The organism is Thauera sp. WB-2 (assembly GCF_027594845.1).
GTDB lineage: Bacteria > Pseudomonadota > Gammaproteobacteria > Burkholderiales > Rhodocyclaceae > Thauera > Thauera mechernichensis.
In genome coordinates this window covers 3,813,124-3,868,448 of sequence record NZ_CP088935.1, presented here as the reverse complement: position 1 = coordinate 3,868,448, position 55,325 = coordinate 3,813,124, and the positions used below count along the sequence as shown (strand labels likewise).

Genomic DNA, 55,325 nt, shown 5'->3' with positions numbered 1-55,325 from the left:
GTCCTCGATGTAGCGCCGATCCAGGTTGATAACGTGCGCCGCAAGCTGGTCGGCCTGCCGCAGGCCGAGGCACGCGTGGCCGATCTCACCCGGCGGCAGGATGCGTGTTTCGACGCGGCGTGCTGCTTCTTCCTGCTGCATGAGGTGCCGGCGCGCGAGCGCCGGCTGATCGTGGCCAATCTGTTGGCTGCGGTTAGGCCGGGCGGGCGGGTCGTATTCGTGGACTACCATCGCGCCAGTGCCTGGCACCCCCTGCGGCCGCTCATGGGCCTGGTGTTCCGCTGGCTCGAACCGTTTGCGCAGTCGCTGCTCGACACCCCCATCGAATCCATGGCTGAGATGGCATCCGACTATGAATGGCGCAAGCAAACCTGCTTCGGCGGGCTGTATCAGCTCGTCGTCGCCACCCGGCGCCAGGCGTCTGAGTGACGGTCGCGGTCTCTACAGAGACCAGTCGTAGTCGATCGTCAGCGGGGCGTGGTCGGAGAAGCGCTGTGCTTTGTAGACCGAGGCGTTCAGCGCTGCGGCGGCCAACTCCGGAGTGGCGATCTGGTAGTCGAGGCGCCAGCCCACGTTCTTCGCCCACGCCTGGCCGCGATTCGACCACCAGGTGTAGCAGTCGTCGGTGGCCTCGGGGTACAGACGGCGATAGACGTCCACCCAACCCTGCTCGTCGAACAGGCGGCTGAGCCAGGCGCGTTCCTCGGGCAGAAAGCCGGAGTTCTTCTGGTTCGATTTCCAGTTCCTGAGGTCGATCTCGCGGTGGGCGATGTTCCAGTCCCCGCACACCACCACCTCCTGGCCGCTGGCGAACAGCGTCGCCATATGGGGAAGGAAGCGTTCCATGAAGGCGAACTTGATCTGCAGGCGTTCCTCCGAACTCGAGCCTGATGGCAGGTAGAGCGACACCACGGAGAGTTTGCCGAAGTCCAGCTGCAGGAAGCGACCCTCGGCGTCGATGTCGGCGATGCCCAGGCCTTCGATGACACGGTCTGGTGCGTGGCGGCTGTAGATACCGACGCCGCTGTAGCCCTTCTTTTCGGCGTGGTGGAACCAGCCCTTGAGCCCCGCCGGCGCCCGCATTGCGTCGCTCAGGTCGCCCGCCTGAGCCTTGAGCTCCTGCAGGCAGACGAGGTCCGCCTGCTGGTCCGGGAGCCAGTCGAAGAGCCCCTTGGTCGCTGCCGAGCGGATGCCGTTGAGGTTGAGTGAGATGATGCGTAACATGGGCGGTTCTATGAATGACGCTGCGTGGCAGCCAGAAGAACGTGGATTTTAGCCGGGATTTCATCGAACTCGCCTGCCGCAAGGGGGTGTTGCGCTTCGGCGCCTTCGTCACCAAGGCGGGGCGCAACTCTCCTTACTTCTTCAACGCCGGCCTGTTCGACGACGGTGTGTCCTTTCGCGAGCTGTGCGGATTCTATGCGCGTACGATTCGCGCCTCGGGCGTCGCCTGCGACATGCTGTTCGGCCCTGCCTACAAGGGCATCCCGCTCGTGGCCGGCACGGCGATCCGGCTCGCCGAGGAGGGTGTCGACCTGCCGTTCGCGTTCAACCGCAAGGAGGCGAAGGATCACGGCGAGGGCGGAACGCTCATCGGCGCGCCGCTCAAGGGCCGCGTGCTGATCCTCGATGACGTCATTTCTGCGGGGACGTCGGTGCGTGAGTCGGTGGAGCTGATCCGTGCTGCCGGTGCGACGCCGGCTGGCGTCGTCATTGCGCTCGACCGCATGGAGCGCGGCAAGACCGCGCTGTCCGCCGTCGAGGAAGTGCGCGAAACCTTCGGCATTCCTGTCATTGCGGTGGCGACACTCGAGGACCTGATCGGCTACCTTGCCGGCAGCCCCGAACTGGCCGCGAACCTGGATGCGGTCAAGGCCTATCGGGACTTGTATGGAATCGCATCGCGCTGAGACAGGTCTCGTCTTGCTCGCGTGCGCGCTCGTCCTCGCCGGAGTGCCGGGAGAGTCCGTAGCGCAGGCGGGCGGGCGTACGATCTACTGCTGCGACGTCGGTGGCCAACCGGTGTGCGGCGATATCCTGCCTGCAGCCTGCTATGGCCGGGCGTATCGCGAGATGAGCCCTTCGGGCGTGGTACGGCGCGTGGTAGCCGCGCCCTTGACGCCGGAGGAGATCGCCCGCCGTGCCGAGGTCGAGCGCCAGCACCGTGCTGCAGAGGCCGATCGCCAGCGCCAGTTGCGCCTGGATCAGGCGCTGCTCGAAACCTATCGCAGTCTGGACGACCTCGATAGCCGGCGCGACCGCGAACTGCGCGATCTCGACCGCAGCATCCGGGAACTGCGCGAGCGCGAGTCGGAACTCGTCAAGCGCCAGAGCGCACTGATCTCGGATGCGACCCAGACCGACGACAGCGCGGTTGCCGCCAGCCTCGAGGAAGACATCCGCACGCTGGATAGCGAGATCATCACGCAGTCGCGCGTGATCGCCGCCAAGTTGCGCGAGCGCAGCGCCGTGCTCGACCGCTTCGAGGAGCATCGGCAGCGCTACGTTGAGTTGATGGGGGCGCCCTCTGCCAATGGTGTGTCCCGCAATGGCAGGGGCGTGGTGCCAGGCTCGAACGACTGAGGGTTGGCGCGGCCTGTTGTCGCAAAACGAGGTCCAGCATGCTTCCTGGTGGTGCCACCGAAACACGCGTGCGTGCGGCTTGCCCGCATGACTGTCCCGATACCTGTGCGATGGAGGTCACCGTGTCGGGGGCTCGCGCCATCAAGGTGCGTGGTGCTGCCGACATGCCGTTCACCGATGGTGTGCTATGCACGAAGGTGGCGCACTACCTCGAGCGTGTGTACTCCGATCAACGCTTGCTGCATCCGATGAAGCGGGTCGGGCGCAAGGGGGAGGGGCGTTTCGAGCGCATCTCCTGGGATGAGGCGCTCGACACCATCGCCGCACGCTTTCGCGCCATCGCTGCGGACGATCCACGCTCGATCCTGCCTTACAGCTATGCCGGCACCATGGGCCTGGTGCAGGGGGAAAGCCTCGATCGCCGCTTCTTCCATCGCCTTGGCGCGTCGCTGCTCGACCGTACGATCTGCGCCTCCGCGGGGGCATTGGGCTGGAAGGCGACGGTGGGGGCCTCGATCGGGACGGACCCGGAAGCGGTCGCCGACGCAAGGCTGATCCTGATCTGGGGCGGCAATCCGGTGGTGTCCAACCTGCATGGCTGGCGCCATATCCAGGAGGCGCGGCGGCGTGGCGCCAAACTGGTGTGCATCGATCCACGGCGCTCGGAGACTGCCGCCAAGTGCGATGTCCATCTCGCACCCTGGCCCGGCACCGATGGTGCGCTCGCGCTGGCGATGATGCAGGTGCTGATCGCGGAGGACCGGCTCGACCACGACTACATCGCCCGTCATACCCTGGGCTTCGATGCGCTTGCCGAGCGCGTGCGTGCATTCACGCCTGAATGGGCGGCGCCGCTGACCGGGCTGGACGCCAGCGTGATCCGCGAGCTCGCACGCGAGTATGGTTCGACCACACCGAGCCTGATCCGGCTGAACTACGGCCTGAACCGCTGCGCCGGCGGCGGCATGGCGGTGCGCAATATCGCCTGCCTGCCTGCGCTCACAGGGGCCTGGCGTCATGCAGCGGGTGGTGCCCTGCTGTCGACCTCGGGCAACTATCCCGTCGATGGCCATGCGTTGGCGCGCCCCGACCTTTATCCCCATGCCGCTGGGCGGCCGCCGCGCACCGTCAATATGGCCTTCATCGGCGAGGCGCTGCTCGAGGCCACCGATCCACCGATCCGGGCGCTGTATGTCTACAACGCCAACCCGGTGGCAGTGGCGCCCGACAGTAACCGGGTGAAGGCCGGCTTCGCGCGCGAGGACCTGTTCTGCGTCGTTCACGAGCTGTTCCAGACTGATACTGCCGACTATGCCGATATCCTGCTGCCGGCGACGAGCCAGCTGGAGCATCGCGATGTCCATACCAGCTACGGCCATCTCAACGTGGTGGCGAACATGCCGGCGATTGCACCTCTGGGCGAGGCCAAGCCCAACACCGAGGTCTTCCGCCTGTTGGCGGCGCGCCTCGGGCTTGCCCATCCCGCCCTGTTCGAGTCCGACGACAGCATCGCCGCCAGGGCTTTCCGGCAAGACGATGAGCGTGCCCGCGGCCTCGCACCCGAACAGCTCGCCGAACACGGCTGGGCGAGACTGAACCTTGCGAGCCCCTTCGTGCCGTTCGCCAATGGCGGCTTTCGTACGCCGTCGGGGCGCTGCGAGTTCCATTCCGGCTTGCTTGCCGGCCTCGGGCTCGACCCCTTGCCGGCCTGGCATCCGCCTGCCGAATCAGTGGTCAGCAATCCCGCGCTGGCGGCGCGCTACCCGCTGGCCCTGATCACGCCACCGGCACGCAACTTTCTCAACAGCAGCTTCGCCAACCTGCCGCGCTTCCGCGACGAGCAGGGCGGCCCCGTCCTCCAGATCCACCCCGATGATGCCGCTGGGCGCGGAATCGGCGACGGTCAGCGCTTACGCATCCATAATGACCGCGGCGAATTCCATGCGCGCGCCGTGGTGACGACCGGGGTCAGGCCGGGGGTCGTGGTCAGTCCCTCGGTGTGGTGGCACAAGCTGTCCGGCGACGGCAACAACGCTAACGCGGTGACGGCGTCCACGGCCACCGACATGGGCGGCGGGCCGATCTTCTACGATTGCCTGGTGGAGGTGTCTTGCGCATGAGCTCACATGAGGACGCGCTCGATGCCGTCGCCGGCTGCCTTGCCGAAGCGCAGCGCGTGCTCTTCATCACCGGTGCCGGGATCTCGGCAGATTCGGGGCTGCCGACCTATCGCGGCATCGGCGGTCTCTACCACGAGCGCCTTACCGAGGATGGCCTGAGCATCGAGCAGGCGCTGTCGGGCCAAATGATGGCTGCCCGACCGGCGCTGACCTGGAAATACCTGGCCGAGATCGAGGCCAGTTGCCGTGGCGCGCGGCCCAACGTCGCCCATGACATCATTGCCGCGCTCGAGCGCGAGCGTGGCGGGGTATGGGTGCTGACCCAGAACGTCGATGGCTTTCATCGCCTGGCGGGTTCGCGCAACCTGATCGAGATCCACGGCAACCTGCACCGCCTGCGCTGCACCGAGTGCCCGCACGCGCGCAGCCTGCCTGATTTCGAGGGCATGCAGATTCCACCCGCCTGCCCGGTTTGTGGCGGCGTGATGCGGCCCGATGTCGTGCTCTTCGGCGAGGCGCTGCCGACAGGCGCGGTGCAGCGGCTGGAGGCCCTGGTGATGCATGGGCTCGATCTGGTGGTGTCGATCGGTACGACCAGCGTCTTCCCCTACATCGCGGGGCCGGTGGTGCACGCCTGGCGCATGGGTGTGCCTACGGTGGAGATCAATCCGGGCGACACCGAGGTCAGCGCCATCGTTACCCATCGCCTGCGCATGCGGGCCGCGGAAGCCCTGCCGGAACTGTGGCGGCGCATGCGTCCGTGCGAGCCCGCCGAGGGCTGAGCCAGGACGCGAAACGGGCCGGGAGGCTCGCGCCCACCTGGCCCACCCCTTCCTTTCCTGGTTTGTCCTAGAGCAGCACGCGCTCGATCCCGCCGTTGTTGGCCTTGGCGACGTAGTCGGGCAACCAGTTCTCGCCCAGCAAGTGTTTGGCCAACTCCACCACGATGTAGTCGGGTTCGATGCCGCCCGCATCGTTGGCGTAGCGGTGCATGCCCTGCAGGCAGCTCGGGCAGGAGGTCAGCATCTTCACCTTGGCGTTCGGGTCGTCACCACGCAGCTTGGCGGCGCCCTTCTCGATCTCCTCCTGCTTGCGGAAGCGCACCTGGGTCGAGATGTCCGGCCGTGCCACCGCCAGGGTGCCGGACTCACCGCAGCAGCGGTCGGACAGGTCGACACGCGTGCCCATCAGTTCGTTGGCGACCTTGATGCCGGAATGCACCTTCATCGGCGTGTGGCAGGGCTCGTGGTACATGTACTTCACGCCACTCACGCCTTCGAGCCTGACGCCCTTTTCCATCAGGTACTCGTGGATGTCGAGCAGGCGGCAGCCGGGGAAGATCTTCTCGAATTCGTACTTCTGCAGCTGGTCCATGCAGGTGCCGCAGGACACGATCACGGTCTTGATGTCGAGGTAGTTCAGCGTGTTGGCGACGCGGTGGAAGAGCACGCGGTTGTCGGTGGTGATCTTCTGGCCCTTGTCCTCTTCGCCGGCCGCGGTCTGCGGATACCCGCAGCACAGGTAGCCCGGCGGCAGCACGGTGTGCGCGCCGACGTGGTAGAGCATGGCCTGGGTCGCGAGACCCACCTGGCTGAACAGGCGCTCCGAGCCACAGCCCGGGAAGTAGAACACGGCCTCGGAGTCGCCATTGGCCTTCTGCGGGTCGCGGATCACCGGGATGACCTTGTCGTCCTCGATGTCGAGCAGCGCGCGGCTGGTCTTCTTGGGCAGGTTGCCGGGCATCGGCTTGTTGATGAAATGGATCACCTGGGCCTTGATCGGCGCCTTGCCGAGCGTGGCCGGCGGCGTCTTCACCTGCGGCTGGATGAGGCCGAACTTCTTGCCCATCTCATGCGCCCAGCGCTGCGCCTTGTAGCCCCAGTCCATCATGCCGACGCGCATCGCCTTGATGGTCGCCGGATCCTTGATGGTGAGGAAGGCCATCGCCGCGGCCTTGCCCGGGTTGAAGGACTTCTTGCCCTGCTTGCGCAGCAGGTTGCGCATCTTGATCGACACGTCGCCGAAGTCGATGTCCACCGGACAGGGTTTCTCGCACTTGTGGCAGATCGTGCAATGGTCGGCCACGTCCTCGAACTCGGCCCAGTGCGCCAGCGATACGCCACGGCGGGTCTGTTCCTCGTAAAGGAAGGCTTCGATCAGCAGCGAGGTGGACAGGATCTTGTTGCGCGGGGAGTAAAGCAGGTTGGCCCGCGGCACGTGGGTCGAGCACACCGGCTTGCACTTGCCGCAGCGCAGACAGTCCTTGATGTCGTGGGCGATGTCGCCAACGTCGGTCTGCTCCATGATGATGGACTCATGGCCCATCAGGTTGAAGCTGGGGGTGTAGGCGTTGTCGAGGTTGCCCTTGATCGGGCCCTCGCGCATGAGCTTGCCGCGGTTGAATCGACCGTCCGGGTCGACCTTGGCCTTGTAGTCCCAGAAGCTCGCCATCTCCTCGTCGGTGAGGTAGTCGAGCTTGGTGATGCCGATGCCGTGCTCGCCGGAGATCACGCCGTCCAGGCTGCGTGCCAGCGCCATGATGCGGTCGACCGCGCGGTTGGCGGTCTGCAGCATCTCGTAGTGGTCGGAGTTGACCGGCAGGTTGGTATGCACGTTGCCGTCGCCGGCATGCATGTGCAGGGCGACGAAGACGCGACCGCGCAGGATTTCGCGGTGGATCTCGGTGATGCGCGCGAGGATACGGGCGAACAGGGCGCCGTCGAAGATCTGCTCGAGCAGCGGGCGCAGTTCGGTCTTCCACGACACGCGAATCGAGTAGTCCTGGAGGCGGTGGAACAGCACAGGGTTGGCGGCGCGATTCGATAGCTCGGCGGCTTCGATGCCATAGGCCTCGAAGTGGCGCTCGGCCTCGGCCAGCGGCATGTCGAGGTTGTCGAGCAGCCACTGCCAGCGTTGGCGCACCTTGGCGACCTGTTCCAGCGCCTGGGCGCGGTGGTCGGCGATCAGGGTGTCGCTGTCGACCTCCGCGTCCTTCACGTCAAGCGGCAGTTCGCCGCCGAGGAACTCGGTGAGAGCGTCGCAGAGCTGGATCTTGTTCTGCGTCGACAGTTCGATGTTGATGCGCTCGATGCCGTCGCAGTACTCGCCCATGCGCGGCAGCGGGATCACCACGTCTTCGTTGATCTTGAACGCGTTGGTGTGGCGCGAGATGGCCGCGGTACGGCTGCGTTCCAGCCAGAAACGCTTGCGCTGCTCGGGGCTGACGGCGATGAAGCCTTCGGCGCCGCGGCTGTTGGTCATGCGCACGACCTCGGAGGCGGCGCTCATCACCGCGTTCTCGTCGAAGCCGACGATGTCGCCGATCAGCACCATCTTCGGACGGCCATGGCGCTTGGCCTTGGTGGCGTAACCGACGGCCTTGACGTAGCGTTCGTCGAGGTGCTCGAGGCCGGCCAGCAGCACGCCGGCAGCGTTGCCGGCGCCGCCCGGTTTGAAGTAGTCGGTGATTTCGACGATGGCCGGCACCGCCTCGCGCACCTGGCCGAAGAACTCCAGGCACACGGTGCGGGTGACAGGTGGCATCTTGTGCAGTACCCAGCGCGCGGCGACGATCAGACCGTCCGTGCCTTCCTTCTGCACCCCGGGAATGCCGCCCAGGAACTTGTCGGTGACGTCCTTGCCCAGGCCGTCCTTGCGGCAGTGCGCGCCTGGCATCGAAAGCAGCTCTTCGCCCAGCGGCCTGTAGCTGAGACCGTCGAAGCGGCGCAGGCGAAAGCGCGCGGTGTGCTGCTCGTGGATCTTGCCGAAATTGTGATCGAGGCGTTCGACTTCAAGCCAGTTGCCGTCGGGCGTGACCATCTTCCACCACGCCAGGTTGTCGAGCGCAGTGCCCCACAGCACGGCCTTCTTGCCGCCGGCGTTCATGGCGATGTTGCCGCCCACACAGGACGCGCTGGCCGAGGTCGGGTCGACCGCGAACACGCGGCCCGCCAGCCCCGCGGCTTCGGAGACGCGCTCGGTGACCACGCCGGCGCCGGTACGGATGGTGGCGTAGGGCGTGGCCATCGGCTGACCGTCGGCATCGGGAAGGGTCAGCTCCTCGACCGTGCCGATGGAGATCAGCTTCTCGGTGTTGATGACCACCGAGTTGGCGTCGAGCGGCACTGCGCCGCCGGTGTAGCCGGTGCCGCCCCCGCGCGGGATGATGGTCAGGCCCTGGGCGATGCATTCGCGCACCAGCGGCGCCATTTCCTCTTCGGTGTCGGGGTAGAGCACCACAAAGGGGTACTCGACGCGCCAGTCGGTGGCATCGGTGACATGCGAGACACGGGCGTGGCCGTCGAAGCAGATGTTGTCGCGCCGGGTGTGCCTGGACAGCGCCTTGAGCACGGCCTTGCGCCGGCGTGCGGTGTCGTCGAACCAGCGCTCGAAGTCGGCCACGGCTTCGCGGCCGCGCGCGATCAGCATCGCCACGCGGTCGTTGCCCTGGCGGCGCTTGTCGACCTCGGTCAGGCGATGGTTGAGCGCGCCGATGAGTGCCTCGCGCCGCTCCCGGCTGGTGAGCAGGTCGTCTTCGAGATAGGGGTTGCGACGAACGACCCAGATGTCACCCAGGACCTCGTAGAGCATTCGCGCCGAGCGGCCCGTGACGCGCTCGGCGCGCAGTTCGTCGAGCACGGCCCAGGCATCGGTGCCGAGCAGCCGGATGATGATCTCGCGGTCGGAGAACGAGGTGTAGTTATAGGGGATTTCGCGCAGGCGTTGGGTCATGGGGCTACCGGAGGGGCTGCTGCAGGGGACCTTAGATTCTAGCGAACCGCAGTGCACCATGCAGCAAAAAACAAGACCTTATCGCCGAAGTGGCTTAGCGGCACGCGGGTGGACAAGCCCGTCGCGCCCCGCGGCTCGGGATCGTGGTGGCTGTTTCAAGGCTTGCGCGCAGCACTGAGTGCGATCTCGATGCGCCAGCCCGGATCGACCAGGCCCGCGACCCTGACGCATGCGCGCGAGGGTGCTGAGCCCGCTGGAAGCCAGGCCTCCCACACCGCGTTCATGCCTGCTACGTCCGCAAGGTCGGTGATGTAGATCGTTGCCGTCAGGATGCGCGAGCGGTCGCTGCCATGCGCGCTGAGCTGGCGCTCCAGACTGTCGAGGATCTCCCGGGTCTGCTGTTCGATCGGCCCGGTACTGCTCGGGACCTCGACGAGGTGGATCACGTCGCCGTAGATGACGGCGTCGGCATAGCGGGCGGTGACGCCGTGGCGTTCGATGTCGGACATGGGGCTCCCGGCTGAGTTGGCCAAACTCAAAGTATATGCGAGCCCGGGTGAGGGCGCTCGCTGAGTGCCGATATTGACATGGGCATATGACAAACGCAGAATCGTGGCACGCATTTCGCGTACAACTATGGAGCGTTGTCCATGAAGACTCTTCTCTCTGCCGGCCTGGTTGCCCTGGCCCTGACGTCCCTGAGTGTCGGTGAGGCAATGGCCAATCCGCAGCACGAACGCATGAAACGGTGCAATGCCGAGGCCAAGGAGCAGGCGCTCAAGGGTGATGAGCGCAAGGCGTTCATGAGCACTTGCCTGAAGGGTCGGCACGGTCCGGCCGCTGAGGATGCCGAGTCCGCCGCGGCGCCGGCTGCCAAGCCGGCGCTTGGTGATGAGGCGGCCGTGGAGCGCTCGGGCGCGCCCCTGGCTGCAACGGGTGAGGCGGTGGATGAAAAAGCGCGCACCCAGGCCTGCAATCAGGCCGCAACCGAGCAATCGCTCAAGGGGGCCAAGCGCAAGGCCTTCGTCAGCGAGTGCATGAAGGGGTGAGCGCGGGGCGCCGGCCTTGCGCCGGCGCAGTGCCGCCAGGGCGACGCTTCAGACGATGTCGAAGAAGACGAGGTCACGTTCGACCTCGTTGGCGGAGAAACCGCAGCCGATGCGGCCCTGTCCGTTGAGGACGATGCGGTCCTGCTTGATGCAGCGCTCGGCTTCGTTGTCGAGGGTGATGAAGGTGCCATTCGTGCTCTGGTCGAACAGCACGAACCCCTCTCTTCTGCGCTCGATGCGCGCATGCTGCCTGGAGGCGCGCGGGTCCATTATGGTGATGTCGTTACCGAGTTCACGCCCGAGCAGCAGCACCGGGCGATGCTCCTCGACGAACAGCACGTCCTGCTGGTGACGCAGGCGCAGGCGCTGGGAGACGCGTGCGGCCGCCGGGATGGAGGTGATCAGCGGGCTGCGCAGGCCGATGCTGAAAACCTGGACGCCGAGCCGTGCAAAGGCGGGCCCGCCAAGCGCGCGCGTGCCGAGCAGCGCACGCGCGGCGCCGCCGAGCAGCATTGTGACGGCGGCAGAGGCGAGGGCTTGCTCGGGTTCGCACAGGTTGCCGATCTGGGTGGCGAGCGTAATGCCTTCACCCGCCGTGCGCCCGCCGTCAAGGTCCACCACGCCGTAGTGCAGGCCGATCCGCACCGGTTGTCGCGCGCCGCGCAGTGGCGGCAGCCCATGTATGCGCTGCAAGGCGTCGCTGGCCGCCAGTACCGCCGAATCGCAGCGTTCGAAGACCGCGACCGTGGTGTCGGTCTCGGCGACCAGGATCTGCCCACTGTGAGCCGCGAGTGCGCGCTCGATGCGGTTCGCACAGCGTTCGGCCGCGTGCAAGGCCTCCTGCTCGCCCAGTTGGGCTGCCAGTTGCCCATCGCTTGGATGAAGGGCAACGAAGACGCAGAGGTTCTTGCGCTCCGACATCAGTCGTCGGCCCCGGGCATCATCAGGCGGATCGTGGCGCTTGCTGGCTGGGGCAGTTCAAGGGGGTCGAATGCGGTGTCGCCTTCCTCGACCACGGTCTGGCGGGTGAGACCGACGAAGTCGAACAGCCTCGAGTCGGCCAGGTGCGAGGGCACGACGTTCTTGAGTGCGGTCGCCAGCGATTCGATGCGCCCGGGATGCTCGCGTGCCCAGCCCTGCAGCATGGTCTTGATCTGCTTGCGCTGCGCGTTCTCCTGCGAGCCGCACAGGTTGCAGGGGATGATGGGGAAGTCCATTGTGCGCGCGAAGCGGGCGATGTCGGCCTCGGTGCAGTAGGCAAGCGGGCGGATCACGACATGGTTGCCGTCGTCGCTGACCAGCTTGGGTGGCATGGCCTTGATCTTGCCGCCGAAGAACATGTTGAGGAACAGGGTCTCGAGCATGTCATCGCGGTGGTGGCCAAGTGCGATGCGGGTCGCGCCGATCTCTTTCGCCGTGCGGTAGATGATGCCGCGGCGCAGGCGCGAACACAGCGAACAGGTGGTCTTGCCTTCGGGGATCTTGTCCTTGACGATCGAATAGGTGTCCTCGGTGACGATGCGGTACTCGACGCCGATCGACTCGAAGTACTGCGGCAGGACGTGGTCCGGGAAGCCGGGCTGCTTCTGGTCGAGGTTCATCGCCACGATGCGGAAATCCACCGGGGCGCGCTCGCGCAGCGCGAGCAGGCATGACAGCAGGGTGTAGGAGTCCTTGCCGCCGGAAACGCACACCATCACGGTGTCACCGTTGCCGATCATGTTGTAGTCGCCAATGGCCTCGCCCACACCGCGCTCGAGCTTCTTCTTGAGACGCAGGAAGGTATTGGAGTGGCGGGTGTCTGTCTCGCCGGTGCTGGCAGGGCGGGACTCGACGGGGGCAAGGGCAGCGGTCACGGCAGAAGCTCGATCAAGGTTCAGGATCGCGAAATTATACCCTTGTCAAGAAGTTCTGCCTCAAAGATGTGCACTCCGCCCGCCGTCAACGGCGATGATCTGTCCGGTGATGTAGGGCGCATCGAAAAGCAGAAAGCGCACCGTGCGGGCGATGTCCGCGGCGCTGCCCACGCGCTTGAGCAGGGTGTGATCGATGATCTGCTGGCGTTCCGCAGGCGAGAACTGTTCGTCCTCCGGCCAGTCGATGGGCCCCGGCGAGACGCCGTTGACGCGCACCTGCGGTGCGAGCTCGATCGCCAGCGCGCGCGTCAGCGCGGCCAGCCCGGCCTTGGCCGCGCAGTACAGCGGGTAACGCTGCAATGGACGCTCTGCATGGATGTCCACGATGTTGATGATCGCGCCCGATGTCGCTCGCAACGCTGGAGCGAGCGCCTGGGACAGGAATAGCGGGCCCATCAGGTTCGAACCCATCAGTTCTTCCCATGCCGCGCGGTCGATGCTGCCAAGCGGTGTTGGGAAAAAGCTCGAAGCGTTGTTGACCAGGCCGTCCACCCTCGTGCCGCGTGCAAGCACTTGCGCGGCGATGTCCTCGGCGGCGCCGAAACGGGCAAGATCGCCGCCGACAGTGAATGCGGAGTCGGGGCGCGCAGCGTTGAGCGCTGCCGCGAGGGTTTCTGCGGCGTCGGCGCTGTGGCGGTAGTGCAGCGCCACGTTCGCGCCTGCAGCGTGCAACTGGCGGGCGATCTCGGCGCCGACGCGGCGTGCAGCGCCAGTGACGAGGATGAGGGGTGTCTCTGCGGCGTGGTGGGGGGCGTGTTGTGGTGGGGTCATCGCTCGGTCAACTGGGTTGTGCGGGCAGCGCTTACAATCGCGAACTTTAGTCGCACCGGATCAAGCCTGTCATGTCATCCCTGCCCGAACCGTCCGCCGAGGCGCGCGCCCAGAGTGCGCGCCTGCTCGAACTGATTGCCGCCGAGATCGGCCGCAGCGGGGGCTGGGTGCCCTTTTCGCGCTACATGGAACTGGCCTTGTATGCGCCGGGCCTGGGTTATTACAGCGGCGGCGCGAGAAAGTTCGGGCCCGGGGGCGATTTCATCACCGCTCCCGAGCTGACCCCGCTGTTTGGCCAGGCGCTCGCGACTCAGGTCGAGCAGGGCATGCGTGCGAGCGCGCTGGCGCTGATCGAGGTCGGAGCGGGCACAGGCTTGCTCGCCGCGGACATGCTGCTCGAGCTCGAGCGCCGCGCTTGCCTGCCCGACACCTACGAGATCCTCGAGCTGTCGGGTGAGCTGCGTGAACGCCAGTTCGATACCCTGGCCACGCGGGTGCCCCACCTGGCCAGCCGCGTGCGCTGGCTGGACGCGCTGCCCGACCGCTTTGCCGGCGTGGTCGTGGCCAACGAGGTGCTCGATGTGATGCCGGTGCATCTGGTCGTCTCGCGCGCGCAAGGCCTGTTCGAGCGTGGCGTGGCGCTCGCCGCCGACGTCCCGGGCGCGAGCAGGCTGTGCTGGGCGGACCGCCCTGCCAGTGGCGCCGTGCTCGCAGGTGCGCAGGCGCTGGACCTGCCGGTGCCGGAGCAGGGCGAGTACGTGACCGAACTCAACCTGGCCGGCAACGCATGGGTGGCGGCCTGGGCCGAGCGCATCGAGCGTGGCCTGATGCTGCTGATCGATTACGGCTATCCGCGCGCCGAGTACTATCTGCCCTCGCGCTCGGGCGGCACGCTGCTGTGCTATTACCGCCACCACGCCCACGGCGACCCCTTCCTGTGGCCCGGGCTCAATGACATCACCGCCTTCGTCGACTTCACCGCAGTCGCCGAGGCAGCGTATGGGGCCGGCCTGGATGTGCTCGGCTATGCCAATCAGGCGCAGTTCCTGTTCAACTGCGGTGTGCTCGATTGCCTCGAGCGACGCGGTGCGCGCGAGAGCGCGGACTACATCCGCGCCGCACGTGCCGCGCAGCGGCTGACGGCGCCGCATGAGATGGGCGAGCTGTTCAAGGTGCTCGCGCTCGGGCGCGGCGTCGAGCCGCCACTGCAAGGGTTTGTCCGCGGCGATCGCCTGCACACGCTGTGAGTGTGCGCAGGCGTTAAAGGCTGCGCTCGATCAACCAGGCTTCGACGCGGCGCGCGACCTGCTCCCAATCCTGCTCCAGCATCATGCCGTGGCCCATGTCCGGGAAGATCTCTGCCTGGCGGCCGTAGGTGGATGCGGTCATGTGCACCTGGTCGGGTGGGATGAGCGCATCGTGGCGGGCGCCGAGGATGAGCATCGGCGGCTGGTGCATGCGCGCGGGTTGGGGCAGGTTGAACAGCGACATGTCCCAGATCGCGCGGTGGGACTCTGGCTGGCTGAGCGTGTAGTAGCGGCGCAGGTCGGCCGCATCCACCGGCTGGTGGAAGAGGGCTTCGCGCAGGCTGTCGATGTTGACGTCGTTGCCGGTCATGATGGCGTTGAGGTCGGAGAGCAGCGTCGGACGCTTCAGCATGAGGCCGAAGGCCGAGCCCATCAGGCCCTGGGGCGGAACAGAGGCCATCAGTACGGTCGCGGGCGCGTCGTATTGCTCCAGGTACTTCTGCACCACCATGCCGCCCATCGAGTGGCCGATCAGCACGGGTGCAGCGGGCAGGCGGGCGACGACCTCGGCGACGTCGCGCACGTAGTCGTCGATCGAGTACGAGTCGAGCAGCGCGCGCTTGCGGCTTGCCCCGTGTCCGGACAGCGACAGCGCATAGGCGGCCCAGCCGCGTTCTGCGAACCAGGGCAGGAAGTGCTCTTCCCAGCACCAGGCCGATATGTAGGCGCCGTGAATGAAGAGCAGCGGCGTGTCATGCGTGGGGCGCTCGGGTGCGTGGCACAGCACCTCGAGTTCGCCGAAGCGGGTGGCGTTCATGCGGAATCCTTGCTGTCGAGGGCCTTCACGGCCGCCACGCGGGCGGCGTGCAGGGCTTGCGGGATCGATGCCTTGTCCCGGCAGTTGCGGGCGATTGTACCCGCGTCGATGCTGCGGACCGCGTGAAGCACTGCCTCCCAGCGCAACAAGGGCGGCCAGTCGGCAGGGGCTGTGATGGTGCCGGCACCGGCGCCGCGTCCGCTATGGTCGCAGGCTGCGCCCTGGAGCATGAGCAGGAAGCGTTCCGGCCTGCGCAGCGCGTCGCAGCGCTCGATCAGCTTGACCATGGTGTCTGCGCGCAGCACTGCGGCCTGGCCAAGGATGCCGTGCTCGCGGGCGAGCATCTCGGCAAGGTCGCGGCAGTCCGCCGGTGCCTTCAGGCGTTCCGAGACTTCGCGCGCACGGCGGGTGCTCGCTGCCTCGTGGCCGTAGTGATGCGGCAGGACGTGCGCGGGTGTGTCGCCCTTGCCCAGGTCATGAAGCAGACAGGCCCAGCGCACGGCGAGTGGCTGGCCGCTGGTGGCGGCCTGGTCGATCACCATCAGCACGTGCTCCCCGGTGTCGATCTCGGGGTGGTACTTCGCTGGCTGCGGAATGCCGAACAAACGGTCGAGTTCGGGGAGGAGGCGGGCGAGCGCACCGCTCTCGCGCAGGACGCGGATCATGCGCGAGGGGCGCTGCTCCATCAGACCGCGGGCAAGTTCCTGCCACACGCGCTCGCTCACGAGGTGGTCGACTTCACCTGCTGCCACCATTTGCCGCATCAGTGCCAGCGTCTCGGGAGCGACGCTGAAGTCGGTGAAGCGGGCCGCAAAGCGTGCGACGCGCAGGATGCGCACCGGGTCTTCGGCGAAGGCCGGAGAGACATGGCGGAAGACGCGGGCCTCGAGGTCGGCGACGCCGCCGCAGGGGTCGATCAGCCGACCGTCGTGGTCGCGCGCGATGGCGTTGATGGTGAGGTCGCGACGCAGCAGGTCCTGTTCGAGGGTGACATCGGGTGCGGCGTGGCAGACGAAGCCGGCATAGCCGTGGCCTGACTTGCGTTCGGTGCGCGCGAGCGCGTATTCCTCCTGGGTCTGCGGGTGCAGGAAAACCGGGAAGTCGCGTCCCACAGGCCTGAAGCCCTCGGCCAGCATCGCCTCTGGCGTGCTGCCTACAACGACCCAGTCGCGATCCTTGACCGGCAGCCCGAGCAGGGCGTCACGTACCGCCCCGCCAACGACATAGGCCTGCATCAACCGTACAGATCCTCTTCGGGAATGGACTCGGTCTCTGCACGTGCGGCGGCGGCCCAGTCCTGCATGTGGGGATTGGCGAGCAGGGTGGCGAGGTAGGCGCCGGCATCGCCTTCAGGCTTGACGCCGTAGGTCTGGAAGCGGAAGGCGACGGGGGCGTAGGCGGCGTCGGCGAGGCTGAAGCGGCCAAACAGATAGGGGCCGTCATGGCCGAAGCGGCTGCGGCAATCGGTCCAGATGGCGACGATGCGGGCGATGTCGGCATCGACCTCGGGGCTGTGGCCGAAGCCGGTGTAATCCTTGCGGACGTTCATTGGCATGCGGCTGCGCAGGTTCTGAAAGCCGGCGTGCATCTCGGCCGTCACTGCACGGGCGATCGCGCGTGCGGTGGGGTCGGTGGGAAGCAGGGCTGGCTGCTTCTCGGCGAGGTACTCGCCGATTGCCAGCGAGTCCCACACCGCGAAGCCATGGTCGTTCAGGCAGGGCACCTTACCCGAGGGCGAATGCGACAGGATGCGCTCGCGGCTGCCGGGGATGAACAGCGGGATGCGGATTTCCTCGAAGGTGAAGCCGCCCTCGCGCGCCGCCAGCCAGGCGCGCAGGGACCAGGACGAATAGTTCTTGTTGCCGATGATGAGCTTCATCGCGGACTCCGGGTCACGGTGGTGGAAAATGGCAGCAGCGGCGCCTGTGCCCGGCGCCGCAACCGTTCAGCGCCGCGCCAGGCGGCGGAACGGGTAGTAGTGCGCGCGCGTGCCCTGCTGGCCAAGCCAGGCGGGGGCGACCGACTCGAGTGCGGTCGGGGGGAGCCCGAAAGGAAGGGGCTCGCCGCTGGCGACGTTGTCCACCTTCATCGAGCGCACGTTGTCGCGGCTCATCAGCGGCTGCGGCGCAAGCTCCATCAAGCGGGCCTGGACCATGGCGAGGCCGTCGGGAAGCGCAATGACCGGGCGCGGCTTGTCGACAAGCGCAGAAACGTACTCGACGAGCTGGCGCAGGGTATAGACCGTCGGTCCGGCGAGTTCGTAGGTCTGCCCTTCGGCTTCGGGGCGGGCAAGGCTCTGGCACACCGCCTCTGCGACATCCTCGACATACACTGGCTGGAAGCGCGTGCCTGCGCCGGCAAGCGGCAGCACCGGGAACACTGCGGCCAGCCCGGCGAAGAGATTGAGGAAGCTGTCGCCGCGGCCGAACACGACCGAGGGGCGCAGGATGGTCCATGCTACGTCCGGGCCGGCAGCGCGGATTGCCGTCTCTCCGGCGGCCTTGGAGCGCTGGTACTCGGAGGGGCCGTCGGCAGCAGCGCCCAGTGCGCTGATATGGATCAGGCGGCGCACGCCGGCGTTGCGGCAGGCGGTGACGATCTTTTGTGGCAATTCGACGTGGTTGCGCGCGAAGTCGGGGCCGAAGGGCGTGCCCGGCCGCGAGTGCAGTACACCGACCAGGTTGACCACGGCGTCAGCGCCGGCAAGGAGGGCGTCGAGTGCTGCGGGGTCATGGACGTCGACCTCGACGACCTCCACGTTGGGCAGCAGCAGGACATGGCCGGCACGGCTGCGGCGTCGGGTCGGGATGATGACCTTGGCGTCTGCCGCGGACAGGCGGTTGGCAAGGGCGCTGCCGATGAAGCCGGCGCCGCCGATGAGGACGATGCGTCTTTGATTCATGGTTCCACTCGTCTGTGCTTGGACTGTTTATTCAGGCGCATGTCGGCAAGCTTACTCGTTGATCGTGCCGGGCGCGATCGTGCCGAGGCGCGCCTTGAGCGATTGTGGCCGTTTCTCAAGCATCGCGGAGTATATGACTGCGTTCGCGAGCACCTTCTTGACATAGTCCCGGGTCTCGTCGAAGGGAATCGTCTCGGTATAGATCGCGCCCTCGATCGGCATGCTGTCGCGCCAGCGCCGGGCCCGGCCGGGCCCGGCGTTGTAGCCTGCGCTCGCCAGCACGGGATGATCGTCGAGGCCTTCCATGATCAGGCGCATGTAGCTGGTGCCGAGCAATACGTTGGTGTTCGGGTCGGTGAGCAGCCGTGGATGGTAGTTCGCCATGCCGATGCGGTTCGCCACCCACTTGCCGGTGTCCGGCATGACCTGCATCAGCCCCTGGGCGCCTGCACTCGAGCGTGCCGGGATGACGAAGCGGCTCTCCTGGCGCATGATGCCGTAGACCCAGCCGAGGTCCAGGCCCTGGGCGCGCACCTGGGGTTCGATGAGATCGCGGTACGGGGTCAGGAAGCGCAGCTCGAAGTTGCTGTTCGGGTTGGCCAGTTCTGCGGTGTTGATGGTGCGGTCGTACAGTTCGTGGCGCAGTGCGAGATGCGCGGCGGCGACGCGGAAGGCTTCGTCGCGATTGCGCACGCCCCAAACCCACTCGCGCAACGCCTCGGTGCGAATGTCGAGCTGGTAGAGGGCGAGCGCACGCCTCAGGCTGGGGTCGCGCTCGGCCTCCTCAAGCTTGGCGCGCGCCAGCGCTGCGGTCGCGGGGGGTGGCATGAAGGGCTGGCCGAATTCTTCGGCGGCGAGCATGCCATAGAAATGTGCCTCGCCAGCGATGCGCAGGTAGAGCGATTCGGCCTGGTCACGGTTGCCTGCGGCGGCGTGTGCCCTGCCCAGCCAGTAAATCCACTCCGGGGCTTCGCGTTCGGCTGCGGGCAGGGCCTCGATCGCACTGCGCACTGCGCGCCAGTCCTGGGCACGCAGTGCGGCGCGCACCCGCCATGCGCGCTGCATCGGCGTGGTCTCGATGCTGCCGGCCGCGGCGTAGAGTGCAAGCGCGTCCGGGCGCCGCCCGATCGCCGCATGCATCGCCATCACCAGATGGACGTAGTTGCGCTCCTCCGCGCCCAGGCGGTCCTGGATGCGGAGCAGACGGACCTGGGCCGCTGCTGCATCCTCGCGCACGAGGCGTACCAGCGCGGCCAGGGCAAGTTCGCGCCCGGCGCGGGTGACGGCGAAGTTGGCAGGCAGGCGGTCCAGCCATTGCGAGGGCGAGCGGATGGCCTGGTCAAGATCCGCGCGCGCAGGCGCCACGCCCGCGGGCAGCAGCGCAAGGCTGGCGAGGGCGTCGTTCGGGCTGCGCGTATCGATCTGGCGGCGGATGCGCCACCAGACGCGATCTTCGCTGACGACGCCGCGCTCGACGGCGGCACGCATCGGCAGTTCGCAGGCCGCGGGCGCAGACTGCAGGGTGTCCCATTGCGCAGCAAGCTCGTGCAGGCCGCTGTCGTCGCCGCTGAAGAGGCGCGCGCTCCAGCCCGTGCAGCGCAGTTCGGCGTCCGGGTTCTGCAGCGCTGCATGCAGGCGTAGTGCGCCCGCCCAGTCGCCGTCGCGTGCCAGCCGGCGCAGCCAGTCGGCGCGCAGGCGCTCGGCGAGGTGGCTGCCGTCATGCTCGGCGATGAACGCGTTCAGCGCATCGGACGGCGGCGGCTCGCTGCGGGCGAGGCGGTTCACCAGCAGCCAGTAGCGCGGGTAGGGGTCGAGCACGTGCGTGTCGCGTATCGCAGCGAGGCGCTCGAGTCGTGCCTGATCCCCCTTGCGCAGCGCCTCGCGCGCGGCGACGATACGGTCCGCTCCGGTCTCGCCCGGTGACTGTGCGGACACGCTTCCGGGCAGCAGGAATGCTGCGCTGAACAATGTTGCCCAGAATGCTTTTTTCATGCTGTTGCCTGCTCCCATTTCAAGGCTGAACATACCACAGTGACGGATCATCCATTGGCCCCCGCAAGCGCGCTCGACGTCGACGCTGCTGCACAGCGCAAACGCCTGCGCGAGGCGGCATTGCGTGCCCGGCAGGCAATGCCGGAGGCGCAGCGCGCCTGCCTGACATTGCGCCTGGCGGCGCATCTCGATGGGTTGATGGCGCTGCTCCAGCCCCGACGGCTTGGCTTTTGCTGGCCCTATCGCGCCGAGCCCGATCTGCGTCAGTGGGTGTGCGGCTGGCGCGTTGCCGCGCCCGGGCGGGTGGCCGCCTTGCCCGTGGTCTTGGAGCGCGATGCCGCGATGGTGTTCCGCGCATGGGAGCCGGACCAGCCGATGGTGCTGGACCGCCACGGCATCCCGCACCCGGCCGCGGGCGACAGCCTGATACCCGACGTCGTCCTCGTTCCGCTCAACGCCTTCGATGCCTGCGGCTACAGGCTGGGCTACGGCGGCGGCTACTTCGACCGCACCCTGGCTGGCATGGACACTGTTGCAGTCGGTGTCGGCTTCGAACTCGGGCGCGTACCGAGTACGCTGCCACAGCCCCATGACAAGCCTATGGAGTGGATCGTCACCGAGGCGGGGGCGGCCAGGGCGCTGCCCTGAGCCTTCCGCCGTGAGGGGTCAGCCGGTGCTGGCCGACAGGAACATGCGATAAGCGGGATTGTCGCTCTCGGCGGCGTATTCGTAGCCGAGGCGCTGCAGGAAGTCGTCGAAGGCGGCCTTATCCTGCGGAGGGACCTGCATGCCGACCAGGACGCGGCCGAAGTCCGAGCCATGGTTGCGGTAGTGAAACAGGGAGATGTTCCAGTCCGAGCGCAGGTTGGAGAGGAAGTTCATCAGTGCGCCGGGGCGTTCGGGGAAGATGAAGCGGTAAACCACTTCGTTCTCGGCCTGCGGCGAGCGGCCGCCGACCATGTAGCGCACATGGGTCTTGGCGAGTTCGTCGTCGGTGAGATCGATGGCCGGCAGTTCGTGGCGTTCCAGCATCTCGACCAGGCGCGCAACCTCGTTGCGGTTGTGTACGGTGACGCCGACGAAGATGTGTGCCTGCTGCGGGTGGGCGTAACGGTAGTTGAACTCGGTGATGTTGCGGTTGCCGAGGACACTGATGAACTTCTTGAACGAGCCCGGCTTCTCCGGAATCGTCACGGCGAGCACGGCTTCGCGCTGTTCGCCGAGTTCCGCGCGTTCAGCCACGAAACGCAGACGATCGAAGTTCATGTTGGCGCCTGAAGCTACGGCGACCAGGCTCTTGTCGCGCAGCTTGTGGCGGCGGGCATATTCCTTTGCGCCTGCGACCGCGAGTGCGCCGGCCGGCTCGAGGATCGAGCGGGTGTCCTCGAACACGTCCTTGATCGCGGCACAGATGGCGTCGTTATCGACCACGATCATCTCGTCCACATATTGCTGGCACAGGCGGAAGTTTTCGGCGCCGACCTCCTTCACTGCGGCGCCGTCGGCGAAGATGCCGACCTGTTCCAGGGTGACGCGCTTGCCCGCCGCCAGCGACTGGGTCATCGCGTCGGCGCCTACCGCCTCGACGCCGATGATCTTCGTCTCCGGGCGCAGGCGCTTGATGTAGGCCGCAACGCCGGCGATCAGGCCGCCGCCGCCGACACAGCAGAATACCGCGTGGATCGGCTTTGAATGCGCGCGCAGGATCTCCAGGCCCACGGTGCCCTGGCCGGCGATCACGTCGGGGTCGTCAAAGGGGTGGACGAAGGTGAGCTTTTCGCTCTTCTCGAGTTCGAGCGCATGCGCATAGGCGTCGGAATAGGACTCGCCGGCGAGCACCACTTCGCCGCCACGCGCCTTGACCGCATCGATCTTGATCGCCGGCGTGGTGCTCGGCATCACGATCACGGCACGCACGCCAAGCTTCGCCGCCGAAAGCGCCACGCCCTGCGCATGGTTGCCGGCGGAGGCACAGATCACGCCGCGCTTGAGGGCCTGGGGCGAGAGCTTGGCCATCTTGTTGTAGGCGCCGCGGATCTTGAAGCTGAACACGGGCTGCATGTCCTCGCGCTTGAGGAAGATGCGGTTATGGGTGCGTGCCGACAGGTTTGCAGCAAGGTCAAGCGGGGTCTCGACGGCGACGTCGTACACCTGTGCGTTGAGGATGCGTTCCAGGTAATCCGAGGGGGTGGTCATGGGCGGCCGAAATCCTGCTGCAAAGCGGACGAGGGTATCAGCCGCGGCGGCTGGGTCGCAAGGGGCGGCAGCGTTCAGCGCAGCAGGTCGCGAAGGCCGCGGCGTAGTGTGTCCTGCACGCCCTCGGGTACGCGCTCGCGGATGCGCTCATCGATGCGCTCGGCCGCGCGTTCGCGCAAGCTGTCCGCCACCAGCGATTCGATGTCGAGTGCGAACCTGGGCTCGGCAAACGGGCCGCTGATGCGGATGGGGATGGTGAGTCCGCGCAGGTTGGCGAGTTCGTCACCGCCTTGTCCGGCCAGGGTTGCGACGGCGCTGGCGCGCAGCCGGTAGTCGATGGTCTCGTTGATCAGGCTGGCGCTGCCGGCGCCGGTGAGTCTGAGCAGGGGCGCGCGCAGCGCGAGGTCGTCATTGCGGACCTGGCCGTTGGCGATGCGAAGTGTCGCGCTCAGATCCGTGAAGTCGGTCTCGTTTCGCCCGCTCGGAGAGGGCGCTGCCGTTCCACGTATGCGGGCGGACGCCTCGCGCATCATCTGGGCGATGTTGATGCCCTTCAGCGCGCCATCGACGATGCGCAGGTCCACCTGGCCGGTGATGCTGCGGCGCAGGCTGTCGGTGCTGTCGGCGTTGCCCTGCAGGCGGGCCTGCACCGTGGCGCGGCCTGCGATGCGTGCTTCCGTGCCGCTGAAGTCGCGCAGGAAGGGGGCGAGCTGAATGTCCTCGAGACGCTCATCGAGCGTGAGCCGAAGCGGGCTGCGGCGCGCATCGATGCCGACCTTGCCGCTGTAGCGTCCGCCGTAGAGCGAGGCCGACAGTGGGGCGAGCCTGAGCTGTCCGTCTTCGGCCTGCAGGACGAGGTCGACCTCGCTCAGCTGCAGGCCGTGCGCGCGCAGGCGGCCGACACGCAGGCGACCGTCGGCAGCGAGCGTGACGAGCGCGCTGGGGTTGCGCGCTGCCGCGGTTGCGGCGCCCGCCGGGGCGGGCGCGACCTGTGCGCCGGCGGGCAGGTAGGCGTCCAGGTCGAGGTTGTCGATGTCGAGATCGAACTGAATTGCGGGGCGCGTGGGCTCGGTGACGGCAACGCGGCCTTCGATCCGGGTGTCGTCGACGATGGCACGCAACCGTTCGAGCACGATCGAGTCGGCGTCTGCGCGCAGCGCCGCTTCGATCTGCCCCTGGGGCCGAATGCCGTCACTACGGCCGAAGCGCACCGACAGGTCCGATAGCTCGATCACCTCGTCCTGGGGACTGATGCGGACACGCGAGTCGATTGCGATGTCCATGGTCGCGCTCATCCCGCTGCTGCTCAGCGTGAAGCTGGATTGCAGCGGGAAGGGTGCTCCCGGCCTGATCTCGCTTGCCTGAAGCTGGAGCTTGGTGAGCTGCAGCTGGGTGTTGTCGCGGAGGTCGGTCCACGACACGCTCGCCCCCTGGATGTCGATGCCTCCAATCGCGAGTGCGAGTGCGCCGGCCGTCGTCGCGGTGTCGCCCCGGGGCGCTGCGGCTGGCGCACTCCCCGCAGTGTCCGCGTCCGCCGTCGACCAGTTCGTACGCCCGTCGGCCGTACGCACCAACTTGAGGGCGAGGCCGTCGATGGCGATGCGGTCGATGTCGAGTTCGCCGCGCAGCAGTGGCAACAGGCGTGCGCGGGCCTGCAGCCTGGCAATGCGGGCAAAGGGGGCGTCGCCGAAGCCTGGCGCATCGGCAAGGACGGCGTCCCTTGCCTCGATGCCCAGCCATGGATAGAACGAGAGATTCAGGGTGCCATCGATCTGCAGCGACCGACCGGTGTGGCGCATGAACTCGGCGGCGATGCGCTCGCGGTGGTCGTTGGCGTCGAAGCGCAGTGCGATCCAGGCGGCAAGTGCAGCGACGAGCGCGATGAGGATGCCGATCGTGATCAGCAGATAGCGTATCGGCGTTCTCATCGCGCCGCCTGCATCAGTCTTCCGGCGGCGTCATCGCCCGCGTCTGGCGTTCGATGAAGTCCTGGGTCGAATCGATGCCACGCAATTGCAGGATGGTCGAGCGCACCGCAGCCTCGAGCAGAACAGCCAGGTTACGGCCAGCCGCAACCGGCAGCACGACGCGTGCAATTGCAACGCCCAGGATATCCTGGACCTCTTGCTGCAAGGGCAGGCGGCTGGGATCGCCGGGGCCCGGCTGGCGGCGCTCGAGGTGGCAGATCAGGCGCAGGCGCATCTTCCGGCGGCACGCCGTTTCACCGAAGATGGTGCGGATGTTGAGAATGCCCAGGCCGCGCACTTCGATGAAGTCCTGCAGCATCTCTGGGCTGCGCCCCTCGAGCACGGTGGGAGCGATGCGCGACAGTTCGACGACGTCATCGGCCACCAGGCCGTGACCGCGGGAAATGAGCTCCAGCGCGAGCTCCGATTTGCCTGCACCCGAGTCGCCGGTGATCAGTACGCCCAGTCCGAGCACATCCATGAACACGCCGTGCAGCGAGGTCTTCTCCGCCAGCTCGCGCGACAGGTAGAGCCGCAACTGGTCGATCACGCTTGCCGATGGGTGGGCTGCGCTGAACAGTGCGACGTCGTGTGCCACGCAAACCCCATGCACGATATTGGGAACTTCGCAGCCGTCGGCGACGATCAGGGCTGGCGGGTGCGCAGAGCAGATCTCGTTGAGGTGGTGAGCAACCTTGTCGTTTGACTGGCGGCGCGCCCATTCGAGCTCCGCCGCGCCCATGACCTGCAGCCGTGTGGGGTGGATGAGGTTGAGGTGGCCGACGAGATCGGCCGGCCACATGCGGTCCTCGGCGACCGCGAGGCTCGCGCCGAGGTTGCCGCTGATGTGGTTCAGCTGCAGGTTGTCGCGATGCGCCTCATACAGCCGCGCGACGCTGGTCTGCCGCATCGGCGCCCCAGTTCATGAACATCTGGTGGATATGGTCCGCATCCGGCGCGGCTTGCAGCGCTTCGCGGAAGCCGCGGTCGCTGAACATCTGAGCCAGCTCGGAGAGCAGTTGCAGGTGGGTCTCGTTGGCTTGCTCGGGGACCAGCAGCACGAACAACATGTTCACCGGGCGGCCATCGGGCGAGTCGAACTGCACCGGGCTCGCAAGGCGCAGGAATGCACCTGCCGCCTCCTTGAGACCCTTGATGCGCCCGTGCGGAATCGCAATGCCCTGGCCGAGGCCAGTGGAGCCGAGGCGCTCCCTCGCGAACAGGCTGTCGAACACGGTGCTGCGCCCGATGCCCTGATTGTTTTCGAACAGCAGGCCCGCCTGCTCGAAGACGCGCTTCTTGCTGCTCGCGTCGAGGTCGACCACCACATTGGACAGTGGCAGGAGTTGGGATATCAGGCTCATTCGCTGGAGGGTTCGCGCAATATCGCAGGCATTCCGGTCGCAGGGTGCGACCGGCCGTCCCGGGGCATGCTGGCGCCGCGTCTTGGAAACGGGCGCATTATAACCATACCCCGGACGTGGGGCTGAAACGAAAGCGTCAGGCTTCGGGGGCCTGGTGCTTGATCGTCTCGTGGTTGTGGTCGGCCAGTTTCTGCTTGTACTTCTGCACCTGGCGGTCGAGCTTGTCGGTCATCGCGTCGATGGCCGCGTACAGGTCGGCATCATCGCTTTCGACGAAGATGTCCTTGCCGCGCACGTGCAGGGTGACCTCGGCCTTCTGCTTGAGCTTCTCGACCGAGAGGATCACCGCGACACTGGTGACGTTGTCGAAGTGACGGATGACGCGATCAAGCTTGGAGGTGACGTAGTCGCGAATGGCCGGAGTGACTTCGACGTGGCGCCCGGTGATGTTGAGATTCATGTTGACTCCTGTTTTTGTCAGATGGATTTGCGCAGGCTGACCGGCGGGATATTGAGGGATTCGCGATACTTGGCGATCGTGCGCCGTGCGACCACGATACCCTGCTGGCCAAGGACTTCGGCAATCTTGGCGTCGGACAGCGGCTTCTTGCTGTCCTCGGCGTCAACCAGTTGGCGAATCAGCGCGCGAATCGCCGTAGACGAGGCCGCTCCACCGGTGTCGGTGGCGACGTGACTACCGAAGAAATACTTGAGTTCGAACACCCCGCGCGGACTCGCCATGTACTTCTGCGTGGTCACGCGCGACACGGTGGACTCGTGCAGCTCGAGTTGGTCCGCGATCTCCCGGAGGGTGAGTGGCCGCATTGCCACCTCCCCATGATCGAAGAACTGCCTCTGCTGGTCAACGATGGCCTGGGACACCCGGAGGATGGTGTCGAAGCGCTGCTGCACGTTCTTGATCAGCCAGCGTGCCTCCTGCAACTGTCCGCTCAGGCCGCCACCCTGGCCGCGGTTCTGCTGCAGCAGGCTGGCATACAGGCGGTTGATGCGCAGACGCGGCATTGCCTCCTGGTTCAGGCTGACCGTCCACCGCCCGCGCAGCTTGCGTACGACCACATCCGGCAGTACGTAGCGCGTCTCGGCGTTCGAGTAACGCGAGCCGGGGTGGGGATCGAGGCTGCAGATCAGGGCATGGGCGGCGCGCAGGGCCTCGTCGTCGCAGCCGGTCAGCTTCTTGAGCTTGACGAAGTTGCGCTCGGCGAGCAGCTCGAGGTGCTTGTCGACGATCTCGAGCGCGAGCGTGCGCGTCGCCGAAGCCGGCAGGGTACGGAGCTGCAGCGACAGGCATTCGCTGGGGCTGCGCGCGCCGATGCCTGCGGGCTCGAGGTTCTGTACGTGGCGCAGCGCGATGCTCAGGTCATCGACATCGACGTCGGCGTCGTCCGGAAGCAGTTCGAGGAGCTCATCGAGCGGCTGGTGAAGGTAGCCGTCGTCATCCAAGGCTTCGATGATGAAGCGCACGAGGGCGCGGTCGCGGTCTGACAGCGGCGACAGCGACACCTGCTGGTCGAGGTGTTCACGCAGGGAGACGCCGGCCGCCTGCAGTTCCTGGTAATCGACGTCGTCGTCGTCCTCGCTGCGGCTCGATGCGCCGCTGCCGACATTGGACCAGTCCATGCCTTCGTCGGCGCTGCCATGGTCGGCATGGTCGCCGGCGTCGCTGTCCGTAGCGCTGGCTGGCGCCTCGGGGGTGTTCGCCTGTTGCTGTCTGGCCTCGTGTTCGGGGGGGCTGCCCGGTGGAAGCGGTGGTACGAACTCGACACCGTCGCCGTCGCTGCGCTCGAGCATCGGGTTCTCGAGCAGGAAGCGCTCGATCTCCTGGTTCAGCTCGATGGTCGACAGCTGCAGCAGCTTGATCGACTGCTGCAGCTGCGGCGTCAGGGTAAGGTGCTGGGAGAGCTTGAGCTGGAGGCTTGGTTTCATCGCTGTCGACGCGCGCGCGGATTCACAGGCGGAAATGCTCGCCCAGGTAAACCTGGCGCACCCTTTCGTTGTCGATGATCTCGGCCGGTTCGCCGCTTGCCAGTACCCGGCCCTCGCTGATGATGTACGCACGATCGCAGATGCCGAGCGTCTCGCGCACGTTGTGGTCTGTGATCAGCACGCCGATGCCGCGCTCCTTGAGGAAGCGGATGATCTTCTGGATGTCGATCACCGCGATCGGGTCGACCCCTGCGAAGGGTTCGTCGAGGAGGATCAGGCGCGGGTCGGTTGCAAGTGCGCGCGCGATCTCGCAACGCCGGCGCTCGCCGCCGGAGAGTGAGACGGCGGTGTTGTCGCGCAGGTGGTTGATGCCAAGCTCGAGCAGCAGTTCGTCGAGCCGGGTCTTCACCTGGTGCGCCTCGAGCCCTTGGAGCTCGAGCACGGCACGGATGTTTTCGGCCACGGTGAGCTTGCGGAAGACGCTCATCTCCTGCGGCAGGTAGGACAGGCCCAGACGCGCACGGGCGTGGATCGGCAGGTGGGTGAGGTCGGTGCCGTCGAGGTTGATCTGGCCGCCGTCGGCACGGACCAAGCCTACGATCATGTAGAAACAGGTGGTCTTGCCGGCGCCGTTGGGGCCGAGCAGGCCGACGACCTCGCCCGAACCGACCTCGAAGCCGACGTCGTGGACCACGGTGCGCGCCTTGTAGCGCTTTTGCAGGCTGGAGACCTTAAGCAGACTCATCGCGGGGTTCTTTCAGCAGCTTGCGGATCAGTTCGGGTGCAAAGCCGCGGGTTTGCAGGAAACGGGCCTGGCGTGCCCATTCGCGCGCATCCGCCGGGGCCGCCTGGAAGCGGCTGCGCAGCACTGCGCGGGCACGCTCCAGTTCCGATTCTACGCACTCCGTGGCGAGTGTTGCCTCGATCAGTTCACGGTCGATCCCGCGCCGCGCCAGCTCGCTGCGCAGCCGGCTGCCGCCGAAACGGTTGGCGCGGGTGCGCACGTAGGCTTCGGCGTAGCGGCTGTCGGACTGCAGGCCGAGCTCGCCCATGCGCTCGATCACTGCCTGCACCTCGTCAGCCTCGCCGTGGGCGGCCAGCTTGCGCGTCAACTCCGCGCGCGAGTGGTCGCGGCGGGCAAGATGGCGAAGCGCGCGTTCGCGCAGGCTGGGGGCGCCCATGGTGTCCTGGCTTGGCTCAGCTTTCCGTGGCCGTTGCCGGTGCCGCTGGCGGCAGTTCGGGCAGGCCGACGGCGACGCGGACCTTGTTTTCGATTTCGCGCGCAAGCGTCGGATTCGCACGCAGGAATTCGCGTGAGTTGTCCTTGCCCTGGCCGATCTTGTCGCCTTGGTAGGCATACCAGGCGCCCGACTTGTCGACGATCTTGTGTGTCACGCCCAGATCGATGATCTCGCCCTCGCGCGAGATGCCTTCGCCGTAGAGGATGTCGAAGTGGGCCTCCTTGAAGGGGGGCGAGACCTTGTTCTTGACGACCTTGACTCGGGTTTCGGAGCCGACCACCTCGTCGCCCTTCTTGATCGTGCCGGTGCGGCGGATGTCCATGCGCACCGAGGCATAGAACTTGAGTGCATTGCCGCCCGTGGTGGTCTCCGGGCTACCGAACATGACGCCGATCTTCATGCGGATCTGGTTGATGAAGATCACCAGCGTGTTGGTGCGCTTGATGTTGGCGGTGAGCTTGCGTAGCGCTTGCGACATCAGGCGCGCCTGCAGGCCGGGGAGCTGGTCGCCCATCTCGCCCTCGATCTCGGCCTTGGGGGTGAGCGCGGCGACGGAGTCGACGACGACCACGTCCACGCCGCCGGAGCGCACCAGCATGTCGGCGATCTCGAGCGCCTGCTCGCCGGTGTCGGGCTGCGAGATAAGCAGGTCCTGGATATTGACGCCAAGCTTCTCCGCGTAGCCGACGTCGAGCGCGTGCTCGGCGTCAATGAAGGCTGCCGTGCCGCCCAGCTTCTGCATCTCGGCGATCACCTGCAGGGTCAGCGTGGTCTTGCCCGAGGATTCCGGGCCGTAGATCTCGACGACCCGGCCGCGCGGCAGGCCACCGAGGCCGAGCGCGATGTCGAGGCCGAGCGAGCCGGTGGAGACGGTCTGGATGTCACGTTCGACGTTGCCGTCGCCCATGCGCATGATCGACCCTTTGCCGAACTGCTTTTCGATCTGGGAGAGCGCGGCGGCGAGGGCCTTGGCCTTGTTGTCGTCCATGGAGGTGCGTCCTGTGTGATTGGCGGATTATGGCACAAAGATTGCAGGCATGCGGACGGCCGCGCCTGATGCCGCTAGTTTAAGACGTGTATGAAAATACAGCAAACGGCGGAGTTGCCGAAGCGGACGGGGCAGGCTCGCGTCAGTGCGTCAGTGCGCCAGTGCAAGTACGCCCTGCAGTGCGCGGATCACGGTCTGTCTGCGCACGGCGCTACGATCGCCGGCGAAATGCAGGGTCAGGGCGCTTTGCTCGCCGGCGCGCAAGGCCCAGCCGATGCACACCGTGCCCACGGGCTTGGCCGGGCTGCCGCCGCTGGGGCCGGCAATGCCGGATACGGCGACGGCGACCGTGGCGATGCTGCGATCAAGTGCCCCGGCGGCCATCTCGCGAACGGTGGCCTCGCTGACCGCACCTTGGGTTGCGAGGGTGTGGGCGGATACGCCCAGCATGTCGATCTTGGCTTCGTTGGAGTAGGTGACGAAGCCGCGGTCGAACCAGGCCGAGCTGCCGCCGATCGCGGTAACGGCCTCTGCGATCCAGCCGCCGGTGCAGGACTCGGCGGTCGCCAACTGCCATCTGCGTGCGCCGAGCGCCTGGCCGACCTGTTGGGCGAGGGTGTCGAGTTCGGTGTCGGTCATGGCTTTACGCGCCGACGATGGCAACCAGGATGGCGAGTGCGAGCAGGGTATAGCCGGCCGCGACCAGGTCGTCGAACATCACCCCGAAGCCGCCCTTGAAACTGCGATCGGCCCAGCGTACGGGGGGCGGTTTGACGATATCGAAGAAGCGGAACAAGGCCACCGCGACCGCCTGCCAGAGCAGGGTTGGCGGCGTGAAGGCCAGCACCAGCCAGGTGGCGACCATTTCGTCCCACACGATCCCGCCGTGGTCGGGCACGCCGAGTGCGCGCCCCGTGCGCTCGGCGGCCAGCACGCCGGCGATGAACAGGGCTGCGAGCAGGGCAAGGAAGACGAACTCGGACAGTGGGACGCGGATCAGCGGGTAGAGCGCCCATGCGAGCAGCGTGCCCATGGTTCCCGGCGCCCAGGGCGACAGGCCGGAGCCGAAACCCAGCGAAATGAAGTGGGCGGGGTGGCTCATCATCAGGCGAAGAGTGGGGCGCATCTCGTGATCCGATCTGTGTTGTTCGACGCGTGCTTGCGTACCAGGAGGGATTGATTCGGGCGAAATGGTTCGCAGTACATCAGGCAAAGTGATCGTAGCCGCTGGGCGCGAGCGGGGCCAGCGTGCCGTCGGCTTCGCGCATGTGGATGCTGCCGCTATCAGCGGTGAGGCTGCCGATGCGGTGCACGGGCAACTCGAGCTTTGTGGCGAGCGCCCGTACGGTGTCACGTTGCGCAGTGGCGGCGCAGAAAAGCAGTTCGTAGTCGTCGCCCCCCGCGAGCAGGCAGTGTCTGCACAAGACCGGGTCGGCGCCGGTTGCAAGCAGGCGGGCCAGCGGCAGCGCCGCGGTTTCGATCAGCGCACCGGTGTGCGAGCGTTCCAGAATGTGGCGAAGATCGCCGAGCAGGCCGTCGGAGACGTCCAGCATGGCACTGGCCACGCCGCGCAGCGCACGGCCGAGGGCGAGCCGGGGCTGTGGGCGTTGCAGTGCGGCGATGCAGGCGCGCCGGCCGTCGGCGTCGAGCCTGGTCCGCCCTTGCAGGGCGGCGAGCCCGAGTGCAGCCAGGCCGGGCTGGCCCGATACCCACAGGTCGTCACCGGCGCGACCGCCGTCGCGGGTGACGGCCTCGCCGGCGGCCGTCTCGCCGATGATGGTGACCGACAGCGTGAGCGGCCCGCGCGTGGTGTCGCCACCGGCGAGGTCCACGCCATGCGCATCGGCACAGGCGAAGAAGCCGCGCGCGAAAGCCTCGATCCAGGCTTCGTCGGCAGCTGGCAGGGACAGCGCAAGGAAGGCCCAGCGCGGTTCCGCGCCCATCGCTGCGATGTCCGAGACGTTCACCGCCAGGGTCTTCCAGCCGAGATCTTCGGGGTCGGTGTCGGCGAAAAAATGGGTGCCCGACACGAGCATGTCGGTCGATACGGCGAGCTGCATGCCCGTGCGCGGCTGCAGCAAGGCGGCATCATCGCCGACGGCGAGCGCGGTGTGCCGTGTGGCGCGAGTGAAGTGACGCTGGATGAGGTCGAATTCGGAAGGCATGACGCGAAGTGAGGCGGCTGCCCGCATGCGGGCGGGCGGGCGCCAAGCTTAGCGCACAAGTGCGCTGCGCGCGCCGTTGCCGGACTCAGCGTGCGCGCAGACCCAGGCGCGCCTTCAGACTGTCCCAGTCCACCGCGTCGAGCGTGTTCTTGACCAGCAGGCCGAGGTCGGTGTCGCCTTCCATGCGCAGGCGGCGGCTGAAGAACAGCGTGTCGGGATCTTCCTCGCGCAGTGCGAGCGCGATGAAGTCGCGCGTGGTGGCGGAGATCACCAGGTCCGGCTTGCGTCCCGCAGCTGGAACGGCGCGGCGGAAGCCGCGCTCGCCGAGGCTGAAATCGAGCGTGAGTCCGGCATCGAGCACGCGCATCTGCAGGTGGCGTCCGCCGAGCGGTGCCAGCGTGTCGCGCGGCAGGATGCGGCCGAGCGCGAGGTTGAGCGCTGCGATCAGGGCATGCGTCGGCGGCTGCTGCGGCAGGCGCGAGATCAGCCTGGCCAGTGCCGTTGGCACCGTGAAGTCCGGAATGCGGAAGTCTGCCAGGCTTTGGGCAATGCGCTGGCGCAGGCTGCCGGGCAGGAGTTCGGCAGGCAGGGGCGGGCGCGGCAGGGTGGGCAGGGCGGGCATGTGTGTACTCCGGGGAGGCGGGTGTGCTGGCTCAGGCCGCGACGTATTGTTCGGCACCGGCGCGGCCGTGCCAGAAGCCGTTGCAGGGCGCCTCGATCATCAGTGCGCGGCTTGCCGCGAGGGCTTCGGCGGGCGAACTCTGGGCATCGATGGTGGTGCGGAACAGTTCGACGATGGCGCGCGTGTTGGCGCCCTGTGGGCTGATGCGCAGGACTTCGGCGTTGCCACGTACCGCGGCGAGGTCGCCGAGCAGGTTATGCACCCGTGCCGACTGCGTCTGCACGCCGTTCAGGGTCAGGAAGGGTTCGCCTTCGCGGGTGCGCAGCGTGATGCCGTCCATGATCGACAGACAGCGGAACTCGCAGGTGTCCTTCTGCAGGTTGAAGTGGCGGGCGGTGAAGCAGCGCGCCGAATGCGCGAGCGGCAGGCGGCCGTAGGCGAAGACCTCGGTTTCGATCGGGGCTGCGAGCGCTTCGCGCACCTCGGCAAGCGCGGCACCCGACATCTCCGGGGCGACGGCCCAGCGCGTGGCGCCCGAGTCGATCATCAGCTGCAGCGTGTTCGGGTTGAAGATGTTCAGTGTGGGGCCAGCGACCCAGTCGGTGATGCCGGCCTCGGCGAGCAGTCGCACCGCGCCCATGTCGTTGGCCTCGACGCGGAAGCCGGTCTCGCCCTCGCTGTGCTGGCGCACGATGCGGCGCAGTACCTTGAGGTCGGATTCGGATTCGATCAGGCCCTGGGTACTGATGACCACTTCCTTGCCGGCCGCGGCGAGCACCTTGCCGACCTCGAGCCAGTCGTCGAGGCGCAGTTCGTGGCGGCGCGAGCACACCGTCTCGCCCAGGTAGACGCTGTCGATCGGTGCTTCGACCATGTCGGCGTAGAAGTCGAGCACGCTCTGGTGCGGCCAGTAATAGAGCAGGGGGCCGAGGGCGAGTTTCATCGGGCGGGTCTCAGTTCGTTCGGGTGATGCGGTGCGAGGCGGCTTGCGCGACGCTCACTTCCACGGGCGGTAGTAGGCGCCCAGCGTATGGCTCTGGCCTTCGGAGACCTTGTTGAGCTCGGCCATCCACGCCGGCAGCACTGCGAAGCCTTCGGCGCCGCCGGCCTTGAGCTTGTCGAGCGCGGCGCGCCACACCTTGGTGACCTGGGCGACATAGGCTGGGCTGCGCTGGCGGCCTTCGATCTTGATCGCACGGATGCCGATGCGGGCGAGCTCGGGCAGCAGTTCGAGCGTGTTGAGGCTGGTCGGCTCCTCGAGCGCGTAGTAGGTCTCGTCGTTGACCTCGAAGCGGCCCTTGCACAGGGTCGGGTAGCCGGCGCGCTCACCGTCGGCGAAACGGTCGATGAGGATGCCGTTGAGGCGCGTCTCCATGCCGCGCGGCGTGTCTTCCCAGCGTACGTGCTTGCCCGGCGAGCAGGCGCCATTGCAGTTGGGCGACTCGCCGGTGGCGTAGGCCGACAGCGCACAGCGGCCCTCGACCATCACGCACAGGCCGCCGAAGCCGAAGACCTCGATCTCGACCGGTGTGTTGGCGACCACGCTCTCTACCTGGGCCATGGACAGCACGCGCGGCAGCACCGCGCGCTGGATACCGAAGCGCTCATGGTAGTAGTTGATCGCCTCGTAGCTGGTGGCCGAGCCCTGCACCGACAGGTGCAGGCGCAACTGCGGATGCGTTCTGGCGGCGTAGGCCATAAGACCGGGGTCGGCGAGGATCAGGGCATCGAGACCGAACTCGGCAGCGCGGTCGATGGCCTGCGTCCAGCTCGGCCAGTTGCCGGTCTGCGGATAGGTGTTGAGTGCGAGCAGCACCTTCTTGCCACGGGCGTGGGCGTAGGCGATGCCTTCGCGCATCTGCGGCGGGTCGAAGTTGAGGCCGGTGAAGTTGCGCGCGTTGGTGGCGTCCTTGAAGCCGAGATAGACGCAGTCTGCGCCGTGGTCGACGGCGGTTTTCAGGGCGGGGAGGCTGCCGGCTGGGCAGACGAGCTCGATCGTATTGGGTGCGGACATTGGCGGCCGGGCGGGCAGGGAAGAACCCGGGCACCATAGTGCGTGGTCGCTGAGGTGGCTTTGACGAGTGTCAAACGCCCGTTGTGCACCATCGTGCGGTGCGCAAAAAAACCTTATGATTCGGGCCAATGACATTCGGCCGCGATGGCGTCTGCACGAAGTGGTGCAGGCGAGCATCGGTGTGCTCAACGCAATGGAGCGTGCGTGGATCTTGCAACACTGATTGGGCTGCTGGGCTCGCTGGGCATCGTCGTCTCGGCCATCGTGCTCGGTGCGTCGGCAATGATCTTCCTCAATGGACCATCCTTGCTCATCGTTGTCGGCGGCAGCCTGTTCGTCGTACTCAGCAAGTTCACGCTGCAGCAGTTCCTCGGCGCGTTCAAGGTGGCGGCGAAGGCGTTCAAGTTCCGCCTGCCCGACACCGAGGAGGTCATCAAGGAGGTGATGGAGGTTGCGCAGGTGGCGCGCAAGGAGGGCATGCTGGCGCTCGAGAGCCGGCCCTCTTCCATCCCTTTCTTCCAGCAGGGCATCCAGCTCATGATCGACGGCCAGGCACCCGAGACGGTGCGCGAGATCCTGCAGAAGGAGCGCCTTCTCACGCTCGAGCGCCATCGCTGGGGGGCAAAGGTGTTCAGCGCCATGGGTGACGTCGGCCCGGCGATGGGCATGATCGGGACCCTCATCGGCCTGGTGCAGATGCTGTCGAACATGGAAGACCCGAAGTCGATCGGCCCGGCGATGGCGGTGGCGCTGCTGACCACGCTGTATGGCGCGATGATGGCAACGATGATCTTCCTGCCCATGGCGGACAAGCTCAACCTGCGCATGACCGAGGAGGCACGCCTCAACGCGATGCTCATCGATGCGATCTCGGCGATCCAGAACGGCACCAATCCGCGCGTGATCGAGACCCTGCTCACGAGCTACCTGCCGCCCGCCAAGCGCAAGTCCGAAGGCGGCTGAGGGCGCGCACATGGACATGCCCGAGGAGGAGAAGGCCGGCATCCCCGCCTGGGTGATGACATTTGCCGACCTGATGTCGCTGCTCATGTGCTTTTTCGTGCTCCTGCTCTCGTTTGCCGAGATGGATGCGATGAAGTTCAAGCAGATCGCCGGTGAGCTCACCAAGGCCTTCGGTGTGCAGCGCGATGTGCCGGCGATCGAGTCGCCGATGGGGACGACGCCGATCTTCGACAAGTTCTCGCCGGGGCCGCCCAAGCCCACCCCGATAGATACCGTGCGGCAGGAGACCTCCAAGGAGGATCCCAAGCTCAAGACCTACACCTCCAACGCGAGCAACGAGGCGATGGTGCGCGAGGTGTCCGAGCGCCAGGTCAGCAAGAGTGCCGACGAGTTGCGCAAGACGCTCGAGAAGGAGCTCGGCCAGGGCACGCTCCAACTCGACGAGGAGAAGAAGCGCATCGTCATCCGTATCGAGGAGCGCGGCGCCTTTCCGTCCGGCTCGGCTGACCTCGCGCCGGCATTTGCCGACGTGGCGCGCAGGATCGGCGAGTCGCTGGCCGATATCCCGGGGGAGATCGCGATCGAGGGTCATACCGACGACATCCCGATCAGCACTGCGCGTTTCCGCTCCAACTGGGATCTGTCGGCAGCGCGCGCCTCATCAGTGGCGAACGCGCTGCTCGCGACCGCCACCGTCGCGCCGGGACGGCTGCGTGTGCATGGCTTTGCCGAGACGCGTCCGCGGGTCGAGAACACGTCGGCAGCCCTACGCGCGCAGAACCGGCGGGTCGAGATCGTGATCGACATGTCCGGGCCGATCGAGGTGCTGGAGAACCGGGCGCGCCAGCTGATCGGTGGCGGCCATTCCGAGTTGCTGCCCTTCATGGGCTGGCAGGCGGAATAGCCCTATGGCCCTCCGAGGCCGGGCTCAGCGCCGCAGGGCCTGAGTCAGACGGGTGAACTCGGCGCCAAAGTGGCGAATCATGTGCTTGAATTCCGCATGGCGGTTGGCGTCGAGCACGGGGTCGGCGTCGCCGCCGTCGGCCCAGATCACGCCAACCGGACGATCACCGAGGTGGATGGCGCCAAGCAGGAAGCCCGCCGGCCGCACATGCGCGCGCAGGACCTCGGGGAGTTGGCGGCGACCGGCCGCGAGCCGTGTGCGGTCGATGCAGGTAGATCCCGCCGCGTGGCGGAACAGGCGTGCGAGCAGGTTGTCGTCACCCGCAGGCACCCAGAGGGCTTTCGCATTGTCCTCGGGGGCAAAACCGTAGGCGAAGTAGCAGCTCAGGCGGTCTGCGGCAGAGGCTTTCAGGAACAGCAGGCAGCGCGCAAGGCCAAGGCCTTGCTCAAGCGTGTGCGCCGTGTCCGCAAAGAACGCGCGCAGGTCGCGATAGCGGCCGTGCTGGCAGTTCTGCATGAAGGCCTCGATGATCTCGGTGACAGGCTCACCGCCGATGCCGCCATGGGCCTTGGGCTGCGTCGCCTTGGGTGCTGCGCTTGAAGGCTCGTCGGCCTGTGTCTCGCCTTCTAGCCTCGTTGTCACCAGTCGGGTGCGGTCGTCGCCGGCGTGTTGTGAGCGAGCATGCCATCCGTCAGTGTGCGCGTCGCTGTCAGCCGGTCGCGCGGGCGCTCGGCTTGCGGGCATCTGCGCGCCGGGGCTGCGCGGTGGCGGTGGCGGCCAGAAAAAGCGCTCGCATGCGACCGGGCGATGGTCGATGAACGCAGCGGCATGGCTGATGCGTACTGCGACGCGACGCGTGCTTGCGACGATTTCGTCGAGCGGCAGGTTCGTCATCGCCGACGCAGCGTGCAGCAGTGTCGTGGTGTGGCCACCATACCAGTTGTCATGTGTCGCCCAGGCGATGAGGTGGGCAAGGACGGCATCCGCGCCGCGCTGGTGCAGATAGCGGGCGAGTGCGATCGGCAGCTCGGGGGCCATGCCCCCTTGCCAGGCGTAGCGGCCCGCGTGCGCAAGCATGGTGCCCGCCCTGTCCATGATCGTCGTCAGCGCCGGGCTCGCCGGCAGGCCAAGATCCTGCAGGTGGGCAGCGTTCAGTTCGACGGGGGAGCAGCCCAGCAGAGCCTCCTCCACCCGCGCACGCCGCTCGCCGGCCGCGGCGCGCACTTCGATCTCCTGGTGCAGTTCGGGGGCGGCGAGGGGGAGCTTCCAGCGCGCCACGCCGAGCAACAGCGTCAGCCATTCGAGATACTCGGCATGCTCGCCGCCGTGGTGGTGCGCCCAGTCGGCCTGCAGGACACGGCCGAACTGGCTCGTTGCCATCGCCCGTACCGCCTCGTGCCGGGCAGCGGCGCTTGCATCCAGGCCCTGGTCAGCACACCGTCTGGCCAGGGCCTGGACCTTGTCGACGCCAAGCATGTTGAGCGCATGCTGAAGGCCTTGCACCTCGCCGTCGATGCGCGGTTCGCGGGCGGCGAGCAAGATGACCTCGAGCGCAAGCGGGATGTCGCCGTGCAGCATGGTGCGCAGCGTGTCCATGCCGATCCCGGGGTCGAGCAGGGTCTCGAGCGCCTGTGCTGTCGACAGCACAGGCATGCGCACGGCGGCCAGTTCGCGCCGCCAGTAGTCCAGCCCCTTGGCCGTGCCATTCATGACTGCCGCCCCCTTGGCCTGGCCTCAGGACGCGCTGGCCGTGGGGTCAACGCGCGGTGTGGTAGGTGCCTGCGGCGGCGCGATGACCACCGACCTGCGGCCTGTGGTGCGTCTTGGGTCCGATCAGGCCGCCGACCAGCATGCCGAGCGCGCTTGCCGCCAGGCCGTAGAGCTGGGGCTCGACGTCGCCCTCGGTGACGAAGATCTCCAGCAGTAGCCAGGTCGACAGGCCGAGGATGATGGCCAGCGCTGCCCCCAGGTTGTTGGCGCGCTTCCAGAACAGGCCGGCGGCCAGGGGCACGAAAGCGCCGGCTAGCGTCACGCGATAGGCGCTCTCGACCATGTGGTGGATGGTGGCCTCTGTGGTGGTGGCGTACCAGGTCACGAGGACGGTGAACACCACCACGGTGACCCGCGTGCTGAACAGGAAGGCGCGGTCGCTCATGCCCGGGATGAAGCCGCGCAGCACGTTCTCGGAGAAGGTCACCGAGGGCGCGAGCAGGGTGCCCGAGGCGGTGCTCATGATCACCGACAGCAGGGCGCCGAAGAAGATCACCTGGGCGAAGAAGGGCATGTGCTGGAGGATCAGCGTGGGCAGGATGAGCTGCGAGTCCTGCTCCATCAGGCGCTCGACCATGCCGGGGTCGATGATGTTGGCGGTATAGGCGAGGAACAGCGGCACCGCAGCAAAGAAGAAGTAGCTCACCCCCCCCAGTGTGGTACCCCATACGGCGACGCGCTCGTTCTTCGACGAGTTGACACGCTGGAAGACGTCCTGCTGCGGGATCGAGCCCAGCGCCATGGTGGCGAAGGCAGCGAACCAGGCGATCATGTCGATGAGGTCGAGCGAAGGCAGCCACTCGAACTTGCCCTCGGCCGCGGCCTTGGCGATGACGAGTTCGAAGCCGCCAGCCTTGTCGCCGGCAAGCCAGGTGACCCACACCAGGCCGATCACGATCACGATCATCTGCACGAAGGTGGTCAGTGCCACCGACCACATGCCGCCGAACAAGGTATAGACCAGCACGACGGCGGCGCCGATCAGCATGCCCTCGTTCATGCTCACGACGTCGTTCGACAATACATTGAACACCAGTCCGAGCGCGGTGATCTGCGCCGCTACCCAGCCAAGGTAGGACAGCACGATGCAGATCGACAGCACGAGCTCGGTCGTGCGGTTGTAGCGCATGCGGAAGAAGTCGCCCAGCGTGAGCAGGTTCATGCGGTAGAGCGGGCGGGCGAAGATGAGGCCGAACAGGACCAGGCAGGCTGCCGCGCCCAGTGGGTCGGAGATCAGCCCACGGAAGCCTTCGTCCAGGAAGGTGGCCGAGATGCCGAGCACGGTCTCGGCGCCGAACCAGGTTGCGAACACCATCGCCAGCACGATGTACATCGGCAGGTTGCGACCCGCAGTGATGTAGTCGCGCGCATTGTGTACCCGGGTGGCGGCATACAGTCCGATGCCGATGGAAATGACCAGATAGGCGACGACAAGCCAGAGCAGCATCAGGGAGCCCTTCGTTGAGGCGCACGCACGCGCACGGTTGGAAAAACAGGCGCGAGTTTAGCAACAGGAGGCGTTGCGATGGGGGGCGAATGTGGTCGATCCGTGCGCGAACACGCCTGCTTCATTGCAGATCTGCAACGCTGTCGGCGAGCCGTGTCCGTTTCGCCGCGAACGCACGCAGCGTGGTCACGATGGTGGTGATCGCCTGCTCCAGCGTCTCCTCGTCGATGATCAGCGGTGGCGCCAGGCGCAGCACGTTGCCGTTGGTGTCGCGAGTGGCGATGGCGTGTGCGAGCAGGCGCTCGGCAATGGCGCCGGCGTCGGCGAAGTTCGGCTCGAAGGCGACCCCGACCAGCAGGCCCCGGCCACGGATCGCGCGCACGCCGGGCAGGTCCGCGTCGCGCAGGGACTGGATCAGGTGTGTGCCGAGCCGCTCGGCGCGCTCCCAGGGCCGGAGCTGTTCGAGCAGCGCCAGCACTTCGGTGCCTACGGCCGCTGCCAATGGGTTGCCGCCGAAGGTCGAGCCATGGTCGCCGGGGCCGAACACGTCCATGAGCGCGCGATCGGCAAGGAAGGCCGATACCGGCAGCAGTCCGCCGCCCAGGGCCTTGCCCAGGATGAGTCCGTCGGCACGCACGCCCTCGTGGTCGCAGGCGAGCAGGCGCCCGGTACGGCCGAGGCCGGTCTGCACCTCGTCGGCGATCAGCAACACCTTGTGCCGGCGGCAGATCTCGGCGCATCGGGACAGGTAGCCAGCCGGCGGCACCACGATGCCGCCCTCGCCCTGGATCGGCTCGACCAGAAAGGCAGCAGTGTCGGGGGTGATTGCCGCTTCGAGGGCGTCGGCGTCGCCGAAGGGGATGCGCTCGAGCCCCGGCGGGAAGGGGCCGAAGCCGGCGCGATAGTGCGCATTGGAGGAGAGTCCGACGATGGCGATGGAGCGGCCATGGAAGTTGCCATCGCAGGCGATGATGCGGGCCTTTCCGGGGGCGATGCCCTTGACCTGGTAGCCCCATTTGCGTGCCGCCTTCAAGGCCGTCTCCACGGCTTCCAGGCCGGTATTGACGGGCAGGGCGCGCTCATAGCCGAAGGTCGCGCACAGGCGCTCGAGGAAGACCGGCAGACGGTCGCTGGAGAAGGCGCGCGAGGTCAGCGCCAGGCGCTGGGCCTGCTCGGTCAGGGCCTGGACCAGGCGCGGGTGGCTGTGGCCGAAGCTCACTGCCGAGTAGGCGCTCATCATGTCAAGGTAACGCCGGCCGTCGGTGTCCCACAGCCAGACGCCCTCGCCACGCTGGAACACGGCGGGGAGCGGGGCGTAATTGGCGGCGCCGTAGCGGCGTTCCTTCTCGCGCAGCCAGGCGGTCGATGGGCCGAGCGCAGCAGCGGCAAGCTCGCGTACCCAGCGCATGCCGCTGCCGTCGGCATCCAGTTCGGGACGGTATTCGACGATCTCCAGCGCGATGAAGTCGGCGCAGGCGCGCAGACTGAACAGGCAGTCGGTGAGCGCACGGGGTGCCAGGCCGCCGGGCTCGGGGCAGCTCACCGCCGGGAAATGGCCCGGATCGAGGGCGTCGAGGTCGAGGCTGACGCCGAAGCCCGCCTGCTCGTCTGCGCGCACGATGCTCAGTGCATCGCAGAACACGGCCGCCAGACCGCGCTGCGCAATCTCCTCCATGTCGAAGATGCGCACGCCCAGACGCCTGAGCAGGTCGCGCTCCTCGGCCTCCCAGGCGCGTGCGCCGAGCACGCAGGTGCGCGCGGGATCCAGCGTCGGCCCGGGGATGTCGCACAGTTGCGGGTGGCCGACCCCCAGCAGCGCAGCCAGAGGCATGCCGTGGATGTTGCCGGAGTGGGTGCTGGTGTCGGTGTGGCTGTCGAGGTGGGCGTCGATCCACAGCAGCCCGGGGGAGCGTCCGCAGCGTCGGCCTACGCCTCGCCAGGTGCCTGCGGCGATTGCATGGTCACCACCGAGCACGAGCGGGAAGCTGCCGGGTGGCACTGCTGCCACATGGTCGGCGAGGCGACGGGCAAAGCGGCCATTGTCGTCGAGGCGCCGGGCCATGTCGGCGACTTCCGTGTTCTCGGCAGTGCTTGCCGGATCGGCTCCTGTCTGAGCTGCCGCCTGTGCAGGTACGCCGGCAGCGAGGGGGCGCAGGGTCTCGAGCCAGTCGACGCCGAGTCCGATTGCGTGCAGATGGGCGCAAAGGCCACCGCTTTGCAGACTGTCGGGGCTGGCCGCCGTACCTGGGGCAGGGGCGCCGAGCGCGCTCGCGGCGCCGATCACCCGGATCATCGAGTGAGGTACGTGCGGCGCCATGCCATCCATGCGTGTCGTCGTCATTACGGCACCTCCATGCATCCTGGTCGCGCCCGCACGCGGCGGGCCGAATCATGTGTGCATGAGTTGGATGCGGGGGCGCCCGATTCGTTCAGCCTCCGCTCGGCTCAGCCCAGCAGGCGATGCAGCTCGAGGCCGAGCAGGGTGGCTGCGACCGCGCCGACCAGCAGCAGCAGGCGGGTGAGCCGGCGCTGGCCGGCTGCCAGGTCGTCCAGGCGCTGCTGTTGCGCGCTCTGCTGGCGGCCGGATTCGGTCAGCGCATGGTGCACCAGGCGAGGCAGCTGCGGCAGCGTGCCGGCCCAGGCCGGTGCTTCTTCCTTGACGCCGCGCACCAGCGCACGCATGCCCATGCGCTCATCCATCCAGCGCTCCAGGAAGGGCTTGGCGGTCTTCCACAGGTCGAGCTCGGGGTCGAGCTGGCGGCCGAGGCCTTCGATGTTGAGCAGGGTCTTCTGCAGCAGCACGAGCTGGGGCTGCACTTCCATCTCGAAACGGCGTGCGGTCTGGAACAGGCGCAGCAGGGTCTTGCCGAAGGAGATGTCCTTGAGCGGCTTGTCGAAGATCGGCTCGCACACGGTGCGGATCGCGGCCTCGAACTCGTCCACGCGCGTCTTCGCCGGCACCCAGCCGGCTTCGATGTGGGCAAGCGCCACGCGCCGGTAGTCGCGCTTGAAGAAGGCGAGGAAGTTGGTGGCGAGGTAGTTCTTGTCCACCTCGTTGAGCGTGCCCATGATGCCGAAGTCGAGCGCGATGTAGCGCCCGTCGCGGTGCACGAAGATGTTGCCCGGGTGCATGTCGGCATGGAAGAAGCCGTCGCGGAACACCTGGGTGAAGAAGATCTCCACGCCGGCGCGCGACAGCGCCGACAGGTCGGTGCCCTGGGCGAGCAGCGCGGGCGTCTGCGAGATCGGCACGCCGCGCATGCGCTCCATCACCATGACCTTGCTGCCGCACCAGTCCCAATGCACTTCGGGCACGATGAGCAGCGAGGACTCCGTGAAGTTGCGCCGCAGTTGCGAGCAGTTGGCGGCTTCGCGCATCAGGTCGAGTTCGTCGTGCAGGTACTTGCTGAACTCGGCGACGACCTCGCGCGGCTTCAGGCGACGGCCCTCGGGCCAGATCTTCTCGAGCAGCACGGCAGCGACCTCGAGCAGCGCAAGATCGTGCTCGATCACGCGCTCGATGCCGGGGCGCAACACCTTGACGGCGACCTCGGTGCCGTCGGGCAGGCGGGCGAAGTGCACTTGCGCCACCGAGGCAGAGGCGACCGGGGTTCGCTCGAAGTCGTCGAAGACCTCGTCGATCGGTTTGCCGTAGAAGCCTTCCAGTACCGCCAGCGCCTGCTCGGTGGGGAAAGGGGGGACGCGGTCCTGCAGCAGCGCCAGCTCGTCGGCGAGGTCGGGGGGCAGCAGGTCGCGCCGGGTGGACAGCATCTGGCCGAACTTGACGAAGATCGGTCCCAGCGACTCGAGCGCCTGGCGAAGGCGTGCGCCGCGCGGCTGGGAAAACGTCCGCCAGAAGAAGAACGTATGCCATATGCGTGCAAGGCGTCCGCTGCTGTCGGCGTCGAGGACCATGCGGTCGAGGCCGAAGCGCAGGCTCACGGAGACGATCTTGGCGAGGCGGAAGAGGCGCACGTTGGGAAGCCGGGCAGACGCAAACCCGGGACTTTAGCCGGAAAGCGACGGCGGGGGAACGCCGCCTGTGCGTGACGCCTGCCACGGCGCGCAATCTGCGCTCACATCCTCGACCGGGCCCGAGGCTGCCTTCCGCTATAATCGCGCGTTTCGAATCCATCCCGAGTGCCATGAGCGCCGACCCCAAAGTCCTGTTGACCGACCTGCTCAAGACCGCGCTGAAGAGCGTGGCGCCCGACCTGGTCGATACGCCCATCCTGCTGGAGCGCCCGAAGCAGGCGAGCCACGGTGATTTCGCCACCAACCTCGCGCTGCAACTGGCCAAGCCGCTCAAACGCAATCCGCGCGAGCTCGCTGGTCTGCTGCTCGCCGAGCTTCCGGCCTCGAAGCTGGTCGAGAAGGCGGAGGTTGCCGGAGCCGGTTTCATCAACTTCACCCTGGCCGCAAGCGCCAAGACAGCGGTCGTGCGCGAGGTGCTTGGCAAGGGCGCGGGGTTTGGCCGTGGCGACGTCAAGGGCGTCAAGGTGCAGGTCGAATTCGTCTCCGCCAACCCGACCGGCCCGCTTCATGTCGGCCACGGCCGCGGTGCGGCCTACGGCGCCTCGTTGTCGGACGTGCTGGCGTTTGCCGGCTATGACGTCACCCGCGAGTATTACGTCAACGACGCCGGACGCCAGATGGACATCCTGGCGCTGTCGACCTGGCTGCGCTACCTGGCTTTCTTCGGTATCGAGATTCCGTTCCCGCCGAATGCCTACCAGGGCGACTACGTGATCGACATGGGCCGTGAGATGCGCGACGCGCATCAGGATCGCTTCGCCAGGGTCAGCGCCGAGCAGATCCTCGCCGGCACCCCCGGCCTGCCGCCGGCCGATCGCAAGGACGACGAGGCCAAGCAGCAGCGCGAGGAGCACCTCGACGCGCTGATCGCCAACGCCAAGCGCTTGCTGGGCGAGGATTACCCCTGGGTGCATGGCTTCGCGCTCAACGAGCAGCTCGGCGATGGCCGCGAGGACCTGCAGGAATTCGGCGTGCGTTTCGACAAGTGGTTCTCCGAGCAGAGCCTGTTCGACACCGGCCTGGTCGAGCGCGCGGTCGCTCAGCTCGAGAAGCAGGGTCACATCTACCTGCAGGACGGCGCGAAGTGGTTCCGCTCCACCGCTTTCGGTGACGAGAAGGACCGGGTCGTGCAGCGCGAGAACGGTCTGTACACCTACTTCGCTTCTGACATCGCCTACCACCTCAACAAGTACGAGCGCGGCTTCGATCGCGTCATCGACATCTGGGGTGCCGACCACCACGGCTACATCCCGCGCGTGAAGGGCGCCATCGCCGCGCTCGGCCTGCCGCCCGAGAAGCTCGAGGTGGCGCTGGTGCAGTTCGCAGTGCTGTACCGCAACGGCCAAAAGACCTCGATGTCCACCCGCTCGGGTGAGTTCGTCACCCTGCGCGAGCTGCGCCGCGAAGTCGGCAACGACGCCTGCCGCTTCTTCTACGTGCTGCGCAAGTCCGATCAGCACCTGGATTTCGACCTCGATCTTGCCAAGAGCCAGAGCAACGAGAATCCGGTGTACTACGTGCAGTACGCCCATGCCCGGGTGTGCTCGGTGCTCAACCAGTGGGGTGGCGAGGCGGTCGAGCTGGCCGCGGCCGATCTCGGCCTGCTGCAGAACGAGCGTGAGCTTGCCCTGTGCGCCCGTCTGGTGAGCTTCCCCGAGCTGGTGCAGAACGCGGCTGCGGACTACGCACCGCACCAGATCGCCTTCTACCTCAAGGATCTCGCTGCCGACTTCCACAGCTGGTACAACGCCGAGCGCATGCTGGTCGAGGACGAGGCGCTCAAGCTCGCCCGCCTGGCGCTTGCCGCCGCGGTGGGCCAGGTGCTCGTCACCGGCCTGAAGATGCTGGGCGTGTCCGCGCCCGAGTCGATGTGATGCGGGGAGCGCAATCGTGAGTCGAGACCGCAAGCCGGCGCGTGCCGCCCGCGCGCCGGCCAGGAGCGCCGGCGGGACGCTGATCGGCATTTTCATCGGCTTGGTCTTCGGTGCGCTGATCGCAGCCGGTGCCGCCTGGTACTTCACCCGTGCCAACCCTTTCCAGCCCGCGCCGGTCGCGCCGCGCGTGCAGGCGCCCGACAACGGCCCCGCCGCCTTGCCGGGCAAGCCGGGCGATCGCCCGGTGGTCAAGCAGGATTTCGAGTTCTACCGCATCCTCCCGCAGGGTGAGAACGTGCCGGCCCAGACCCCGACCCCGACCACCCCGCCGACCCTCCAGGCGCCGGTCGAGGATGCAGTCGCGCGACCGGTCGAGCGTCTGTACCTGCAGGTCGGAGCATTCGAGAATCCGAGCGAGGCCGACAATCTGAAGGCCCGCCTGGCCCTGTCCGGCATCCAGGCCAGCGCCCAGCGCGCCCAGCTCGAAGATGGGCGGGTGGTGCATCGGGTCCGGATCGGCCCCTTCGCGCGCCCGGAAGACATGAACCCGATGCGCGCGCGTCTGGCCGAGGCCGGCTTCAATGCCTCGGTAAGCCGCGGCAACCCTTGATCTCCAGATGTGGCGGCCGGGAACGCCCGGCACACCGCAGCGTCTGATTGACCTGACAGCCAACGGAGCACAGCATGAATCGTCGTGATGCACTCAAACTCAGCGCCCTCGCCCTTGCCTTGCCGACCGCATCCGTGAGCTGGGCGCAGAGCCCGTTCACCGTGTTGAATCCGCCGCAGAAGGGGGATGACCCGAGCAAGATCGAGGTCGTCGAGTTCTTCCACTACGGCTGCCCGCACTGCCGTGATTTCGATCCGCTGATCAGCGACTGGAAAAAGAAGCTCCCCGAGGACGTGTCCTTCCGCGCAGTGCCGGCGATCTGGAACAACGCACAGCTCACCGGGCTTGCGCGCCTTTACTACGCGGCCGAGGTGTCAGGTCAGCTCGACGCCATTCACGGTGCGGTGTTCGTGGCCGTTCAGGAGGAAAAGCGCCCGCTGTTTACCGAGGAGCAGGTGCGTGAGTGGGTGAGTGGCAAGGTGGCCGACCCGGCCAAGTTCATGGATGCCTACAAGTCCTTCGGGGTGAATTCGCTGGTGCAGCGCGCGGACCAGCTCGCGCGGGCGATGAAGGTCCAGGGTGTTCCCACCGTGGTCATCGATGGCACTTATGTGACGTCTGCCTCGCTCAGTGGCAGCCACGTCAATACGCTCAAGGTGACCGACCAGCTCATCGCCCGTGTGCGCGAGGAGCGCAAGGGTAAATGAGCGTCGTCCAGTCGGGCGTGCCCAGTCCCGCTCAGCCGTCGGCGGGTGAGTCCGGCGAGGACAGCGGCGAGCGCAGGCGCATCCAGCGCTTCCTTGCTCTGCGCCGTGGCGAGCCCTGCTTCTGGGTCGATATCGACGGCCTGGGCCGCCGGGCCTTGCGCGACATCTCGGTTGAGGGCTTCTCGGTCGGTGCCGAAGCCGGCTTGGTCGAGGGGGCCCTGTTCGGCTTCGTGCTGCATCGAGAGGGGGTGCCGGATCTGATCAGGGGGCGCGCCCAGGTCGTCAATTGCATCGCCGCGACGGCGCAGGCGGGTTGCCGCTTCGTTGCGCTCGAGGGCGAGGATCGTGAGCGCCTGCACGACTGGCTGATCGCCCTGGTCATCATGAACGCAAGCGTGCGCATCACCGAGAAGGATGCGGCGGCAATCGTCGATGGCCCTTCGCTGATCTGAGCGCGCGCGCTTACTGCACATGAAAAGGCCGCCCGCTCCAACCGGAGGGGCGGCCTTTCTGCGTAGCCGGCTCAGGCCTCGGCTTCGGTTTCCCGGCGCCGCTGTCTGGGTTTCTGCATTGCATAGACCAGGCCCAGAAGCACGAAGGCCGGGACGAACATCCACTCCTTGGCGGGGCGCTCACCCGCGGGCAGCTCGATCGTCGTGATGGTGAAGCCCTGCTCGAGGCCCAGCTTCTCCGCCTGGCTGCCGAAGCGCACCGCGGCAATCTGGACATCGTCGCCAAGGGACATCACGGTCAGGCCCATCGCGTTGAGCCGTTCGCGTGCCGGGCCGCGCTCGCCCAGCGGCAGCAGCACACCCTTGGAGATGTCGCGGCCTTCCAGGCTCATGCCTTCGATCCATATCCGCAGCTTGCCGTTGCGCGGTGCCTCCTCCACCAACCGGCTGAGCTCGGTTGGCGCGACCTCGTCGTAGGGCGGATAGAGCATGTCCATCCAGAACCCGGGCCGGAACAGGGTGAAGGTGACCAGCAACAGCAGGATGGTCTCGTGGATGCGGTTCCTGGCGATGAAGAAGCCCTGGGTCGCCGCGGCGAACATCATGCTTGCCACCGTGGCGGTGACGATCGTCAGCACGAGCTGGAAGCTGCTGTCGATGCCGATCAGCAGCAATTGCGTGTTGAAGATGAACATGAAGGGCAGTACTGCGGTGCGCAGGCTGTAGCCGAATGCGGTGAGGCCGGTGCGTATCGGGTCGCTCTTGGCGATGCCGGCCGCGGCATAAGAGGCCAGGCCCACAGGCGGCGTCACGTCGGCCATCAGACCGAAGTAGAACACGAACAGGTGCACCGCGATCAGCGGCACCAGCAGCCCGCTCTGCGCCCCCAGCTCGACGATCACCGGCGCCATCAGCGACGACACCACGATGTAGTTCGCCGTGGTCGGCAGCCCCATGCCGAGGATCAGGCAGATGACTGCGACCAGCACCAGCATGATCATCAGGTTGCCGCCCGAGAGTACCTCGACCAGCTCCGTCATCGCCAGGCCGATCCCGGTCAGGGTCACTGTGCCGACGATCACGCCTGCGGTGGCGGTGGCGATGCCGATGCCGATCATGTTGCGCGCGCCGGTGACCAGACCCGACAGCAGGTCGTGGAAGCCCTGGCGGGTTGCGGCGCCGAGCGCACCGGTGCCGCGGAACAACGCGAACAGCGGGCGCTGGGTGACGAGAATGAACATCAGGAACAGCGTCGCCCAGAATGCCGACAGCGCGGGCGAGAGCTGCTCGACCATCAGGTTCCAGATCAGCGCTGCTACCGGCAGCAGGAAGTGCAGGCCGGACTTGAGCGTGGGGCCGATCTCGGGCAGGTACTCCATGGTCTCGCCCGGCTTCTCGAGGTGCAGTTCGGGGTACTTCGCGCCATGGCGGACAATGAAGATGTAGGCAATGAGCATCAGCACGCCGACCACGATGAAGGCGCCGTCGCCAAAGAGGTCCTTGATCCAGCCAAAGCCCCAGTAGATTACCGCGGACAGGATCACCAGCCCGGAGAAGGTCATCAGCGTCGTGATCACCGCCTTCTGCCAGGGCAGCGGCTCGCGTCGCGGCAGGCCCTTCAGGTCCATCTTCAGGGCCTCGAGGTGCACGATGTAGAACAGCGCGATGTAAGAGATCAGCGCGGGCAGGATGGCGTGCTTCATCACCTGCACGTAGGTGATGCCGACGTACTCGACCATGAGGAAGGCCGCGGCGCCCATCACCGGGGGCATGATCTGGCCGTTGACCGAGGAGGCGACCTCGACCGACGCCGCCTTGTCGGCACGGTAGCCCACGCTCTTCATGAGCGGGATCGTGAAGGTGCCGGTGGTGACCACGTTGGCGATCGACGAGCCGGAGATCAGGCCGGTGCTGGCCGATGCGACCACGGCGGCCTTGGCCGGACCGCCGCGCATGTGGCCGAGAAGCGCGATCGCCGACTTGATGAAGTAGGCGCCCGCGCCTGCGGTCTCGAGCAGCGCACCGAACAGCACGAACAGGAAGATGAAGCTGGTCGACACTCCGAGTGCCACGCCGAACACGCCCTCGGTGGTCAGCCACATGTGGCTCATGCCCTTGGCCAGCGAGGCGCCGCGGTGGGCGATCACGTCGGGCATGTACGGGCCGAAGAAGATGTAGCACAGGAACACGACGGCGAGGATCACCATCGGCAGGCCAAGTGCGCGGCGCGCGGCCTCGAGCAGCAGGGTGAGGCCGACCACGGCGGTGGCAATGTCCATGTCGGTGGGCAGGCCGGGGCGGGTCGACAGCTCGCGGTAGAACAGGAACAGGTAGGCCGCACAGTAGGCCCCTGCGCCGGCGAGGATCCAGTCCTGGATCGGCACGCGGTCGCGTGGCGAGCGCTTGAGCGCGGGGTAGGCAGCAAAGGCCAGGAACACGGCGAAGGCCAGATGGATTGCACGTGCCTCGGTGTCGTTGAACACGAACACGCCTAGCGAGAAGGGCAGCGGCGAGGCAATCCAGAGCTGGAACAGCGACCATGCCAGCGCCACTACGAGCAGCACGTTGGCGGTCAGGCCAGTGGGCTTGCGTCCGCCGGTATCGGCTTCGGCAACGATTTTCTGCAGTTCTTCGTCGGACAGCTCGAAGTTGTCCTTGTTGTCATTTTTGCGGGTCATGAGCAGCGCCCCTCGAAGTCGGATCGGAGACGACAACGGCGGGGGGCTGGGCGCCCGCCGCCGTTGTCTGAAGAGCATCCGGCACCGCCCGAAGGGTGCCGGCCGGCGGACTTACATCCAGCCCTTCTCCTTGTAGTACTTCACCGCACCCTCATGCAGCGGGGCCGACAGGCCGTCCTTGATCATGTGCGCGGGATCGAGGTTGGCGAAGGCAGGGTGCAGCTTCTTGAAATCCTCGAAGTTCTCGAACACGGCCTTGACCATCGTGTAGACGGTGTCAGCCGGTACCTTGGCCGAGGTCACGAAGCTCGCCACCACGCCGAAGGTTTCAGCCGGATCGGGGTTGTTGGCGTACATTCCGCCCGGAATCGAGACCTTGGCGAAATAGGGGTGCTCAGCCACAAGCTTGTCCACGCCGGCTCCGGTGATCGACACCAGCTTGGCGCCGCAGGTCGTGGTCACGTCCTGGATGTTCGCCGCCGGGTGGCCGACAACGAAGGCAAAGCCGTCGATCTTGTTGTCGCACAGCGCCGAGCCATGCTCATCCGGGCGCAGCTCGGACACCAGCGAGAAGTCCGAGGTCGACATGCCGATCGCGGGCAGCAGCATGTCCATCGTGGCGCGTTGACCCGACCCCGGGTTGCCGACGTTGAAACGCTTGCCCTTGAAGTCTTCCATCTTCGCGACACCGGCTTCCTTGCGGGCGAGGATGGTGAGCGGCTCAGGATGCAGCGAGAACACCGCGCGCAGGTCGGACACGGCGCCACCTTCGGCGAACTGTGCCTTGCCGTTGATGGCGTTGAACTGCACGTCGGACTGGGCGACGCCGAAGTCGAGCTCGCCAGCCTTGATGGTGTTTACGTTGTATACCGAGCCGCCGGTGCTCTCCACCGAGCAGCGCAGGCCGTGCTGGGCGCGGTCCTTGTTGATCAGACGGCAGATTGCGCCGCCTGCGGCGTAATAGACGCCTGTGACCCCACCGGTGCCGATGGTGACGAACTTCTGCTGCGCCTGGGCCGGTGCGGCACCGAGGGTGCCGACGAGGGCAAAGGCAGCGGCAATGGCGGTCAGTTTCTTCATGGATTCCTCCTGGGTCGTGTCAACGAGGGTGAGAGCGTGGTCGCCCGTACGTGCAGGGGGTGTCCGTCACGAGGGCGTGCGCGGCAGGACACCAGATCATGGCGTGACAGGCTGTCGATCGGCCAACGCAAGAGCCGACAGCTTTTCACAACCTGCGTTTCGGCGCTAGTCGGGTTTCCCGCAGGGCGCAGTGGAGCGCGCTTTGAGGCGTACTACAATGCGCTGCCGGATGTGGAGGACATACGTTGATTGCACAGCAGCCAGGAGTGACGAGGAGGGAGGCTTGGGACGACGATGGCGGGCAGCGCCATGAACGGGCGGACGGTGGTGCGCGCATCGTGTCGCTGGTGCCCTCGCTCACCGAGCTGCTGTTTGCGCTCGGCCTTGGCGGGCAAGTGGTCGGTCGCACGGGGTTCTGTGTGCACCCGCGCGAAGCGCTGCGTGCGGTGCCGAAAGTAGGGGGCACCAAGGACGTCCGGCTGGAGCGAATTCGCGAGCTCGAGCCCACCCATGTGCTGGTCAACATCGACGAGAACAGGCGTGAGACGGTGGACGAGCTTGCTGCCTTCGTGCCCCACATCGTCGTCACGCATCCCTGCTCCCCGCAGGACAACTTGCGCCTCTTCGATCTGTTGGGCGGGGTGTTCTCGGCCGCGCAGCGTGCAGCGCTGCTTGCCGCCGAGTTGCGCGCAGCCCTCGACGAGGCCGCTGCGCTGCGTGCGGAGCTCGATGACGAGCGCGTTCTTTATCTGATCTGGCGCGAGCCGTGGATGACGGTGGCGCGTGACACCTATATCGCGGCGACGCTCGCCGAGGTCGGTTGGGAGACCCTGCCGGCGCGCCATGGCGGTGCGCAGGGCGCAGCGCGCTACCCCGCCTTCGAGTGGGGTGAGCCCTGGCTCGCGCAGGTGGAGCGCGTGCTGCTGTCGAGCGAGCCCTACAGGTTTCGCGACCTGCATGTGACCGAGGTTGCCGGTCTGTCCGCCCTCCCGGCGCAGCTCGTCGACGGCGAGATGGTTTCCTGGTACGGCAGCCGGGCCGCGGAGGGGCTGCGCTACCTGTGTGCCCTTCGCCGCAGCCTCAGGGAGCAAGCTGGCGGCTGAACGCCTCGGGCGTGACGATGGCGAGAAGGCCGGAGATACCGCGCCTGCGCGCCATCTTCAGCAGTGCGCGGTCGCGCGTGAGCAGGTGGGTCGCGCCGGCGCCCACGGCCAGTTCGAGGAACTTCTGGTCATCGGGATCCTTGCAGGCCGGCAGTGTCGGGGCAGGCGGCATCGCGATCTCGCGAATCCGTCCGCGGTAGGCCGACAGCAGTGCTTCGCGGGCCTCGAGGCCCTGGCCGAACTGGGCGTAGCCGAGCACGGCACGCAACTCGCCGAGCGTGTCCGCGCACGCCAGCAGAGGCGGCCGGCTGCGTTCGATCCAGTCGCGCAGCGCGGCGAGCGCTGGGTCGCGGAACATCCACAGTGCGAGCACAGTATTGGTGTCGAGTACCAGGCGGACGTCCGGATGCGTCATCGGGTCGATCGTCAACGAAAAAGGGGAGGGTTCCCCCTCCCCGGAGTGGCTAGGCAAGGCTCAGGCGGCAGCCTTGGCGTCCACGCGGATCTTCACGAAGCTGCCAGGAGCGTCCTCGATCGGCTTGATCTTGCCCTTGGCCGGATCGCGCGCCTCGACCTGTTCGCCGTCATGCGACGTGACCCAGGCTTGCCAGTCGGTCCACCAGGAGCCCGGGTGCTGCTGCGTGCCTTCGAACCAGGCGTCCGCGGTTTCGGCCAGCTTGGCAGCCGGGTTGATCCAGTAGCCGTACTTGTTGGCGGCAGGCGGGTTGACGATGCCGGCAATGTGGCCGGAACCGCCGAGCACGAAGCGCACCGGACCACCGAAGCGGCGCGCACCCATGTAGGTGCTCTTCCACGGTGCGATGTGGTCTTCGATCGTGGAGATGAAGTAGCACGGCACCTTGATCTTGCCGAGGTCGATCGGCACGCCGTCGATCTCGATGCCGCCCGGCTCGATGAGGCGGTTCTCCATGTACATCCTGCGCAGGTAGAAGCTGTGCATGGTCGCCGGCATGCGCGTGGAGTCGGAGTTCCAGTACAGCAGATCGAACGGGAAGGGGTCCTTGCCCATCAGGTAGTTATTGACCACGAAGGACCAGATGAGGTCGTTGGCGCGCAGCATATTGAAGGTGCCGGCCATCTCCGAACCTTCCAGATAGCCGCGCTCGAACATCTTCTTCTCGAGGCTGGTGACCTGGCCTTCGTCGATGAACACGCCGAGCTCGCCCGGATCGGTGAAATCGGTCATCGTGGTGAAGAAGGTCGCCGAGGCGATGCGCTTCTGGCGCTTGCCGGCAAGGTAGGCCAGGGTGGTGGCGAGCAGGGTGCCGCCCAGGCAGTAGCCGGCGGCGTTGACTTCCTTCTCGCCGGTCTGCTTCTCGATGGCTTCGAGTGCGGCCACGACGCCTTCCTGCACATAGGCGTCGAAGCTCTTCTCGGCCAGGCGCTCGTCCGGGTTGACCCAGGAGATCACGAATACGGTGTGGCCCTGGTCCACCGCCCACTTGATGTAGGAGTTCTTCTCGCGCAGGTCGAGAATGTAGAACTTGTTGATCCAGGGCGGAACGATCAGCAGCGGCTTCTTGAGCACCTTGTCGGTGCTCGGCGTGTACTGCAGCAGCTGCATCATCTCGGTCTGGAACACGACTTTGCCCGGCGTGGTGGCGACGTTCTTGCCCAGCTCGAAAGCCGTGGTGTCGGTCATCTTCACGCGCAGGTTGCCGCCGCCGTCCTCGACGTCGCGCAGCAGGTTGTTGAGGCCCTTGAGCAGGTTCTGGCCGTGGCTCTTGACCGTTTCGCGGAAGACCTCGGGGTTGGTCATCGCGAAGTTCGACGGCGACAGGGCATCGATGTACTGGCGGGTGTAGAAGTTGACCTTCTTCTGCGTCTGGTCGTCGAGACCATCGACACAGCTCACCGTGTCATGGATGTGACGGGCGGCGATGAGGTAGGACTGCTTGATGAAATCGAACAGGAAGTGCTGTTCCCACTCCTCGTCCTTGAAACGCTTGTCGGACTTCTCGGGTGCGGCGACCGGCGCGGCATTGAGGCCGGCGAAGCGCATCATCGAGTGCTGCCACAGCGAGAAGTAGTCCCACACCAGGTTCATCTGCGCCTGGGCGAGCTTGTAGGGGTTCGACAGCAGCTTGGCCATCATGTCCATGAAGGCTTGGGCGATGCCGAGCTCGTCGGCTGGCGCAGAGACGCCTTTCTTGAGCTGGCGTTGCACATGGTCGCTGATCAGGTGCGAGGCGCGGCGCGCCACCTCGGCGTAGGTCTTGGCGACTTCTTGCGGATCGGGCAGTTCTGCCTTCTGGGGGTCGTTGCTGGGTGCAGCCATGTTGTTTGGGCTCCTGTGGTCGCGCGGGGCGGGCTAACGGCAAGTGGTGAAGCGGACCAGGCCGCTCGCATCGACCTCTCTCGAGAGTGCTCCCTGCCTCTCGAGATGGTTGAGGTGGGCAATGGCCTCCCCCATGGCGAACATGACCTGATGGGTATCGAGTTCGCGGGGAAACAGCGTCCCGAGCAGGTCGCCCGCGCTGCTGGGCGTGCTGCAAGCATTGAGCAGCGCGCCACAGCGCTCGCGGTGATGCTCGATGAGCTGGTCCACGCGGACCCTGATGCCCTTGAAAGGTTTGCCGTGCGATGGTAGCACGAGCGTGTATTCGGGCAATGTGCATAGTGCCCGTAGCGAGTCGATGAACCAGCCCAGCGGGTCGTCGTCCGGCGTGGCGGCGTAGACGCTGATATTGGTCGAGATGCGCGGCAGCAGCATGTCACCCGAAATCAGGATGCCGAGTTCGGCGCAGTGCAGGCTCGCATGTTCCGGGGCATGACCGTGGCCGACGATGACACGCCAGTTGTGGCCGCCGATCTGCAGCTCGCTGCCGGCGAACAGCCGGCTGAACGTGCCGGGCAGTTCGGGCACGCCGCGCCGGTAGGCGTTGCCACGTGCGCCAAGGGCTTCGAGCCGTGCTGCGTCGAGGCCATGGCGGCGGAACTGAGCGACCATGTCCGGTACACAGTAGCCCGGCAGCTGATGCCAGATGGCGTGGGCGGCGAGGAATTCCCCCTGTGTCATGTGGATCGTGGCACCATCGCGCGCCGCCAGCCA

The 55,325-nt window shown here is 66.8% G+C and carries 50 protein-coding genes (2 of these 50 only partly in view); 15 read left to right on the top strand and 35 right to left on the bottom strand.

Annotated features, from left to right (window positions below; translation table 11 throughout):
• Positions 1 to 429, top strand: the 3' portion of a protein-coding gene (gene rquA / locus LQF09_RS17640; protein WP_270068577.1) for a rhodoquinone biosynthesis methyltransferase RquA. Its footprint begins 276 nt before the window's first position; the window shows 429 of its 705 coding nt (coding positions 277–705); its start codon lies beyond the left edge, outside the window; it ends in the stop codon at positions 427 to 429.
• A 12-nt stretch (positions 430 to 441) separates the two neighbouring features.
• On the opposite strand, the gene LQF09_RS17635 is transcribed toward rquA, so the two are convergent.
• Positions 442 to 1,224 carry an exodeoxyribonuclease III gene (locus LQF09_RS17635; protein WP_002939862.1) on the bottom strand — a complete coding sequence of 261 codons (783 nt, stop codon included), beginning with the start codon at positions 1,222 to 1,224 and terminating at the stop codon, positions 442 to 444.
• Positions 1,225 to 1,265: 41 nt separating this feature from the next.
• On the opposite strand from LQF09_RS17635, the gene pyrE reads away from it, so the two are divergent.
• The 4 genes from pyrE (at position 1,266) to LQF09_RS17615 (ending at position 5,485) form a co-directional block, all read left to right on the top strand.
• On the top strand, positions 1,266 to 1,910 hold the full coding sequence (gene pyrE, locus LQF09_RS17630; protein ID WP_002931511.1) for an orotate phosphoribosyltransferase: 645 nt from the start codon (positions 1,266 to 1,268) through the stop codon (positions 1,908 to 1,910).
• Positions 1,891 to 2,583 carry a hypothetical protein gene (locus LQF09_RS17625; RefSeq protein WP_270068576.1) on the top strand — a complete coding sequence of 231 codons (693 nt, stop codon included), beginning with the start codon at positions 1,891 to 1,893 and terminating at the stop codon, positions 2,581 to 2,583. The genes pyrE and LQF09_RS17625 overlap by 20 nt, the downstream gene beginning before the upstream one ends.
• A 110-nt stretch (positions 2,584 to 2,693) precedes the next feature.
• On the top strand, positions 2,694 to 4,703 hold the full coding sequence (locus tag LQF09_RS17620; RefSeq protein ID WP_270069896.1) for a molybdopterin-containing oxidoreductase family protein: 2,010 nt from the start codon (positions 2,694 to 2,696) through the stop codon (positions 4,701 to 4,703).
• Entirely contained in the window at positions 4,700 to 5,485 is a 786-nt protein-coding gene (locus LQF09_RS17615) for an NAD-dependent deacylase (protein WP_002931514.1), read from the top strand. The genes LQF09_RS17620 and LQF09_RS17615 overlap by 4 nt, the downstream gene beginning before the upstream one ends.
• A 67-nt stretch (positions 5,486 to 5,552) precedes the next feature.
• On the opposite strand, the gene LQF09_RS17610 is transcribed toward LQF09_RS17615, so the two are convergent.
• Both LQF09_RS17610 and LQF09_RS17605 read right to left on the bottom strand, forming a co-directional pair.
• Positions 5,553 to 9,434: a DUF3683 domain-containing protein gene (locus tag LQF09_RS17610; RefSeq protein WP_270068575.1), complete on the bottom strand. Its 3,882-nt coding sequence runs from the start codon at positions 9,432 to 9,434 to the stop codon at positions 5,553 to 5,555.
• A gap of 155 nt (positions 9,435 to 9,589) precedes the next feature.
• Entirely contained in the window at positions 9,590 to 9,943 is a 354-nt protein-coding gene (locus tag LQF09_RS17605; protein WP_002931516.1) for a RidA family protein, read from the bottom strand.
• 141 nt (positions 9,944 to 10,084) lie between these two features.
• Between LQF09_RS17605 and LQF09_RS17600 the strand changes: the two genes are divergently transcribed.
• Entirely contained in the window at positions 10,085 to 10,483 is a 399-nt protein-coding gene (locus tag LQF09_RS17600) for a PsiF family protein (RefSeq protein WP_002931518.1), read from the top strand.
• Between the two features lie 48 nt (positions 10,484 to 10,531).
• Here the strand turns inward: LQF09_RS17600 and LQF09_RS17595 are convergent, their stop codons facing one another.
• Genes LQF09_RS17595 through LQF09_RS17585 form a run of 3 tightly spaced genes read right to left on the bottom strand, consistent with a single transcriptional unit; the run spans position 10,532 to position 13,170 of the window.
• Positions 10,532 to 11,404, bottom strand: coding sequence for an FHA domain-containing protein (locus LQF09_RS17595; RefSeq protein ID WP_002939853.1), 873 nt, complete (start codon positions 11,402 to 11,404; stop codon positions 10,532 to 10,534).
• Positions 11,404 to 12,339 (bottom strand): tRNA 2-thiocytidine(32) synthetase TtcA, encoded by a 936-nt coding sequence (gene ttcA / locus LQF09_RS17590; protein ID WP_270068574.1) that lies wholly within the window; start codon positions 12,337 to 12,339, stop codon positions 11,404 to 11,406. Before ttcA ends, LQF09_RS17595 begins: the two co-directional genes overlap by 1 nt.
• Positions 12,340 to 12,399: 60 nt before the next feature.
• Positions 12,400 to 13,170, bottom strand: coding sequence for a pteridine reductase (locus tag LQF09_RS17585; RefSeq protein WP_270068573.1), 771 nt, complete (start codon positions 13,168 to 13,170; stop codon positions 12,400 to 12,402).
• A 71-nt stretch (positions 13,171 to 13,241) separates the two neighbouring features.
• Between LQF09_RS17585 and LQF09_RS17580 the strand changes: the two genes are divergently transcribed.
• A complete protein-coding gene (locus LQF09_RS17580) occupies positions 13,242 to 14,417 on the top strand; it encodes a class I SAM-dependent methyltransferase (protein ID WP_270068572.1) in 1,176 nt (391 codons plus the stop codon).
• A gap of 13 nt (positions 14,418 to 14,430) precedes the next feature.
• On the opposite strand, the gene LQF09_RS17575 is transcribed toward LQF09_RS17580, so the two are convergent.
• The 5 genes from LQF09_RS17575 to LQF09_RS17555 form a co-directional block, all read right to left on the bottom strand.
• Positions 14,431 to 15,234 (bottom strand): alpha/beta hydrolase, encoded by an 804-nt coding sequence (locus LQF09_RS17575; RefSeq protein ID WP_270068571.1) that lies wholly within the window; start codon positions 15,232 to 15,234, stop codon positions 14,431 to 14,433.
• Positions 15,231 to 16,469 carry a multifunctional CCA addition/repair protein gene (locus LQF09_RS17570; protein ID WP_002931524.1) on the bottom strand — a complete coding sequence of 413 codons (1,239 nt, stop codon included), beginning with the start codon at positions 16,467 to 16,469 and terminating at the stop codon, positions 15,231 to 15,233. The genes LQF09_RS17575 and LQF09_RS17570 overlap by 4 nt, the downstream gene beginning before the upstream one ends.
• Complete coding sequence (locus LQF09_RS17565) at positions 16,469 to 17,113, bottom strand: glutathione S-transferase family protein (protein ID WP_002939834.1); 645 nt, start codon at positions 17,111 to 17,113, stop codon at positions 16,469 to 16,471. Before LQF09_RS17565 ends, LQF09_RS17570 begins: the two co-directional genes overlap by 1 nt.
• Before the next feature lie 66 nt (positions 17,114 to 17,179).
• The gene (locus LQF09_RS17560) at positions 17,180 to 18,136 is read right to left on the bottom strand and encodes a complex I NDUFA9 subunit family protein (protein WP_002931527.1); all 957 of its coding nucleotides are present in this window, start codon (positions 18,134 to 18,136) and stop codon (positions 17,180 to 17,182) included.
• Between the two features lie 51 nt (positions 18,137 to 18,187).
• Complete coding sequence (locus LQF09_RS17555; RefSeq protein ID WP_270068570.1) at positions 18,188 to 20,128, bottom strand: lytic transglycosylase domain-containing protein; 1,941 nt, start codon at positions 20,126 to 20,128, stop codon at positions 18,188 to 18,190.
• Positions 20,129 to 20,182: 54 nt separating this feature from the next.
• Here LQF09_RS17555 and LQF09_RS17550 point away from each other — a divergent pair, with 54 nt between their 5' ends.
• The gene (locus LQF09_RS17550; RefSeq protein WP_002931529.1) at positions 20,183 to 20,776 is read left to right on the top strand and encodes a 5-formyltetrahydrofolate cyclo-ligase; all 594 of its coding nucleotides are present in this window, start codon (positions 20,183 to 20,185) and stop codon (positions 20,774 to 20,776) included.
• An 18-nt stretch (positions 20,777 to 20,794) separates the two neighbouring features.
• Here LQF09_RS17550 and ilvA read toward each other — a convergent pair whose 3' ends face one another.
• The 15 genes from ilvA to ubiU form a co-directional block, all read right to left on the bottom strand.
• The gene (gene ilvA, locus LQF09_RS17545) at positions 20,795 to 22,324 is read right to left on the bottom strand and encodes a threonine ammonia-lyase, biosynthetic (protein WP_002931530.1); all 1,530 of its coding nucleotides are present in this window, start codon (positions 22,322 to 22,324) and stop codon (positions 20,795 to 20,797) included.
• Between the two features lie 74 nt (positions 22,325 to 22,398).
• Complete coding sequence (locus LQF09_RS17540; RefSeq protein WP_270068569.1) at positions 22,399 to 24,252, bottom strand: AsmA family protein; 1,854 nt, start codon at positions 24,250 to 24,252, stop codon at positions 22,399 to 22,401.
• A gap of 13 nt (positions 24,253 to 24,265) precedes the next feature.
• Positions 24,266 to 25,201: an HPr(Ser) kinase/phosphatase gene (hprK, locus tag LQF09_RS17535; protein ID WP_002933626.1), complete on the bottom strand. Its 936-nt coding sequence runs from the start codon at positions 25,199 to 25,201 to the stop codon at positions 24,266 to 24,268.
• The gene (gene ptsN, locus LQF09_RS17530) at positions 25,170 to 25,655 is read right to left on the bottom strand and encodes a PTS IIA-like nitrogen regulatory protein PtsN (protein WP_002933632.1); all 486 of its coding nucleotides are present in this window, start codon (positions 25,653 to 25,655) and stop codon (positions 25,170 to 25,172) included. The genes hprK and ptsN overlap by 32 nt, the downstream gene beginning before the upstream one ends.
• A gap of 136 nt (positions 25,656 to 25,791) precedes the next feature.
• Complete coding sequence (gene hpf / locus LQF09_RS17525) at positions 25,792 to 26,115, bottom strand: ribosome hibernation-promoting factor, HPF/YfiA family (protein WP_002933639.1); 324 nt, start codon at positions 26,113 to 26,115, stop codon at positions 25,792 to 25,794.
• Between the two features lie 17 nt (positions 26,116 to 26,132).
• Positions 26,133 to 27,599 carry an RNA polymerase factor sigma-54 gene (locus LQF09_RS17520; RefSeq protein ID WP_270068568.1) on the bottom strand — a complete coding sequence of 489 codons (1,467 nt, stop codon included), beginning with the start codon at positions 27,597 to 27,599 and terminating at the stop codon, positions 26,133 to 26,135.
• A 22-nt stretch (positions 27,600 to 27,621) separates the two neighbouring features.
• Positions 27,622 to 28,344 (bottom strand): LPS export ABC transporter ATP-binding protein, encoded by a 723-nt coding sequence (gene lptB, locus LQF09_RS17515; protein WP_002933647.1) that lies wholly within the window; start codon positions 28,342 to 28,344, stop codon positions 27,622 to 27,624.
• Positions 28,331 to 28,780, bottom strand: a complete 450-nt coding sequence (gene recX, locus LQF09_RS17510; protein WP_270068567.1) for a recombination regulator RecX — start codon at positions 28,778 to 28,780, stop codon at positions 28,331 to 28,333. Before recX ends, lptB begins: the two co-directional genes overlap by 14 nt.
• Positions 28,781 to 28,796: 16 nt before the next feature.
• Positions 28,797 to 29,828, bottom strand: a complete 1,032-nt coding sequence (recA, locus tag LQF09_RS17505; RefSeq protein WP_002939814.1) for a recombinase RecA — start codon at positions 29,826 to 29,828, stop codon at positions 28,797 to 28,799.
• A gap of 150 nt (positions 29,829 to 29,978) precedes the next feature.
• Entirely contained in the window at positions 29,979 to 30,467 is a 489-nt protein-coding gene (gene pncC / locus LQF09_RS17500) for a nicotinamide-nucleotide amidase (RefSeq protein ID WP_002933654.1), read from the bottom strand.
• Between the two features lie 4 nt (positions 30,468 to 30,471).
• On the bottom strand, positions 30,472 to 30,954 hold the full coding sequence (locus tag LQF09_RS17495) for a phosphatidylglycerophosphatase A family protein (RefSeq protein ID WP_198291786.1): 483 nt from the start codon (positions 30,952 to 30,954) through the stop codon (positions 30,472 to 30,474).
• Positions 30,955 to 31,033: 79 nt separating this feature from the next.
• Positions 31,034 to 31,993 carry a thiamine-phosphate kinase gene (gene thiL, locus LQF09_RS17490; protein WP_270068566.1) on the bottom strand — a complete coding sequence of 320 codons (960 nt, stop codon included), beginning with the start codon at positions 31,991 to 31,993 and terminating at the stop codon, positions 31,034 to 31,036.
• 85 nt (positions 31,994 to 32,078) lie between these two features.
• Positions 32,079 to 32,615, bottom strand: a complete 537-nt coding sequence (ubiT, locus tag LQF09_RS17485) for a ubiquinone anaerobic biosynthesis accessory factor UbiT (RefSeq protein ID WP_270068565.1) — start codon at positions 32,613 to 32,615, stop codon at positions 32,079 to 32,081.
• Positions 32,616 to 32,646: 31 nt separating this feature from the next.
• On the bottom strand, positions 32,647 to 33,558 hold the full coding sequence (locus tag LQF09_RS17480; RefSeq protein ID WP_002939802.1) for a U32 family peptidase: 912 nt from the start codon (positions 33,556 to 33,558) through the stop codon (positions 32,647 to 32,649).
• A gap of 54 nt (positions 33,559 to 33,612) precedes the next feature.
• Positions 33,613 to 34,629: a ubiquinone anaerobic biosynthesis protein UbiU gene (gene ubiU / locus LQF09_RS17475; RefSeq protein WP_002931343.1), complete on the bottom strand. Its 1,017-nt coding sequence runs from the start codon at positions 34,627 to 34,629 to the stop codon at positions 33,613 to 33,615.
• Positions 34,630 to 34,833: 204 nt separating this feature from the next.
• Between ubiU and pomA the strand changes: the two genes are divergently transcribed.
• Together pomA and LQF09_RS17465 are read left to right on the top strand one after the other, a co-directional pair.
• A complete protein-coding gene (gene pomA, locus LQF09_RS17470; protein ID WP_002931341.1) occupies positions 34,834 to 35,592 on the top strand; it encodes a flagellar motor protein PomA in 759 nt (252 codons plus the stop codon).
• Between the two features lie 10 nt (positions 35,593 to 35,602).
• Positions 35,603 to 36,496: a MotB family protein gene (locus LQF09_RS17465; RefSeq protein WP_270068564.1), complete on the top strand. Its 894-nt coding sequence runs from the start codon at positions 35,603 to 35,605 to the stop codon at positions 36,494 to 36,496.
• A gap of 24 nt (positions 36,497 to 36,520) precedes the next feature.
• On the opposite strand, the gene LQF09_RS17460 is transcribed toward LQF09_RS17465, so the two are convergent.
• The 4 genes from LQF09_RS17460 to ubiB all read right to left on the bottom strand — a co-directional run bounded on the left by LQF09_RS17460 (position 36,521) and on the right by ubiB (position 43,688).
• Positions 36,521 to 38,206: a hypothetical protein gene (locus tag LQF09_RS17460; protein ID WP_002939800.1), complete on the bottom strand. Its 1,686-nt coding sequence runs from the start codon at positions 38,204 to 38,206 to the stop codon at positions 36,521 to 36,523.
• A 46-nt stretch (positions 38,207 to 38,252) separates the two neighbouring features.
• Positions 38,253 to 39,713 carry a sodium:solute symporter family protein gene (locus tag LQF09_RS17455; protein WP_002939799.1) on the bottom strand — a complete coding sequence of 487 codons (1,461 nt, stop codon included), beginning with the start codon at positions 39,711 to 39,713 and terminating at the stop codon, positions 38,253 to 38,255.
• 121 nt (positions 39,714 to 39,834) lie between these two features.
• Complete coding sequence (gene rocD / locus LQF09_RS17450; protein ID WP_002939798.1) at positions 39,835 to 42,054, bottom strand: ornithine--oxo-acid transaminase; 2,220 nt, start codon at positions 42,052 to 42,054, stop codon at positions 39,835 to 39,837.
• Between the two features lie 104 nt (positions 42,055 to 42,158).
• Positions 42,159 to 43,688 carry a ubiquinone biosynthesis regulatory protein kinase UbiB gene (gene ubiB, locus LQF09_RS17445; protein WP_270068563.1) on the bottom strand — a complete coding sequence of 510 codons (1,530 nt, stop codon included), beginning with the start codon at positions 43,686 to 43,688 and terminating at the stop codon, positions 42,159 to 42,161.
• A 170-nt stretch (positions 43,689 to 43,858) separates the two neighbouring features.
• Here ubiB and argS point away from each other — a divergent pair, with 170 nt between their 5' ends.
• The 4 genes from argS to LQF09_RS17425 all read left to right on the top strand — a co-directional run bounded on the left by argS (position 43,859) and on the right by LQF09_RS17425 (position 47,391).
• Entirely contained in the window at positions 43,859 to 45,622 is a 1,764-nt protein-coding gene (argS, locus tag LQF09_RS17440) for an arginine--tRNA ligase (protein WP_270068562.1), read from the top strand.
• A 16-nt stretch (positions 45,623 to 45,638) separates the two neighbouring features.
• A complete protein-coding gene (locus LQF09_RS17435; RefSeq protein ID WP_270068561.1) occupies positions 45,639 to 46,232 on the top strand; it encodes an SPOR domain-containing protein in 594 nt (197 codons plus the stop codon).
• 74 nt (positions 46,233 to 46,306) lie between these two features.
• Complete coding sequence (locus LQF09_RS17430) at positions 46,307 to 46,939, top strand: thiol:disulfide interchange protein DsbA/DsbL (RefSeq protein WP_002931313.1); 633 nt, start codon at positions 46,307 to 46,309, stop codon at positions 46,937 to 46,939.
• Positions 46,936 to 47,391 (top strand): PilZ domain-containing protein, encoded by a 456-nt coding sequence (locus tag LQF09_RS17425; protein WP_270068560.1) that lies wholly within the window; start codon positions 46,936 to 46,938, stop codon positions 47,389 to 47,391. Before LQF09_RS17430 ends, LQF09_RS17425 begins: the two co-directional genes overlap by 4 nt.
• Before the next feature lie 71 nt (positions 47,392 to 47,462).
• Here the strand turns inward: LQF09_RS17425 and LQF09_RS17420 are convergent, their stop codons facing one another.
• Entirely contained in the window at positions 47,463 to 50,069 is a 2,607-nt protein-coding gene (locus tag LQF09_RS17420; protein WP_270068559.1) for a TRAP transporter permease, read from the bottom strand.
• Between the two features lie 111 nt (positions 50,070 to 50,180).
• A complete protein-coding gene (locus LQF09_RS17415) occupies positions 50,181 to 51,149 on the bottom strand; it encodes a TAXI family TRAP transporter solute-binding subunit (RefSeq protein WP_002931309.1) in 969 nt (322 codons plus the stop codon).
• Between the two features lie 266 nt (positions 51,150 to 51,415).
• Here LQF09_RS17415 and LQF09_RS17410 point away from each other — a divergent pair, with 266 nt between their 5' ends.
• Positions 51,416 to 52,252 carry a helical backbone metal receptor gene (locus LQF09_RS17410; protein ID WP_002931308.1) on the top strand — a complete coding sequence of 279 codons (837 nt, stop codon included), beginning with the start codon at positions 51,416 to 51,418 and terminating at the stop codon, positions 52,250 to 52,252.
• Here the strand turns inward: LQF09_RS17410 and LQF09_RS17405 are convergent.
• The 3 genes in view from LQF09_RS17405 to LQF09_RS17395 are tightly spaced (at most 60 nt apart) and all read right to left on the bottom strand, a layout consistent with a single transcriptional unit that may run on beyond the window.
• Positions 52,230 to 52,667, bottom strand: coding sequence for a putative toxin-antitoxin system toxin component, PIN family (locus LQF09_RS17405; protein ID WP_002931307.1), 438 nt, complete (start codon positions 52,665 to 52,667; stop codon positions 52,230 to 52,232). The genes LQF09_RS17410 and LQF09_RS17405 overlap by 23 nt on opposite strands.
• Positions 52,668 to 52,727: 60 nt before the next feature.
• Positions 52,728 to 54,551, bottom strand: coding sequence for a class I poly(R)-hydroxyalkanoic acid synthase (gene phaC, locus LQF09_RS17400; RefSeq protein WP_002939779.1), 1,824 nt, complete (start codon positions 54,549 to 54,551; stop codon positions 52,728 to 52,730).
• A 33-nt stretch (positions 54,552 to 54,584) separates the two neighbouring features.
• Positions 54,585 to 55,325 carry the 3' portion of an MBL fold metallo-hydrolase gene (locus tag LQF09_RS17395; RefSeq protein ID WP_002931305.1) on the bottom strand. Its footprint extends 273 nt past the window's final position, so the window shows 741 of its 1,014 coding nt (coding positions 274–1,014); its start codon lies off the right edge, out of view; it ends in the stop codon at positions 54,585 to 54,587.

What these genes read in the sequence shown, in the direction of transcription:
- LQF09_RS17565 (WP_002939834.1), bottom strand. Translation starts at nt 17,113, where the DNA reads ATGAAGCTCATCATCGGCAACAAGAACTATTCGTCCTGGTCCCTGCGC.
- thiL (WP_270068566.1), bottom strand. Translation starts at nt 31,993, where the DNA reads ATGCCTTCCGAATTCGACCTCATCCAGCGTCACTTCACTCGCGCCACA.
- LQF09_RS17480 (WP_002939802.1), bottom strand. Translation starts at nt 33,558, where the DNA reads ATGAAACTCGCCCTCGGCCCCCTGCTCTATTACTGGCCGCACCAGAGC.
- LQF09_RS17570 (WP_002931524.1), bottom strand. Translation starts at nt 16,469, where the DNA reads ATGCAGGCCTATGTCGTTGGCGGGGCGGTACGTGACGCCCTGCTCGGG.
- LQF09_RS17430 (WP_002931313.1), top strand. Translation starts at nt 46,307, where the DNA reads ATGAATCGTCGTGATGCACTCAAACTCAGCGCCCTCGCCCTTGCCTTG.
- pncC (WP_002933654.1), bottom strand. Translation starts at nt 30,467, where the DNA reads ATGACCGACACCGAACTCGACACCCTCGCCCAACAGGTCGGCCAGGCG.
- hprK (WP_002933626.1), bottom strand. Translation starts at nt 25,201, where the DNA reads ATGCGGCAGACCAGCGTCGCGCGGCTGTATGAGGCGCATCGCGACAAC.
- recA (WP_002939814.1), bottom strand. Translation starts at nt 29,828, where the DNA reads ATGGACGACAACAAGGCCAAGGCCCTCGCCGCCGCGCTCTCCCAGATC.
- LQF09_RS17625 (WP_270068576.1), top strand. Translation starts at nt 1,891, where the DNA reads ATGGAATCGCATCGCGCTGAGACAGGTCTCGTCTTGCTCGCGTGCGCG.
- LQF09_RS17455 (WP_002939799.1), bottom strand. Translation starts at nt 39,713, where the DNA reads ATGCTGCTCTGGCTTGTCGTCGCCTATCTGGTCATTTCCATCGGCATC.
- LQF09_RS17585 (WP_270068573.1), bottom strand. Translation starts at nt 13,170, where the DNA reads ATGACCCCACCACAACACGCCCCCCACCACGCCGCAGAGACACCCCTC.
- LQF09_RS17555 (WP_270068570.1), bottom strand. Translation starts at nt 20,128, where the DNA reads ATGAAAAAAGCATTCTGGGCAACATTGTTCAGCGCAGCATTCCTGCTG.
- LQF09_RS17420 (WP_270068559.1), bottom strand. Translation starts at nt 50,069, where the DNA reads ATGACCCGCAAAAATGACAACAAGGACAACTTCGAGCTGTCCGACGAA.
- LQF09_RS17405 (WP_002931307.1), bottom strand. Translation starts at nt 52,667, where the DNA reads ATGACGCATCCGGACGTCCGCCTGGTACTCGACACCAATACTGTGCTC.
- LQF09_RS17465 (WP_270068564.1), top strand. Translation starts at nt 35,603, where the DNA reads ATGGACATGCCCGAGGAGGAGAAGGCCGGCATCCCCGCCTGGGTGATG.
- hpf (WP_002933639.1), bottom strand. Translation starts at nt 26,115, where the DNA reads ATGAATCTCAACATCACCGGGCGCCACGTCGAAGTCACTCCGGCCATT.
- ubiU (WP_002931343.1), bottom strand. Translation starts at nt 34,629, where the DNA reads ATGTCCGCACCCAATACGATCGAGCTCGTCTGCCCAGCCGGCAGCCTC.
- LQF09_RS17610 (WP_270068575.1), bottom strand. Translation starts at nt 9,434, where the DNA reads ATGACCCAACGCCTGCGCGAAATCCCCTATAACTACACCTCGTTCTCC.
- recX (WP_270068567.1), bottom strand. Translation starts at nt 28,780, where the DNA reads ATGGGCGCCCCCAGCCTGCGCGAACGCGCGCTTCGCCATCTTGCCCGC.
- rocD (WP_002939798.1), bottom strand. Translation starts at nt 42,054, where the DNA reads ATGACGACGACACGCATGGATGGCATGGCGCCGCACGTACCTCACTCG.
- LQF09_RS17620 (WP_270069896.1), top strand. Translation starts at nt 2,694, where the DNA reads ATGGAGGTCACCGTGTCGGGGGCTCGCGCCATCAAGGTGCGTGGTGCT.
- LQF09_RS17580 (WP_270068572.1), top strand. Translation starts at nt 13,242, where the DNA reads ATGTCATCCCTGCCCGAACCGTCCGCCGAGGCGCGCGCCCAGAGTGCG.
- LQF09_RS17605 (WP_002931516.1), bottom strand. Translation starts at nt 9,943, where the DNA reads ATGTCCGACATCGAACGCCACGGCGTCACCGCCCGCTATGCCGACGCC.
- LQF09_RS17615 (WP_002931514.1), top strand. Translation starts at nt 4,700, where the DNA reads ATGAGCTCACATGAGGACGCGCTCGATGCCGTCGCCGGCTGCCTTGCC.
- LQF09_RS17460 (WP_002939800.1), bottom strand. Translation starts at nt 38,206, where the DNA reads ATGAATGGCACGGCCAAGGGGCTGGACTACTGGCGGCGCGAACTGGCC.
- LQF09_RS17560 (WP_002931527.1), bottom strand. Translation starts at nt 18,136, where the DNA reads ATGAATCAAAGACGCATCGTCCTCATCGGCGGCGCCGGCTTCATCGGC.
- ptsN (WP_002933632.1), bottom strand. Translation starts at nt 25,655, where the DNA reads ATGAGCCTGATATCCCAACTCCTGCCACTGTCCAATGTGGTGGTCGAC.
- LQF09_RS17600 (WP_002931518.1), top strand. Translation starts at nt 10,085, where the DNA reads ATGAAGACTCTTCTCTCTGCCGGCCTGGTTGCCCTGGCCCTGACGTCC.
- LQF09_RS17635 (WP_002939862.1), bottom strand. Translation starts at nt 1,224, where the DNA reads ATGTTACGCATCATCTCACTCAACCTCAACGGCATCCGCTCGGCAGCG.
- lptB (WP_002933647.1), bottom strand. Translation starts at nt 28,344, where the DNA reads ATGAGTCTGCTTAAGGTCTCCAGCCTGCAAAAGCGCTACAAGGCGCGC.
- LQF09_RS17415 (WP_002931309.1), bottom strand. Translation starts at nt 51,149, where the DNA reads ATGAAGAAACTGACCGCCATTGCCGCTGCCTTTGCCCTCGTCGGCACC.
- ilvA (WP_002931530.1), bottom strand. Translation starts at nt 22,324, where the DNA reads ATGACCACCCCCTCGGATTACCTGGAACGCATCCTCAACGCACAGGTG.
- argS (WP_270068562.1), top strand. Translation starts at nt 43,859, where the DNA reads ATGAGCGCCGACCCCAAAGTCCTGTTGACCGACCTGCTCAAGACCGCG.
- LQF09_RS17540 (WP_270068569.1), bottom strand. Translation starts at nt 24,252, where the DNA reads ATGAGAACGCCGATACGCTATCTGCTGATCACGATCGGCATCCTCATC.
- LQF09_RS17520 (WP_270068568.1), bottom strand. Translation starts at nt 27,599, where the DNA reads ATGAAACCAAGCCTCCAGCTCAAGCTCTCCCAGCACCTTACCCTGACG.
- phaC (WP_002939779.1), bottom strand. Translation starts at nt 54,551, where the DNA reads ATGGCTGCACCCAGCAACGACCCCCAGAAGGCAGAACTGCCCGATCCG.
- LQF09_RS17575 (WP_270068571.1), bottom strand. Translation starts at nt 15,234, where the DNA reads ATGAACGCCACCCGCTTCGGCGAACTCGAGGTGCTGTGCCACGCACCC.
- ubiT (WP_270068565.1), bottom strand. Translation starts at nt 32,615, where the DNA reads ATGCCCGCCCTGCCCACCCTGCCGCGCCCGCCCCTGCCTGCCGAACTC.
- LQF09_RS17595 (WP_002939853.1), bottom strand. Translation starts at nt 11,404, where the DNA reads ATGTCGGAGCGCAAGAACCTCTGCGTCTTCGTTGCCCTTCATCCAAGC.
- LQF09_RS17495 (WP_198291786.1), bottom strand. Translation starts at nt 30,954, where the DNA reads ATGCGCCCCACTCTTCGCCTGATGATGAGCCACCCCGCCCACTTCATT.
- LQF09_RS17425 (WP_270068560.1), top strand. Translation starts at nt 46,936, where the DNA reads ATGAGCGTCGTCCAGTCGGGCGTGCCCAGTCCCGCTCAGCCGTCGGCG.